Source organism: Microvirga vignae (assembly GCF_001017175.1).
In the GTDB taxonomy this organism is placed as follows: domain Bacteria; phylum Pseudomonadota; class Alphaproteobacteria; order Rhizobiales; family Beijerinckiaceae; genus Microvirga; species Microvirga vignae.
The window spans coordinates 57,672-99,306 of sequence record NZ_LCYG01000043.1; the positions used below are offsets into that span (position 1 = coordinate 57,672).

Genomic DNA, 41,635 nt, shown 5'->3' on the forward strand with positions numbered 1-41,635 from the left:
CGGCCAGGGTCTCTTCCGGCCCGAGGACAATCTGGAAAGCCCTTACGCGCGCGACGCGCTGCGCCAGCTCTATCTGCTGCTCGTCCGCGGCAAGGTCGAGGGCTGCTCGCTCGAGCGCTTCGAGTCCGCCACCGGACTAAAGCTGATGGACGACAATGGCATCAAGGACGAGCTGCCGCCGATCACCACGTTCCTCAATCGGCTGCTGGCGCTGACGATCGAGCTTCAGGGCATCCTCTTCACCGCTTTTGAGCAGCTCCTCACCGCCAGGATCGAGGGCGCGATCAGGAGCGGCGTCTATGATGTTGGGCTCGAGACGCTGCAGGCGGAGAGCTTCGTCGTCACCCAAGCCCAAGTGATCCATACCCATCCGGGCACCGGTGCCGAGACGCGGCTGCTCACCATCACCCGCCGCGAGCGCAATCGCCCGACCACGTTGGCGGAAGCGCTCGACCATCTCTCCGACCCACGCGCGCGGCTGCTCGTCAACGGTCGCTCCGGCCGTGCCGCCGTGCAGATGCCGGCGCCGTCGATGATGCTCGATGGCGGCGAGATCGAGCGGCGCGTCTGCCTGATCCGGCCGATGGAGCAGCATTATGCGCCACTGCGGATGATGGACGAGAGCCATTGGGAAGAAGCCGATCACGACCGCTTCGCGGTGGCATGGAACGCCGAGCTTTCCGAGATCCCGGAGTTCTCCGACAGCACGATTCACATCGTCGCCGGCCTGCTGCTGCCGATCTGGAAGCGGTTGCCGGAGGAGTCGACGCGGGTCTATCGCCTTCAGACTGATGCGGGCGAGCGCATCATCGGTCGCCGCGTCTCTCACGCATGGGCAGCGAACGCGGCGTCGCGCGAGACCACACTGACGTCGGAGCACGCGTTCGCCGCGCTGATGGACGGCACGACGATCCTCGATCTGTCCGAGGGTCTCCAGCTTCGCCGCGCTCGCGTCATGGGCGCCCATCGGCTGGAGCTGACGGGCTTCACCGAGGCGATGCGCGAGCGGCTGCGGGCCTATGGCCTGTTCAGCGAGATCATCTCGTGGAAGCTGCGCTTCTTCGTCCCCGCCGACGCCAGCGGCTCGGTGGTGCTCGCGAAGCTGCTCGACACCTACCCGATCGCGCGCATCTCCGAGCGGGAGGCCGCGTGATGGCCCGTCATGACGCCTCCGATCTCGCCCATCGTCTCGGCCGACAGGCCGAGGCGGTGTGTCGTCATTACCTGTCCAGCGGCCGCCGCGAGGGGCGCTACTGGCTGGTGGGCGACGCGCGCAACACGCCCGGCCGCTCCATGTACGTCCGGCTCAAGGACTCAGCCAAGGGCCCGGCCGGCAAATGGACCGACGCCGCCACTGGCGAGCATGGCGATCTGCTTGACGTGATCCGGGAGAGCTGCGGCCTCGTCGACTTCAAGGACGTCGCCGACGAGGCGCGGACCTTCCTCAGCATGCCGCCCCCCGAGCCGATGCCGGCTGCCGTGCGCCAGGCCCCAGCACCGCATGGTTCACCCGAGGCGGCTCGGCGTCTCATCCGCATGTCGCGGCCGATTTTGGGCACGCTCGTGGAAGCGTATCTGCGCCAACGCGGCATTATGGATGTACGCGGAACCCGAAGCCTGCGCTTCCACCCGCGCTGCTACTATCGGCCCGACGAGCATTCGCCGACTGAAGTTTGGCCGGCCATGATCGCAGCCGTCACCGACCTCAACGGCAAGATTACTGGCGCGCACCGCACCTGGCTCGATCCGCGACGCCGGGACAAGGCGCCTCTCGACACGCCACGCCGGGCAATGGGCGACCTGCTCGGCAATGCGGTCCGCTTTGGCATCGGCGGCGACGTCATGGCGGCCGGCGAAGGCGTCGAGACGGTCCTCTCGGTGCAGCAGGTCTTGCCCGACATGCCGATGCTGGCGGCGCTCTCGGCAGCCCATCTCGCTGCCATCCTGTTCCCGGGCACGCTGCGCCGCCTCTACATCCTGCGCGATAACGACCCAGCCGGCGACAGCGCGCGGGACAGCTTGGTCGAACGAGCGAGCGCGGCCGGGATCGAGGCGAGCGTCATCTCGCCCCGACTCGGTGACTTCAACGAGGATCTCCGCACCCTCGGAATCGATGCACTCCGCAGCCAGACGCGGATGCAGATCGCGCCGCAGGACGTCGCGCGCTTCATGGCGCTGGCGGCATAGCCGGCAACGAGGAACGGGGTGGCGCTGCCGCCATGCTCGCCTGGATGCGGGGGCGCGTCGGAGAGGACCGCGCCTTGGCCTTCGAGAGGGCGATCGGCCCACAAGCCGGCCGTCCCGGCAATGGCGGCGGCCGACTATCTTCCGGCGGCCCTTTCCACCCCTCGCGGCAGGCCGCGCGGGGCCCGGTTCGGGCCTTTCCATCGCGAGGCAAAATAGCCGGACTTCGCCCTCCTCCGCTGACGCTTCGGCCCTGCGCTCCCGCTCCGGGTGCAGGGCCGGCCCGCCTGTGGGCTTCGTCGCCATGAAGGCCGCGACGGTCGCGGTCCAGCCGACGGAGCATCCCATGAGCGAGCACGACGACTTCGAACCCCACCACGCTTCCTCACCTACCGACCACGCCCCGACCGAGCTGCAGCTTTACGGCTACCGCCCCTTCGCCGACGAGCCCGATCAGCGGCTTCTGCCGGACGGCAACCAGATCGCGGGCGCAGTCGCCGACATCTTCGACGCCGTGATCGGAACGCTGGGTGACACCCGCCTCGAACCCGACCTCGACGATCTCCTCTGGTCGACCGTCAACGTCTTCCACCGGGCCGCCGAGCGGATCGCCCGCGAGCTGGACGACAACGAGCAGGCCCAGAAGCGCTCGCAACGGGAACAGGACGGCAGCGAGGTGAAGTCGGTCGAGCTCGAGCGCCTGATCGCCGAGGGCAAGACGCTGATCGAACGCCAGAACGCCTTCGAGCTGATGCGCGACCAGGCCGCCGAACACTACGAACGCCACGTCGGCAAGCCCTGGTTCCCGCGCAGCGGATCGAAGGTCAACCACCGCAATTTCACTGCGGCGATGATCGACAGCCGCGACTTCCTCATGGCGAAGAAGCGGGCCGAGCAAGAGGTGCTTCTGCCTCCCGGCCCGAAGATCGTTGTCACCGGCGGGCTCGATTATGACGATCACCGGCTGATCTGGGCCAAGCTCGACCAAGTCCTCGAGAAGCACCCGGACATGGTGCTGGTCCACGGCAAGTCGCCGAAGGGCGCCGAGAAGATCGCATCGCTCTGGGCCAAGAACCGCAACGTGCCGCAGATCGGTTTCGCGCCCGACTGGACGAAGCACGGCCGGGCCGCGCCCTTCAAGCGCAACGACGAAATCCTGGAGATCGTGCCGAAGGGCGTGATGCACTTCCCGGGCACGGGCATCAACGACAACCTCGCCGACAAGGCGAAGAAGCTCGGCATCCCGGTCTGGAGGTTCGGCGGCGCGTGAGCGCCGCCCTTCGTTATCCCACGTTTTCCTTCGCGAGATCTGTCAGGTAATCCTTGGCAAAATCCACCTTAAAGGCCGACCAAAGCACGAGGTGATCTGACATCTGATACGTTTTCCACTCCTTGTATTTCGGCGGCTTGCCAGATTTGGCCAGCTTGATCAGAGGCGCATAAAGCGGCTCGTCTTCCTCGCGAAAGACGGCATTGTAAAAATCGAAAACGCCGCCACGTGGCGTCTCACCGAAGCGCTTCCCACGCCAGATGGCGATCTGATCGTAGAACTTGTCCTTTCCCATGTTGCTGCCGCTGCGGTCAGTCAGCACCTTCGGGATCACGAAGCCAGCATCCGTGATCGCCTTGAGCGTCGCATCGCCCGTGTTGAAAATATTGAAATCCCCGAGCAGGACGAGGGTATCGGGTTCGGGAGGTCGCACCTTAGGCTCTGTGCCTGTCGACGGTGCCGGTTGAGCCGCTTTCTTCGCACGCTTCGCCAGAAAGTCAGCAAGATTGCGGATTTCCGCAAGCCTCCGTTTGTCGAGCGGCTTGCTGTCACCATAGTAGATGTGCACCGTGCACAGATCGATCTTGGCCCAGCCTGACCGAAATCCGCAGACGAAGGGCGTCCGGGCAAATTGGAGAACCTCTGCATCCACTTTCGAGGGCGGCAGGACGATCTCGCCAGCCAAACCGCCGAAGGTGACCTTCCGGCTGTCGTACAGAAACGCCATGCGCTCGTCATTGCCGCCCAATCCGCGATCGGTGACATCGGTCACAACGTATTTCCACCAGCTTCCGAGCAGGCTCTGGACTCGCTCGAGAGCGTATAAGTCTCCTCTGATTTCCTGAAGGGCGATCAAATCAAAATGGCTCAGTATTTCGGCAATGTAATAGAACGCATCCGTCAGCCGACCGCCAAATTTCCTGCTATCGAACTCGCGAATGTTCCAGCTTGCGATCAGAACGTCTCCCGCAACGGTCCGCGTCGGCACGCCTTGATCGGCGATTGACTTGCGCAGACGCAGCAAACCGGAGGAGATCCGTTGTCTCGTCTCCGGATCTTCTCTTCTCAGTGCGGCGTAGTATGGCATCCCTAAGTCCCCCCACAGCGATTGGCAGTTCCGACATCACTTATACTTATATTCTCAGACGTGGGCGGCGCATGTCCAGGTTGTTCGACGACTCGCACCTTGCCGCTCTCGCCGCTCGGATGCGGATTTGGTGCTGCCGTGAGTTGTGATCTCCTGATTTCCGCTCCCGCCGCAGTCGCTTTTCCGCTATGGTGCGGTCGCGCCGTGGTGGTGGCAGGCGCAACCGTCAGAGCTTTTGCACGGAGGCCACCATCATGATCATCCTCGCATCCCTCGCGGCCATCGGCGTGCTGTGCTGGCTGCTGTTCACGCTGGCCGTCTTCGCATTGCCGGCGTTCGTCGGCGTGAGCGCGGGCGCTTGGGCGCACGGGACCGGCGCCGGCGCCCTCGGCGCGATCTTGGTCGGTGTCGCCACCGCCGCCGCGACCTTCACGATCATCCAGCTCCTGATCACCTTCGCTCGGCCGATATGGCTGAAGCTGGTTGTCGCGATCGTCTTCGTCGCGCCGGCCGCCATCGCCGGATTCCATGCCACCCATGGCATCGTAAAGCACATCATGCCCTCGGACGCGTGGCAGATTGCGTTCTCCGTCATCGGGGCCCTCGCCGTCGGCGTCACCGCCTTTGTGCGGGTCGCGGGAATGGTGGCGGCCAATGGCCCCACCGGCCGGGACCTCGCACGGGCCTGACGTCACGCATCCCCTCCGGCTGACCAGGGCAGCGACCACAGCAGGCCATCCCGCTGGTGAGAGCCGTTGCTTGCGAGGCGTGTCACCGCCGGATTGACACGCGGCCCGAAGAGCAACCGACGTCGGAGTGCTGAAGGGAGCATCGTCGTCAACGCGAGCGCCGGGATCCGTTGCATGCGGGATCATCCCGGAAGGCAGGCCGGGTCAGGATGCAGCGATCCCCCGGATAAGGGCCGGACGAAGCCGGTGCGCCTGATGCGATGCCACCTTGCGGCTGCGGAGGGCCGCCATCGCTCCGTTTCTGACCAGACCTCGACCGCTCCAAACGGCCTCTTCTATGGCCTGATCTGGCCGAAGGTCGGCTGACGCCTCGATCGCCTCTGGCGCAACAGCGGCGTCAGACTTTCTTCCCCTGGCGGCTCAGGCCGCCATTCCTCGCGAGGCAAGAAAGTCCTCCTTGGCTGTCAGGCCCCTTCGGGGTGCGCCGTCGATCGCCTCCGGCCTGCCGATCGCCATCGAGGCCGCAATGGTGCGGGCTCGAAAAACAGAAAACGGAGACTTACCATGGCGACCATCGGCACCTTCAAGAAGACCGGCTCGAACGAGTTCACCGGCGAAATCGTCACCCTCAGCGTCCAGGCCAGGAACGTGCGCATCGTCCCCGACCAGCGCGCCGCCGGCGAGAACGCCCCCAGCCACCGGGTCCTGGTTGGCCGCGTGGAGATCGGCGCCGCCTGGTCCAAGCGCTCCAACGAGGGCCGCGACTATCTGGGCCTCAAGCTCGATGATCCGAGCTTCACCGCCCCGATCTACGCCAACCTCTTCGAGGAAGAGGACGGTGAAGGCTTCTCGCTGATCTGGTCCCGCTCCAACGGGCGGCGCGGCGACTGAGCCACGCGAGGCCCCGGACTGTCGGTCCGGGGCCTCCTGCCTTCCCGGCGACCGAATCAGTTCGCGCCAAGGCAGGCAAGATGCGGTTCAAAAGGCACTTCCAGCTGGTCTGGACACGCAAGGACGACTATAATAGTCGTAGTTTTGGCGCGCGCGTAGCTCCGCGTGGGAGGTGATCATGCATGATCACCGCCCGACAGTCGCGGGCCGCGCGCGCGTTGCTGGGTTGGACACAGGAGACGCTCGCTGACAAGGCTCGGGTATCATTGACCGCGCTCAAGCGCCTCGAATCCGAAAGCGGACTTGAGGTGTATGAAAGCACGCGCGATCAGGTACGACGCGCCCTCGAGACAGCCGGCATTGTCTTTCTGTCCACCGAGCGCGGCCGAGGAGTTCTGCTCGTCAATGACCATGGTGATAAGAGGCGCTGATCGACTGTCCACGCAAAGCCAAATTCCCTCCAGGGTCGGCCGCGCACCTTCGCCGAGTCGTACCTTCCTTTTGGAAGACGATGCCCCGAACGCATCGTGGGACGAACTGACGGCCGCTCATGATCGAGCCCTTTGACGATGCCGCCCCGACGGTTGGTGAACTCACCGACTATGATCGGGCCCACATCAAGCTCTATATGCGCCTGCTTGACGCGGCCGCTGACGGCGCGGACTGGCAGGAAGCCGTCGCGGTGCTGTTCGGGATCGATCCCGCGCGCGAGCCTGACCGCGCTCGGCGGGTCCATGAGAGCCACCTGGCTCGCGCGCGGTGGATGACCCATACCGGGTACCGTCATCTCTTGCGCCGCTCCGCCAACTGATTGTCCAGCGCCGTCCGTGATGCCGCTCCGGCATCGCACGATGTCAACTGCTAGGCTTCCAATCCTCCATTTGTGCAGGAATGAATTCTCGCCCGACCGATCGAGTCGTGCGAGGAGCTGATGAATGAAGCCGGATACTTCGCGTTGGCGAGACCGTGAAAGCTACGACTTCTTCGATGACTTGCCCGTTGAGGGGCTCGCCTGGGAATGCCTTCGACGTCACGAGCCCTATCAGCAGCACTATCAGACCCTTGTGACCGCAGGGAGCGAGACATTGCCGCTGTCACAGGAGGAGCAGCATCAGTGGGGTCTGCGATTTCCCGGCAAGGCCGGACCTGTCCGCCCTGGAGCAGGAGATATTCTGGTCCCCGGCTGTCGCCCCATCCGTTCTCACCCTCGTGCATCCGCCGGACTTCCTGCCCGTCAGATCGCATCAGCCACTGACCGAGCTCGGCACGGCTCGGCATAGCCCGGAAGGAACCCACGCGATCAGTGTCGGTGATGTAGGGACACAGGTCGTTCTCCTCCCCGGTAGTGATCCCTCACAGCCGCTCGCTGCGCTCATCCCGCTGGATTCCGACACGCTTGGCCGTGTCGAGGCCCTCACCAGATTCTGGCGTAGCCGGCACGGTCGCAAGGTGCCTGCCGATACCCGCATGACCATCCAGCAGCGCCGTCGCTTGCGCCTGAAGCTCCAGGCTGCCGACGGCCGGATGAATGGCGCAAGCTATCGAGAGATTGCAATCGCGATCTTCGGCAAGGAGCGCCTCGCCTCTGAGCCCTGGAAGACCTCGCCGTTGCGTGACACGATCATCGGGCTCGTCGAGGAAGGCTTTGCGCTGATCGACGGCGGCTATCTGAAACTCCTGCGCCACCGCCGTCGATCCTAGCCGCTCCGGGGCAACCAAGGGGTGGGGATTTTAGATCCCCTTAAGTTCCCCCTCCCCCTGACGATCTCCCTCCGCCACCGTGGTCGCCGTCCGCCGCTGAACCTCAGCGGCCGCCCGAAACCCCACGGAGGCCCGCTCCATGCGACCTGATCTCGCCGTCTTGCCGCCGCGCTTCCTGCGCACCAAGGAAGCCGCTGTGTTCCTCAGCCTGTCCGCCCGTACGCTCGAAAAGCACCGGACCTACGGGACTGGTCCGGCGTACAGGAAACTCGGCGGCCGCGTTGTTTATTCGATCGCCGATCTCGAAGCCTGGGCTGCGCGCGGCGCTGTCACCTCGACCACCGATCCGCGTGGCCAGGTGCTGCCAGCAAAGCGCCAGACGGGGCCCGCCGCCCCGCAGCCCAGCCGCTATGCACGCTGATCGCGAGCGGCTCCCGTCATGGCGGCGCGACGTCAACCCCTCTCGGAGCGCGGACAGCTCGACCTGTTTCGGGCGCTCCCGGGCGACTTCGCGCCACGAGACGCGCAGGATCTCATGGCGTATCCCTTCTTCTCCCTCTCCAAGACCCATCGCGTCGCGCCGATCGACTTCTCTGCCGGCGATGTCTCGATCCGGGTCGAAGCCGTGCCTGATCACGGCATGGCGACCATCTGGGACGCCGACATCCTGATTTGGGCGGCGAGCCAGATCATCGAGGCGCGCGACGCTGGGCTTCGCACCTCGCGCCTGATGGTCGCCACGCCCTTTGAGATCCTGAAGTTCATCGGACGCGGCACGAGCCTGCGCGATTATCAGCGGCTCAAGGCCGCGCTCGACCGCCTCCAGTCCACAACCGTCAGCACGTCGATCCGCCAACCCACTGAAGGCCGGCGGCACCGCTTCTCATGGATCAACGAATGGAAGGAGCGAACCGATCGCGCCGGCAAGCCCGACGGCATCGAGATGATCGTGCCGGACTGGTTCTATCAGGCCGTTCTCGACAACGCGCTCGTACTCACCATCGACCGCGCCTATTTCGGTCTGACCGGCGGGCTCGACCGCTGGCTCTACCGGCTCGTCAGAAAGCACGGCGGTCGCCAGCGCAATGGCTGGCGCTTCGACTTCCGCCATCTGCACCAGAAGTCCGGAGTCCTGTCGCCGTTCAAGCGCTTCGCCTTCGAGCTGCGCGACATCATCCGCCGCCAGCCGCTACCCGGCTATAGGCTCTTCCTCGAGGTCGAGATCGGCGGACGGATGCTACTCGCCTTCGAGCCGACGCCGCCTTGTGGGCAGGCTGTGAATTCCGTCGTGCCATCGGGAACCCAGGGACCCGTGCCATCAGGAACCGGCCCCTCGTGCCATCAGGAACCGAAACAGCCTCTAACCCACGGAAACAGAACCGGAAACCGCACCCCTAACTTAGACTCTAACAGAGAATCTAACCTTGAAGAGCGCGCACGCGATGTGGAAAACCTCATCCAGGAGACGGCCAACAGCCTCGGCGTGACCAAGAAGACATGGGGCAGCACATCGGCTTTTGGCAGCGCAGCCAAACACGACGTGTCGGACGCGCCGCAGCCCCCTCTCATTGATGATTCGGGTGGCGCGCGATGATCGTGGCTCTGCTCAACCAGAAGGGCGGCGTCGGTAAGACGACGCTGGCGCTGAACCTTGCCGGCGAATGGGCGCGGCACGGAAAGCGCGTCACGCTCATTGATGCCGACCCACAAGGTTCGGCGCTCGATTGGTCGCAGCAGCGCAGCCGCGAGGGCCTCCCGCGCCTGTTCGGCGTCGTCGGCTTGGCGCGCGACACACTACACCGAGAAGCGCCCGAGCTCGCGCGCGACGCCGATCATGTCGTTATCGACGGGCCGCCCCGTGTCGCCGGACTGATGCGCTTGGCGCTGCTCGCCGCCGACCTGGTGCTGATCCCCGTCCAGCCCTCGCCGCTTGACGGCTGGGCCTCGGCCGAGATGCTGGCGCTCGTCACCGAGGCGCGCATCTACCGGCCGGACCTGGTCGCGCGCTTCGTCCTCAACCGCTGCGGCGCCCGGACCGTGCTGGCCCGTGAAACGGCTGAGGCTCTGGCCGATCACGATCCGCCGGTCCTCGCGAGCACGATCGGCCAGCGCATCGGTTTCGCGGTTGCCGCACAGTCGGGGCGGCTCGTCTTGGAGCTCGACGACGCCACCCCTGCAACCCGCGAGATCGCGGCGCTGGCGGACGAGATCGATCGGCTCGGCATTGGGAGGACAACGTGATGAGCGAACGTCCGAACCGTCGCTCCTTCGCTGCCCGGCCCGCCAACCCCGAACATTGGATCAAAGCCGCCGACGCTCCGCGGCCAAGCAGCGACGCCTCCGGCTTCACCGCGCGGCTGACCATAGACGTCACGCCCGAGTTGCGCGGCCGGATCAAGATCGCCGCGTTCCGGCGCGGTATCACCGTTGCCGACATGGTGCGAGAGCTGCTCGCGCGCGAATTCCCCAAAGTCCAAGGAGATCCATCATGACCCGCAACGCGGCCCCCCGCGTGCGCGGTGGCCCCCTGCCGATCGCGCATCCTTCCGACAACCTGACCCATGTCGAACTGACCTGGGTGGAGAAGCGCATCGAAAATTGGATCAGGTTTGGCCGAGAGACGGGCGAACAGATCCTCGATCACAGGCGACGTGTTCTCTCTTTCCAATCCGGCAGCATCTTCGCCTTTGTTCGTTGGGCATCGAACGACTTCGGCACGATCCTCTCATGCATCGACATCGTGCGCGCGGTGAAGCCCGGCGAGGCGTACCAGACGCTCCCCTACGTGCGCCCCGGCGGTGACATTCTCTTGAAGATCGAGGGCTGGCCCAAGGTTGAACAGGTGCTCCGCCACATCGATGCGGTGGAGGCTGCAGGCATCGACGTCTGCGACGTCTCCCCCGATCACTGGCGGCACATCGCCAACCGAATGACCGCCGGCCACGACCCGCGCGCCTACACGATGGAGCGCCATCAGGCCTGGCTCAAGCGGCGGGAGTGCGAGCAATGACCCGCGTGGGCTATGTCATGGTGACGTCCTTCTCAGTGATGGGCATTGCCATCGCCTCGTTCGTCCCGACGCCGCTGCACCTCGTCTGGAACGCCTCGGCCAGCGTGCCGATCGGCCTCTACGACCTCGCCCCGCCGCACCACCTGGAAGTTGGCGATCTCGTCGCTGTCATGCCGGACAAACCGCTGGCCGACTTCATGGTGGAGCGCGGCTATATCGGCCGCGACGTGCCGCTGATCAAGCACGTCATGGGTCTTCCTGGGCAACAGGTCTGCCGCACCGGCACCGCTGTCACCGTCGATGCCGTGCTGCTCGGCGACGCGCTCGCTCGCGACCGGCGCGGCCGCGAACTTCCCGTTTGGCAGGGCTGCCGGCGCATCGCGGACGGTCAGGTTTTCCTCATGAACCCTGACGTCCCCGACAGCTTGGATAGCCGCTACTTCGGCCCGATCCCGGCGCGCACCGTCATCGGTCGGGCCACGCCGATCTACACCGACGAGGGCGGCGACGGCCACTTCGTCTGGCACGCCGCGATACGCTGAGCGCTTGCCAAATTCCCGACCCGCAGCAAACCGAAGGAGGTTCCCATGCCGCAGATTGGTACGTTCGCGCGCAAGACGACAGGATTCGTCGGACGCATCCACACACTCACCCTCGACCGCGAAATCGCACTCGTTCCGGCTGATCCGTCCGATGCCGAGAACGCGCCGGACTACCGGGTCCACCACGGCAATGACGAAGGCCCGGAAATTGGTGCCGGCTGGAAGCGGACTGGTGAGCGCGCTGGCGAATTCATTGCGCTGGTCATCGATGATCCAGCACTGCCGCGGCCGATCCGCGCCAATCTGTTTCGTGACGACGAAGCCGGCGCGTCATGGTCTCTGCACTGGACCCGCCCGCAAATGCGCAACGGGCAGGACTAACGCCGTGCCGCGTACTGTCCTCCGTCTCCTTTCCGGCCTGTCCTTGGCCTGCGTGCTGCCGTGTCCGACCTTTGCGGAATCGTCGACCATCGCCAAACCCTCGCCGCGCGATCCCTACGGCGGGCACATCGCCGAAGCGGCGCAGCGCTTCGAGCTTCCCACAGCCTGGATTCGCGCTGTCCTCAAGGCCGAAAGCAACGGCGATCCACGCGCCATCTCGCCCAAAGGCGCGATGGGCCTCATGCAGATCATGCCCGAGACCTGGGCAGAGCTCCGCGTGCGCCACCGGCTCAACAGCGATCCCTATGACCCGCACGACAACATCATTGCGGGCGCGGCGTACATCCGCATGCTGCTCGACCGCTATGGATCACCCGGCTGGATCGCGGCCTACAACGCCGGTCCAGGCCGCTACGAGGCGTCGCTGAAGGGCCGCCCGCTTCCGGCTGAGACCCGCGCCTATGTTACCGCCGTTGCATCTGTCATCGAGGGCAGTGACACCGCCAGCCGTGTCGTGATTGTCGCCGCCGATCCGCTGGCATGGACCCGCGCGCCGCTCTTCGTCATGCAACGGAAAAGCGATTCGGCTGCCGATCCTGTGCAGGCCGAGCGCTCGGCGAGCGATGCTCCGGCTGCGACCGCCATACGCGATGTTTCCGCCATCGTGCCGCAGTCGGGCGGCCTCTTCGTCGCCTCCGCCACAGCAGGGACCTTGCGATGAGCGTCCTGGTTCCCGATCGCACGATGGCAGGCTCTGGCGCGCCATGGAGTGCGGGAGGGTGGAGCACCGGCAACACGACCGGACGATGGCAGGATAAAAGAGCGCACATTGTGCTTCGGTTGGGCGGTTGTTTTTGCTGGATTTTCCCGCGCATTCCGCACCTTGTCGCACGTTCGCGCAATGTGCGACGAACCCTCAAACCGTTGAATCTTTGTGGTCTTCCACACATTGCGGAGCCGCGCCATGTCCGATGAGCGCGAGTTTCGCATCCGGCCGGGCCGCATTCGATCAACCCGTGCGCAAGCTGCGCGGCCCTTCATCGCGCAAGCGCTCGCCGCCGCGAAGAAAGCCGGCGGTGGTGTGTCCCGCTCCGGACGCATCGTCTCCGGCAATCGCTCCCGCTTCGGCCGCGGCCAGCGCGCCAGCATCCAGGCCAATCGGCTCATTACTTCCCGTTCACGCGGCGCCGTCATCAAGGCACGCGTCGTACGGCATTCCGCGCGCGCCGCGCCGCTTGGCACCCATCTCAACTACCTGCGCCGCGATGGTGTGACCCGGGATGGGGAGAAGGCCCGCCTCTTTGGGCCCGGTACAGAGGACGCGGACGGCCGCACCTTCGCCGAGCGCTGCGAGGACGATCGGCATCACTTCCGGTTCATCATCTCGCCCGATGACGCGCCCGAGATGTCCGACCTCAAGTCCTTCACGCGCGATCTCGTCAGCCAGATGGAGAATGATCTCGGCACCAGGCTCGACTGGGTGGCCGTCGATCACTGGAACACCGAGCACCCGCATGTCCATCTGATCGTGCGCGGTGTCCGCGACGACGGCCAGGACCTCGTCATCTCGCGCGACTACATCAAGGAGGGTATGCGCGATCGGGCGCGCGATCTCATCACTCAGGAGCTGGGGCCGCGCACCGACCTCGACATTCGCCGCACGCTCTTGCGCCAGATCGAGGTCGAACGCTGGACGCAGCTCGACCGGCAACTGCTCCGCGATGCGCGCAACACCGGCGTCATCGACCTTGCGCCGCATGCTGATCGTCAGCCGGATGAGTTTCATGTTCAGAAGATCGGTCGCCTTCGCAAGCTGGAGACCCTTGGCCTTGCCGAACAGATCGGTCCTGGCCAATGGATGATCAACGACAAGGCCGAGGCGACGCTCCGGGAGCTCGGCGAGCGCGGTGACATCATCAAGCGCATGCATCGCGCTCTGACCGAACACGGTATTGAGCGCGGCTCGGCAAATTATGTGCTCGCCGCCGAATGCCTCTACACGCCCATCACCGGCCGCCTTGTGGCTCGCGGACTCGATGACGAGCTGAAAGGCACGGCTTATGCCGTGGTCGATGGCATTGATGGTCGAACACACCACATCAAGCTCGCCGATCTCGACGCCGCCGGAGACAGTCCGCCCGGCTCGATCGTCGAGCTGCGGACGTTCGATGACGCGCGAGGCCAACATCGCGTTGCGCTCGCCGTCCGCTCCGATCTCGACATCCACGCGCAGGTCACGGCATCGGGCGCGACCTGGCTCGACCGACAGGCCATGGCACGCGAGCCGGCAGCCTTGTGTGAGGGCGGCTTTGGCGCTGAGGTGCGTCAGGCGATGGAACAACGGGCCGACCATCTGGTCGGGGAAGGTCTTGCACAGCGGCAGGGCCGGCGCGTCGTCTTCACCCGCAGGCTGATCGAGACGCTTCGTCGCCGGGAACTCGATGCGCTCGGCGACAGGCTCGCCGCCGAGACCGGAACGCCGTTCAAGCGCGCCAATGGCGGCGAGTTTGTCGCCGGCACCTACCGGCAGCGTTTCACGCTCGCCTCCGGCCGCTTCGCCATGATCGATGATGGCCTTGGCTTTCAGCTCGTCCCCTGGTCGCCTTCCCTCGACAAGCAACTCGGCCGCCACGTCTCGGGCGTCGCCCGCGGCGACGGCGGGATCGACTGGAGCTTCGGTCGCAAGCGCGGACTCGGACTCTGACCATCAAGAAGAAGAAAGGATTGTCATGTCGGCCACGAAGATCCTCTGGGGTCAGATCCTCACCGTTTTCCTGGTTATTCTCATGACGACATGGGCGGCGACCCAATATGTGGCCTGGAGCCTCGGGTTTCAGGCGCAACTTGGAGAGCCATGGTTCGAACTGGCCGGCTGGCCGGTCTACTACCCGCCGGCGATCTTCTGGTGGTGGTACTTTTATGACGCCTATGCGCCGGAGGTCTTCGCCAAGGGCGGGATCATCGCCGCATCCGGCGGCTTCATCGCCATTGCAGTCGCCATCGGAATGTCTGTGTGGCGCGCGCGGGAAGCACAGAACGTCGCCACTTACGGCTCCGCCCGCTGGGCAGAGACAGCCGAAGTCAGGAACGCCGGCCTGCTTGGTCCCGATGGTGTTGTGCTCGGTCGCTATGAGCGCGACTACCTGCGCCATGATGGACCCGAGCATGTGTTGTGCTTCGCGCCGACGCGATCGGGCAAGGGCGTCGGCCTCGTGGTGCCATCACTGCTGACCTGGCCGGCCTCGGCGATCGTCCACGACATCAAAGGGGAGAATTGGCATCTCACCGCAGGCTTTCGCGCCCGGCACGGTCGCGTGCTGCTCTTCGATCCAACGAATCCCAAATCGTCGGCCTACAATCCGCTGCTCGAGGTCCGCCGCGGGGAATGGGAGGTCCGCGATGTCCAGAACATCGCCGACATCCTCGTGGATCCCGAAGGCTCGCTGGATAAGCGGAACCACTGGGAGAAGACCAGCCACGCCCTGCTCGTCGGCGCGATCCTCCATGTCCTCTATGCGGAGTCGGATAAGACCCTCGCCGGCGTCGCCGCCTTCCTCTCGGATCCGAAACGGCCCATTGAGTCGACGCTCGCTGCGATGATGAAGACAGCGCACCTCGGCGAAGCCGGACCGCACCCGGTCATCGCGAGCGCGGCGCGCGAGCTGCTGAACAAGTCGGACAATGAGCGCAGCGGTGTGCTCAGCACCGCCATGTCGTTCCTCGGCCTGTACCGCGACCCGGTCGTTGCCGAGGTGACACGGCGCTGCGACTGGCGGATCACCGATATTGTCGGTGGCGAGCGGCCGACAACGCTCTACCTCGTCGTGCCGCCATCCGACATCAACCGCACCAAACCGCTGATCCGCCTGATCCTCAACCAGGTCGGCCGCCGCCTGACGGAGGACCTTCAGACGAAGGTCCGGCGGCATCGGCTGTTGCTCATGCTCGACGAATTTCCTGCGTTGGGTCGGCTCGACTTCTTCGAGAGCGCCTTGGCGTTCATGGCCGGCTACGGGCTGAAGAGCTTCCTGATCGCGCAATCGCTGAACCAGATCGAGAAGGCCTACGGCCCGAACAACTCGATCCTGGACAACTGCCATGTCCGCGTCAGCTTCGCCACCAACGACGAGCGCACGGCAAAGCGCGTGTCTGACGCGCTCGGCACCGCAACCGAGATGAAGGCCATGAAGAACTACGCCGGGCACCGGCTGTCACCCTGGCTCGGCCATCTGATGGTCTCGCGGTCGGAGACGGCTCGCCCCTTGCTGACGCCCGGCGAGGTGATGCAACTCCCGCCGACCGACGAGATCGTCATGGTCGCGGGCACGCCGCCGATCCGGGCGAAGAAAGCGCGCTATTACGACGATGCCCGCTTCAAGGAACGCATCCTGCCCCCGCCGGCGCTGACGCAGCCCGAGGCCGCGCGCCCGGATGATTGGAGTACCTTGCCGATACCGGCCCGACCGCAAGCCGTGCAAGCCGAGTTGGAGAGGGCCGGCCAGGATGAAGATCCGACCGAGTCCGAGCGCCGTCACCAGCCTGAACTCAGCCGCGTGAAGCCCATCGCAAAGAAGGCGCCGATCGAGAACGAGTTCGAGATCGATCCGGCGGACGATACGGACCAGGAGGCCACCCGTAACAGACGTCTCACGCGCCTCATGCAGGGCGTTGCGCGCCAAGTCTCGCTCGATTCCAATGACGGCATGGAGCTGTAAGAGCATGGCAGGCCGCAAGAAGAAGACGCAGATCTCCGTCTATCTCGACCCTGACGTCATGGCGATGCTCGCGGACTATGCCGCACGCCGGGAGCAGTCGCTCTCCCTGATCGCCGAGGCAGCCATCGCGTCATTTCTGTCGCCGGATGACGCCGAACGGCGCGAGGCCGTGATCGCCAAGCGGCTCGACCAGCTCGACCGACGAATGACGCGGCTGGAGCGCGATGTCGGCATCTCGGTGGAAACCTTGGCTGTATTCATCCGCTTCTGGCTCGCCACCACGCCGGCGCTGCCTGAACCCGCGGCCCAGGCCGCACGCGCCAAGGCCAGAGAGCGCTATGAGGCATTCGTCACGGCTCTCGGTCGAAGGTTAGCCAAGGGGCCGAAGCTGAGACAGGAGGTTTCAGAGGATATCGTCTCTGAGCACGATGCAGGCTCAATAGACACATCCAGTGGTCGCTCCCGACCCGAAGGCGCGGTCAGCGATAATTGCGATGAACGGCTCGACTGATCTCAGAGCCCAAGCTGGTAACGATGGAGCTCGTGGCATTGGCAACCCGTCTGCGACGCTTCGATCAGTGGTCGGTTGCATTCTCGTATTCAAACATGGCCTGCGGCTTTGTCATCGTCGCCTGCGTGTTCCGCTGGGCAAGATGGAAGGAGGAGACGCGATAATCCCTACATTGCTAGCTGCACTCCCTTCCGTCGGAGCAACGCCGCCGTTTTCCTGTATTTGCACGCCACGCTCCTACGACGCCCGAATCTTGTTGAATCGGCCTGATTTCGGGATCTCTTAATGATCCCCGATCCGGGGAGCGTCTGTCGCGTCCCCATGACGATTGGGGACGAAATGACCACACAGCACCAGAAACAGGAGGCGATCCTGCGCGGCGCGCGCATGCTGCGCACTGCGCTTGGGTCGGCCATCGCCCGGTTTCTGGAAGATCCGGCCGTCGTCGAAGTCATGCTCAATCCAGACGGACGGCTCTGGGTCGACCGTCTGTCGGAGGGCCTGGCCGACACGGGAGAAAGGCTGTCCGCCGCCGACGGCGAGCGCATCGTGCGCCTGGTCGCCCATCATGTCGGCGCCGAGGTGCATCCGCGCAGCCCGCGCGTCTCGGCCGAGCTGCCTGAGACGGGAGAGCGGTTCGAGGGACTTCTGCCGCCAGTCGTCGCAGCTCCAGCCTTTGCTATCCGTAAGCCCGCCGTCGCGGTTTTCAGCCTCGATGATTATGTGGCGGCCGGGATCATGTCGACTGACCAGGCCGCGATCCTCCGCGCGGCCGTCGCGGCACGCGCCAACATCCTCGTCGCTGGCGGCACCTCGACCGGCAAGACCACGCTGACCAATGCGCTGCTGGCTGAAGTCGCCAAGGGCGAGGAGCGCGTCGTCATCATCGAGGACACGCGCGAGCTTCAGTGTGCTGCGCCGAACCTCGTCGCCATGAGGACCAAGGATGGCGTGGCGACGCTCTCAGATCTGGTCCGATCCTCGCTGCGCCTGCGGCCTGATCGCATCCCCATCGGCGAGGTGCGCGGTTCCGAAGCTCTCGACCTGCTCAAGGCATGGGGCACCGGTCATCCCGGCGGCATCGGCACCATCCATGCCGGTTCCGGCATCGGCGCGCTGCGCCGCCTCGAGCAGCTCATCCAGGAAGCCGTCGTCACTGTCCCGCGCGCGCTGATCGCCGAGACGATCGATCTCGTTGCGGTTCTCTCCGGTCGCGGTTCTTCGCGCCGCTTGGCCGAACTCGCCCGCGTCGAGGGGCTCGATGCCCATGGCGACTACCGCGTCCTCCCCGCCACCACCATCAACACAGGAGTCCCTTCATGATCCGCACGGTCTCTCGCGGCTGCCGCACTCTAGCGACCGCCGCCCCTGCCCTGTCCATCAGCCTCATGCTGGCGCCGGCCGCTCACGCCTCCGGCTCGTCCATGCCCTGGGAGCAGCCGCTTCAACAGATCCTCCAGTCGATCGAAGGGCCGGTCGCCAAGATCATCGCGGTGATCATCATCATCATGACCGGCCTGACGCTGGCTTTCGGCGACACGTCGGGCGGCTTTCGCAGGCTCATCCAGGTCGTCTTCGGCCTCTCGATCGCCTTCGCGGCCAGCTCCTTCTTCCTGTCGTTCTTCTCGTTCGGCGGCGGGGCGCTCATCTGATGGCGAGCCTTCTCGAGCAACCGGCCGAGGTGCCGGGATACACCGTCCCCGTTCATAGGGCACTGACCGAGCACATCCTGCTCGGCGGCGCCCCGCGCTCCATCGCCATCATGAACGGAACGCTCGCCGGAGCCATCGGCCTCGGCCTGCGCCTCTGGCTGGTTGGCCTCGCGATCTGGACGCTCGGCCACTTCATGGCCGTCTGGGCCGCGAAGCGCGATCCGCTCTTCGTCGAGGTCGGGCGGCGGCATCTGCGTATCCCCGGCCACCTGTCCGTTTGAGGAGACGCGCGGATGATGAACCTCGCCGAATACCGGCGTACTGCGGCGCGGCTCGCCGACTATTTGCCCTGGGCCGCTCTGGTCGCCGACGGGATCGTCCTAAACAAGGACGGCTCGTTCCAGCGGACGGCGCGCTTTCGCGGCCCCGATCTCGATTCCGCTGTCGCGGCCGAACTGGTTGCGATCGCCGGTCGGCTCAACAACGCCTTCCGCCGTCTCGGCTCGGGATGGGCGATTTTCGTCGAGGCGCGGCGCCATGGGGCTGCGACCTATCCCGCGAGCCAATTCCCTGATGCCGCCTCGGCGCTGCTCGACGCTGAACGCAAGGCCGACTTCGAGGAAGCCGGCGCACATTTCGTGTCCAGCTATTTCCTCACCATCGCCTATCTGCCGCCGGCTGAGGACGCGGCACGTACCGAAGCTTGGTTCTATGAGGGGCGTGAACGCTCCGGCGTCGATCCTCAAGAGATCCTGCGCGGCTTTGTTGATCGCACCGATCGCGTGCTCGCCCTGCTCGACGGCTTCATGCCGGAATGCGTCTGGCTCGATAGCCCGGAAACCCTGACCTACCTGCACTCGACTATATCGACGAAGCGCCAGCGCGTCCGTGTCCCCGAAACCCCGATTTATCTCGACGCGCTGCTCGCCGACCAGCCGCTGACCGGCGGCCTCGAGCCGCGTCTCGGCAACGCGCATCTGCGCATCCTGACCATCGTCGGTTTTCCGACAGCAACCACGCCCGGAATCCTCGACGACCTGAACCGGCTCGCCTTTCCCTATCGCTGGTCGACGCGCGCGATCCTGCTCGACAAGACCGACGCGACCAAGCTGATGACCAGGATCAGGCGGCAGTGGTTTGCCAAGCGCAAGTCGATCGCCGCGATCTTGAAAGAGGTGATGACCAATGAGGCGTCCGTCCTCGTGGACACCGACGCCGCGAACAAGGCCGCCGATGCCGATCTCGCCCTGCAGGAGCTCGGCGCCGACTATGCCGGCATGGCCTATGTCACGGCGACCGTCACCGTCTGGGACGATGACCCACGCATCTCAAACGAGAAACTGCGGCTGGTCGAGAAGGTCATCCAGGGCCGCGACTTCACCTGCATGGCCGAGACCATCAACGCCGTCGATGCCTGGCTGGGCTCGCTGCCCGGACATCTCTACGCCAACGTGCGTCAGCCGCCCATCTCGACGCTCAATCTCGCTCACATCATTCCGCTTTCGGCGGTGTGGGCGGGGCCGGAACGGGACGAGCATTTCGCTGCACCCCCTCTGCTCTTCGGCAAGACCGAAGGCTCGACCCCGTTCCGGTTTTCCCTTCACGTCGGCGACGTCGGTCACACGCTGGTCGTCGGCCCGACCGGCGCCGGCAAGTCGGTGCTGCTTGCTGTCATGGCCTTGCAGTTCCGCCGCTACGAGCGCTCCCAGATCTTCGCCTTCGATTTCGGTGGCTCGATCCGCGCAGCCGTGCTCGCCATGGGCGGCGACTGGCACGATCTCGGCGGCGACCTGACCGAAGGCGCGGAAAGCTCCGTCTCCCTTCAGCCGCTCGCGCGCATTCACGATACGCCAGAGCGTGCCTGGGCCGCCGACTGGCTCGCCGCCATCCTGATGCGCGAGGACGTGCCGGTCACGCCCGACGTCAAGGAGCATCTGTGGTCCGCGCTCACCTCGCTGGCTTCAGCGCCCATCGAGGAGCGCACCATCACCGGCCTGGAATTGCTGCTGCAGTCCAGCGACCTCAAGCAAGCCCTGCGACCTTACTGCGTCGGCGGTCCCCACGGCCGTCTGCTCGATGCGGAAGCCGATTATCTGGGTCAAGCGTCCGTTCAGGCCTTCGAGATCGAGGGCTTGGTCGGCACTGGCGCAGCGCCGGCGGTGCTCTCCTATCTCTTCCATCGGATCGGCGATCGCCTCGACGGTTCGCCGACGCTGCTCATCATCGACGAGGGTTGGCTCGCGCTCGATGATGCTGCTTTCGCGGGCCAGCTCCGCGAATGGATGAAGACACTGCGCAAGAAGAACGCCAGCGTCATCTTCGCCACGCAGTCGCTATCCGATATCGACCGCAGCAGCATCGCACCCGCGATTGTCGAGAGCTGCCCGACGCGGCTGCTCCTGCCGAACGAACGCGCGATCGAGCCCCAGATTATGGCGATCTATCGCCGGTTTGGTCTGAACGATCGTCAGATCGAGATCCTCGCACGGGCTACGCCCAAGCGAGATTATTACTGCCAATCCGGCCGCGGCAATCGCCTCTTCGAGCTCGGCCTGTCCGACGTCGGATTAGCCCTCGCGGCAGCATCATCGAAAACCGATCAGTCCCTGATCGCACGCACCTACGCCGAACACGGGCGCGAGGGCTTCCTCGCCGCCTGGCTACGCCTGCGCGGCGTCGATTGGGCCGCCGACCTGATCCCTGATCTTACCAATCTCACCTGCAACCCTGACAAGGAACGCCAGTCATGAGGACCTATCATCGCCGCTCGCACGCGATTCTGCTCGCAGTGTCCATTCTGTCTGTGCCGCTCGTGGTGTCGGCAACGCTGACGACGCCCGCATACGCCCTCATTGTCTTTGATCCATCCAATTACGCGCAGAATGTCATCCAGGCAGCGCGCGCGCTCGAGCAGATCACTCATCAGATCACAAGCCTTCAAAACGAAGCACAGATGCTCATCAACCAGGCCCGCAACCTTGCGAGCTTGCCGTATTCGTCACTCCAACAGATTCAGCAGAGTGTCCAGCGCACCCAGCAACTCCTGCAACAGGCGCAGAACATCGCGTTCAACGTCCAGGACATCGACCAGATGTTTCAGCAGCAGTACGGCACGATCTCGCTGTCGGCGACCGACCAGCAGCTTGTCGCCGGTGCGCGATCCCGCTGGCACAACACAGTGGGCGGCCTGCAGGATGCGTTGCGCGTCCAGGCCGGCGTGGTCGGCAACATCGACACGAACCGTTCCGAAATGGCCGCGCTCGTTGGCCAGAGCCAAGGCGCCACGGGTGCGCTGCAGGCGACGCAGGCCGGCAATCAGCTGCTGGCGCTCCAGTCGCAGCAGCTCTCCGATCTGATCGCACTGATCTCCGCCAATGGCCGCGCCGGGGCGCTCACCGAGGCCGAGCGCGCGGCCGCCGCCGAACAGGGACGCGAACAGCGCCGGCGCTTCCTGACGCCCAGCACCGGCTATCAGCCGGGCAACGCGCGGATGTTCAACAACGGCAACTGATGGAGGCTGGCATGGACGGCAAGCTGCTGGCCCGGCTGGGCGCGATCGTCTTCGTCGCCATCGCGATCACCGCAACGGCGATCGAGATGACCCGGGAAGAGGAAGCGCCGGCCGCTCAGGACGCGCGCCAGGTTCAGCCCGAGCGCGATCCGCTGCGCGAGGGCCAGCACCGGTGCCAGCAGCTTGGGCAGAGGGCCGCCAGCGACTCCGAATGCCTGCGTGTCTGGGCGCAAACCCGCGATCGCTTTCTCGGCCGTCCAGCAGCGCCCATCGCCCCGCAAGCCCGCGAAAGGCAGTGAGCCATGGGCGGTTCCGGCGTCATCGACAATTTCCTCGCCGTCTTCACCCGCTACATCGACTCCGGCTTCGGACTGCTCGGTGGTGAAGTCGCCTTCATTGCCACCACCCTGATCGTCATCGACGTGACGCTGGCTGCGCTGTTCTGGAGCTGGGGCGCCGATGACGACATCATTGCTCGGCTCGTGAAGAAGACGCTGTTCGTCGGCGTATTCGCCTATCTGATCGGCAATTGGAACAATCTCGCGAAGATCGTCTTCGATTCCTTCGCTGGCCTCGGTCTGAAAGGCTCTGGCACGAGCTTCACCGCGCAGGATTTGATGCGCCCCGGCAAGGTGGCGCAGACCGGGCTCGATGCCGCGCGACCCTTGCTGGAATCCATCTCCGACCTGATGGGCTGGGTCTCGTTTTTCGAGAACTTCATCCAGATCGCCTGCCTCCTGTTCGCTTGGGCGCTGGTGCTGCTCGCCTTCTTCATTCTCGCCGTCCAACTCTTCGTCACCCTGATTGAATTCAAGCTCACCACCTTAGCCGGCTTCGTGCTGATCCCGTTTGGCCTGTTTGGCAAGACCGCTTTCATGGCCGAAAGGGTGTTGGGCAACGTCATCTCGTCGGGCATCAAGGTTCTCGTTCTGGCGGTCATCATCGGCATCGGATCGACGCTGTTCAGCCAGTTCACACAGGGATTTGGTGGCCAGATGCCGACCATCGATGATGCCATGACCGTCGTGCTGGCCGCGCTCTCGCTGCTCGGCCTCGGTATCTTCGGTCCCGGCGTTGCCGCCGGCCTGGTGCAGGGCGGTCCGCAGCTTGGCCCGGGCGCGGCGATCGGCGCGGGTCTCGTGGCGGGTGGCACAGCACTTGCCGCCGGTGGGGCGGCAGGGCTCACCGCGAAGGGAGGCGGCGCCGCGTTGTCGGGTGGAGCCGCCGCCACCAGAAGTGGTGCCGCAGCTGTGGGTGGCACGACGGCCGCTTACAGCCTCGGCTCCCTCGGTCAGTCGGGCGCTGCTGGCGTTGCTGCCGGCCTCGGCGGTGTTGCGCGGGCTGCAGGTGCGGCGGCACCATCACCGCTCAAACGTGCGGCCACACGCGCCGAGAGCATCAAATCCAGATTCTCCGAGGGCACCAGAGCCGGTCTCAGTGCCACCGGCGGCTCCTCCACCATGGGAACCATGGGAGGTCGCGCCGATGCCGGGAACGAGGCCGCGGACGCGACCGCGCCATCTCCCGACGGGCCGCCAGACTGGGCGAAGCGCATGACACGCAGCCAAGCCCTCAGCCACGGCGCAACCGTCGCCGCACACGCCGTCCGCTCTGGCGACAGTCACAGTGGCGGCTCTTCCGTCAGCCTTCAGACAAGCGACCGCTCATGAGCTTCTTCAAACGACCCGCGACCCATTATGGCAAGACGCCCGAACCCGTCACCCCTTACCAGAAGGCCGCGCAGGTCTGGGACGAACGTATCGGCTCCGCCCGCGTGCAGGCGAAGAACTGGCGCACCATGGCCTTCGGTTCTTTGTTCCTGTCAGCGGGCTTTGCCACCGTGCTCGTCTGGCAGTCGGCGCGTGGGACCGTCGTGCCCTGGGTGGTGCAGGTTGACCGGCTCGGTCAGGCACAGGCGATCGCTCAGGCCACGGCCGACTATCGCCCGACCGATCCGCAGGTGGCGTGGCATCTCGCGCGCTTCATCGAGCAGGTCAGGAGCATTCCGGCTGACGCGATCATCGTCCGCCAGAACTGGCTTCGCGCCTATGAGTGGACGACCGACCGCGGTGCTGCCGCGCTCAACGACTACGCCCGCGCCAATGACCCGTTTAACCGCGTCGGTCGCCAGCAGGTCGCAGTGGACGTATCGAGCGTCATCCGCGCCTCGCCGGATTCCTTCCGCGTCGCCTGGGTCGAGCGCCGCTACGAGAACGGCCAGCTCGAAGCGACCGAGCGCTGGACCGCGATCCTGACCATCGTGATCCAAGTGCCACGCGACGCCGAGCGTCTGCGCGCCAATCCGCTCGGCATCTACGTCAACGCCATCAACTGGTCGCGGGAGTTGAGCCAATGAGGATGTCACTCCGCAAGCCCGGCTTCCCGGCATTCCGTAGACCCGCGCTTGCGCTTCTTCTGCTTTCGGCAACTGTGCTTGCCGGCTGCGCGACCAACAAGCCGCCGGAGATCAGCTATGACAGCGATGTTCCGCCATTGCCTGCCGTCCCGGCTGCCGTCACCGACTTAAGTCCGCGTCCGCTGCATATTCCACCGGCCTGGACGCCCGCGCGCGGTGGAAACGCGGCAAGCACGCCCACCGGCCGCGTGCAAAACGCCAACGCCGCCGCCCGCGTCGAGCCGCGTCGTGAGGGCTATTACAATGCGATCCAGATCTATCCCTGGAGCGACGGCGCCCTCTATCAGGTCTATGCCGCGCCGGGTCAGATCACCAACATCGCGCTCGAGCCCGGCGAAAGCCTGACCGGCTCCGGCCCGATCGCCGCAGGCGATACAGCGCGCTGGATCATTGGTGATACCGCGAGCGGGAGCGGTGTGACGCGCCGCGTCCATGTCCTCGTCAAGCCCACGCGCACGGACATCTCGACCAATCTCATCATCACGACCGATCGGCGCCTCTACATGCTCGAGCTGCGCGCAGGCGAGAGCCCTTATATGCCGGCGGTCGCCTGGGCCTATCCGCAGCCTCCGGCCTCGCACCGCCAGAGCATGCCGGCGACGCCCGTCATTCCCGACGGAGGAGCGCGCAACTATCGCTACGCCCTGAGCGGCGACACGCCGCCCTGGCGTCCGGTCTCCGTCTACGACGACGGGCGCCGGGTCTATGTTGAGTTCCCGCGTGGCATCGTCCAGGGCGAGATGCCGCCGATCTTCGTCATTGGCCCGGACGGCGAGGCGCAGATCGTCAACAGCCGCATCTATCGGAACATCCTGATTGTCGACCGACTCTTCGGCGCGGCCGAGCTGCGCCTCGGTAGCGGTCAGCGCCAGCAGACCGTCAGGATCGTTCGGACCGACGAAAGGCCCGCATCGTGAGCGAGAACAACCCCGCAAGCAACGGATCGCCATCGGCCTCGGCCCCCGATTTCGCCGCCCCGATGCGATTGCGCGCCGAACCGCCGCGCGTCACCCGCCTGTCAAGGAAGGTTCTGGCGGGCGCCGGTCTCGTGGTCAGCGTCGGTATCGGGACGGCCCTGATCTATGCCCTGCATACCCGTACCAGCGGCATCGGGAACGAAGAACTCTATTCGACCGAGAACCGACCGACCGCCGATGGTCTCGCCGGCCTGCCGCGCGACTACACCGGCCCGATTCTGGGGCCGCCGTTGCCCGGCGATCTCGGGCGGCCGATCCTCGACGCCCAGAACCGCGGGCAACCGGTCGCGCCGCCCGCCATGGCAACGCCGCAGGTCGATCCGGAGGAACAGCGCCGCCTCGCGGAACAGGAGGCCGCCCGCACCAGCCGGGTCTTCTTTCAGACTGGTCCGGGCACCGCAGCAACATCCCCCGGCATCGCAGCACCGAACCCCACCGCGATGGGCTTACCCGGCCAGTCGGGAATCCCGACCGCGCAGGATCGGCAACTCGCCTTCCTCAACGCTGCCGTCGACCGCCGCACCGTTGTGGCCGATCGCGTCATGGCCCCGCCATCACCCTATGTCCTCCAGGCGGGCGCTGTCATCCCGGCCGCTCTCATCACCGGCATTCGCTCCGATTTGCCCGGCCAGATCACCGCGCAGGTGACGGAAAACATCTACGACAGCCCGACCGGGCGTATCCTGATCGTCCCGCAGGGCACCAGGATCATCGGCGAATACAGCAACGATGTCGGCTTCGGTCAGCGCCGAGTGCTGCTGGTCTGGAACCGGCTGATCTTCCCGAACGGCCGTTCGATCGTGCTCGAGCGTCAGCCGGGCGCCGATACCCAAGGCTATGCCGGTCTTGAGGACGGCGTTGACTATCATTGGTGGGATCTCGCCAAAGCCGCTGGCCTCTCGACGCTGCTCACTATTGGTGCGGAGCTCGCCGTCGATAACGAGGATCGATTGCTCGGCGCCATTCGCAACGGCGCGCAGGACACCATCAACGATGCCGGTCAACAGATCATCCGCCGCCAGCTCAATGTCGCGCCGACGCTGACCATCCGGCCGGGCTTCCCCGTCCGCGTCATCGTCACCCGCGATCTCGTGTTCGAACCCTATCGAGGCTGACCCATGACGAAGCTGAAACTCGGTCCCATCGCGGACGACAAGCCGGTCAAGGTCACCGTGGAACTGCCCGCCGCGCTCCACCGCGATCTGACCGCCTACGCCGAGGTGCTGGCCCGCGAGACCGGACAATCAGTTGCTGATCCCGTGAAGTTGATCGTGCCGATGCTGGAGCGGTTCATCGCCACGGATCGCGGCTTTGCGAAGGCGCGGCGGACCAAGCCTGCCGGACCCGAACCGCGCAACCCCGGCTAATCATCGATGGGTGGGCGATGCTCTCGCCATCGATTTCGCGATGGAAAGCAGACGCCGCAGAGCAGGATTGTCATTGTTCGGAGACCATACGGCGTTGAAGGGAAGGATCTCCCCAGCGATCGGCCGATAGCAGATGCCGGGAAATTGCGCGGCCGTCATCGCCTCGCTGGTCAGCGTCAGTCCACGTCCGAGCGCAACGAGAGAGAGCAGATTGTCTCGGCTCACATGGTGCGGCTGAATTTCGGGATGGTGGCCCAGATCCGCCAGCCGCTGCACCAGATAATCATGAATCTCCTGGCCGGGTGCGACCTCGCTGACGATGAAATGCTCATCAGCAAGTTCGTGCCATTGCAGTTCGCCCTTCCCGGCCAGAACATGCGAGTCCGGCAGCACAGCGATGACCCGCTCCGACCAGAGTTGCGCCGCATCGCATCCGGGCCATCCGCGCGTACCCGTCAGGAAGGCGACGTCGAGCTGAAGCTGGTTGATGGCGGCGACATGCTCGGCCGGGTTGCCGTCGACGAGTTCGATCTGCACCTTCGCGTGCTGGCGATCGTAGGCGCGGAGAAGTCGCGGAATAAAGCCCGATGCGAGAGAGGAGTAGATGCCTATTCTGACGCGCCCTTCCTCCGAGCGCCCGACAGTGGCTGCGGCCTTGGAACTATCCCGGACGTGCCTGAGGATTCTCTGAGCATGGCGGAAATACCGCTCGCCCGCCTCCGTCAGGCGGACGCCCCCGCTATGGCGATGAAACAGCGACACTCCGATCCGATCCTCAAGATCGCGGACACGGCGGCTGATCGTTGATTCCTGTATTGCAAGAGCAGCGGCCGCCTTGCGGAAACTTCCGTACTCGGATGCGGCTAGGAAGTAGCGCAGATGGCGAAACTCTATTGGACTAATGGACTTCCCCATACGCTAACCCGGCTCCCGGTCATCAATGCAAGCTGGCAAAGACAGTGCGAGAAATGAGGCCGCGACGAATGAAAGCAGTTTCTGACGCATGATGCGGTTTCCGATGCGTGGTGGGCGGATGACCCGGCGTGACGATGTTGATGAAATCTAAGCTCTCATGCGCTCCAGCTCCCTTCGGGCGGCCCGCGGCGCGGGTCGAAGATGGAGAGCGTTCCGAAATCGAACATAACTGTCCGGAGAGAAGCGCGCGGCGACGGCGATCATGACGATGCTGCCGATAGCCATCAGGGTCCAGACATGCGTGAGGTCGGAGAAGACGTCACGGAACCCGCCTGCGATCAGCGGCACGAAGCTTGCGAGGATGTAGCCGCCGCCCTGGACGATGGCTGTGAAATTGCCCGCGATCGTTGGGTCATCGATATGGTCGATTGCAACGATGATCGATAACGGGAACAGAATGCCGATGCCCACCCCCAGCATCACCATCGCGGGAATGGCCAACGCAATCGGCGACATGGTGAGGACGGCAAACCCGGTGGCCACCGTGATGAGGGAGAAAGTCAGCGGTCCGCGCCGGTCCGGGAGGTGATGAACAAAAGCCGCAACGCCGAGTGCCGTGGCAGCCTCGACAACAGTCAGAATCGACAGCAACAGGCCGGCTCTTTCGGCAGGCTGCTGAAGGCCGAGGTAGAACGGAGGGATCCAGGCCATCGCCAGCATGAAGGCGCCCGTTCCGACCCCGAAGAAGATCATCAGCGACCAACAGCGCAGGTTGCTCCACAAGTGCGGGGAGTGGGAGGCACTGACCGACGCCACCATGTCGATGCCGCCTTCGCTTCTCGCATCACGGGACGCGAGAAGCCAGACGACTGTGGCGCTCAGCGCCGGCAGTGACCAGGCCGCCAATGTTCCTTGCCAGCCGAGGCGGCTTGCGAGGTGGGCCGCCACTCCTGCGGCGACGGCGCCGCCGACCACGATGCCGGTAGAATAGACGCCGATCACGCGACCTATTCCGGCCCTGTAATTGCGCTTGGCGAAGCTTGGGGTCAAAGCTCGGATGATCGCGATTCCGATCCCCGCTCCGCTGGCGGTGAGGATCAGGCCGGCGGCGCCATCGAACCAGTACCGCAGAAGGCAGGAAGCCGCGATGATGAGGCCGCCGACTGCGACGTCCCGCCTTTCGCCCAGCACCGCTCGGATCTGCCGGACATAAATCGCACCGAGCCCGATCAAAAAGACAGGAATCGTCGTCAACAATCCAAGACCGAGCGAACCGATCGGGGTCGTCCCGAGTATCGGCGCGGCAAGGGATCCAATGGCGGCGACGACCGGGCGCAGGTTCAGTGAAAGCAGGAAGATAGCCAACAAAAGCAGCCTGCGATTCTTCGTTTCATCTCCTGTCAACATGGGTTTTGCTCCGAAGGATTCCGGGTTAAGCCGCGTTCAAGCGTTAGATGACCGACTTTGATCATCGGGCGATTTGAGCAGGTGGCCGATATGCGGCTGGATGTCCGGTTCGTAGACCGCTTCGTGCCATCGATCCGGAGGAATGCCCTACAGGGTAATCGAAATGGCGCCGGGATTGCGGCGAAACGCACCTTGAGCCGCTTCGGCGACGGCACTTTTCAGTCTCGCACGCGCTCCCGATCGAGGTTTGCCGAAAATGCTTGATGATGACGTGAGGCACAGTCGATCTCCTTCCAATCAGGCCGCTATCCGTGCCGGCCCGTCGTCCAGCTCGCTTCTGCTCGCTGCGACTGTCTTCAGGGCGGCGATCACATGCGGCAGTCCCGCAGGTTTCAGTACCGTGTAATGATCCGGCTCCAGATCGACGATCCGCACCACGTTGGAAATGCTGACCGATGCCGATTCAACGAAGGACCGGCTGTCTCCTCGCGCCCGCAGAATCGTTGCCGGTGCCTTCAATGGCCGCGTGCGCGGTTCCGGGCCGTAGGTCGGCCCGTAAATCGCCGTTACAAGCCGCACGATGCGTTCGATCAATCCCCTGTCGAGCACCGGATAGGAGGCCGCTACATGCTCGATGAAGCTGGCCTCGTCCTTGGCCGTCTGCACGCATGCCTCGACAAGCTGGGGGTCTATCGAATGGGCGAACACGGAATACAGAATGGTGAGGAAAGAGCGATCGCGGAAAAGCGTATTGCTATCGCCCCGAACGGGCTGCCCGCTTTCGAGTTCCGGAGAACCCGGGGCCAGGAAAACCAGTTCCTGCACCGTCTCACCGGCCTCTTCGAGCTGAGCGGCGACTTCGTACGCGACACGGGCACCGAATGAATACCCCCAGAGGCTGTAGGGGCCTTGCGGCTGGATACTGCGAAGGACCGCGACATCCGCAGCGGCCATCTCTTCGATCGAACCGGAAATCTCCTCGCTGGGATTGATCCCTGATGCCTGCACACCCATCACCGGCCGTTTCGTCTCCAGGGCTTGGGCGAGAGGCCGGAGGTTCAACGGATAGCCGCCGAGACCGGGCCACAGGAAAATAGGCTGGTCGATTCCGGCCCGAAGCGTGACCGCCCGGGCAATGCCGTGCTGGCGTCCCTTGGTGATGCGCCGAGCAAGCTTTTCGATTGTGGCGTCCTCGAACAATACCTGGATGGGCAGGTTCGCTCCCAGCGTCTGGTTGATTTCCAGTACGACCGTGACCGCTTGCAGCGAATCTCCGCCGATCTCGAAAAAGTCATCCCGTATGGAAACATCATCGAGGTTCATTTCCCGCCGCCAGATCGTGCTGATCGCCTCTTCGATGGCGGTGCGGGCTGGCACGAACTCCCGTTCGGAATGCTGTTCGTCGAAGATATTCGATTGCTTGAGCGCGACGACATCCACCTTGCCGGATGCGCTGTAGGGGAGCTGGTCGATTACCACGATGCGGCTCGGGACCATATAGTCGGGCAGGATGTTATGAAGATCCTTGCGCACGAGTTCGGCGGGCCCATGCATGTGAACCGCATCCTCCCGCATGCCCTCATGGGAGATCTGGTCGGTGCTGATCTTACCCGCCAGAGCGAAGTAGACCGCCGGCTCCGGCTGGCCCGGTTCGCGCAGGATATCGAATATCCGCCGGGCGGCGACCAGATCCTTGCCGGTTTTCGAACTGTATCCCGACGACATCAGGCCGATCTGGATGTCGTTCATCTGCAGGGTTTGAAGGCCCCGCCCAAGATCGATATAGCGACGCCATGCCTCGGCCGTTCGGTTAACGAATGTGACACCCGCACTCGACCGCTCATAGACCTGCTGGTTGATAGCGATGACATGTTTCTGTTGAACCACATGCTTTGAAAATGGCTCAAATCTTCCATCCCGGTACCGGTAGGTTCCGGAAGGCAGGCCGTCGACCTTATCTCCATGGGCTTGAACGTAGATTTCGAGCGCTTCGGTATCTTCGCGTTCTGAAAACGGGACTATGTCGAATGACCCCAGATAGGCATGGTCCTCATCCAGGCGAAGCAACTCACCAACTTCGTTCACAAACGCGCTGCGTCCGAGCGCCAGGCCATATTCCGGGAGAACGGCATCGAGCAGGCCAAGGATATGCCCTGTCTCCATCTCAAGAACTTCGAGGATGTTGTTCTTATAGACGGGGCGGATGGCCGCGACGTTGCCGATGAAGTGCAGTGTCGCGGAAGGGCCCGAGTCTTCTTCGCGCTCTGCCCGGATCAGGACAAGGCGATGGTCTGCAGGATGATAATAGTAATGTCCGGACGGAATATCCGCTATGTTGCGAAGTTCGATATGAACTTGCGTCGCGTAGAGTGCGCCCGGCGAAGCATAGGCATATTTTGGCAGAAGCCGTTCATGGCTCCTGAACTGCCCAAGGTTTCGCATCAATGCCCCGAGGGTCTTCAGATCCAGGGCCGAAAGGCTTGACGACGGGCCTGTAACCACTGGGCGTTCCAGCAAAGTGAGGAGGTCGGTTGACGACAGCCGGCCGCCGTCAAAGAAGCGGTAGGTTTTCCGCGCAAAGGCCCGCCGACGTTGAACCACCGTTTCCTCCCGGCCAGGAAGATCGACCGACGAACGGCCGACGAGGTCGCTGGCCCGCCTCAAACCGCCATCGGAAAGCTGCGCCCTCACTTGCAGGCGGCTTTTCTTGCTCTGGTGGTGCGCTCCGTGATCGCCCTGGTCCATGATCGATGCATCTCGGGGATTGAGCTCGACTCCTGCAAGCAGGACGGGCTGGCCCGTCCGGGCATCCGATTTGACAAAGACTGCCGCCGATTTCACCCAGTCATGGTTTTCAATCGCCATGCGGATCTCGTCCAATTCGATCCGGTAGCCTCTGAATTTGACCTGATTATCCGCACGGCCCACGAAGTGCAGGGTGCCGTCCGGGTTGAGCCTGACAAGATCGCCGGATCTGTACATGCGGACCGGATCCTGGCCGGGCGCCGGCGGCAGTTTGACAAACCGCTCGCTTGTCTGCTCGGGCCGGTTCAAATACCCCTCGGCGACCTGGACTCCGGAAATATAAAGTTCTCCGGTCTCTCCTGGCGGCACGGGCCTGTGCTCGTCATCCAGGATATGCAACCCCGTCCTGGCCGCTGCGAAGCCGAGCGGAACGGTCTCCTCGAGATGCTCCAAACCTTCACGCGTTACGGTAAACGAAGTGGCATTGATCGTGCATTCGGTCGGACCGTAGAGGTTGACCAGCGTGACATCCGGCTTGACATTGAGAATGCGCGAAGCGAGCTTCCAGCTCAGTGCTTCACCGCCGCTGTAGATGCTTTTCAAGGTGGACGTTTGGGCGAACTCCGGATCGTCCACCAAGGCCTGCAGCAATGTCGGCACGGCCTGCAGCATCGTGACGTCATGGGCCTTGATCATCTGAACGATGCCGGCGGGATCGCGGTGGATGCTCGGATATCCCATCACCACCGTGGCGCCGCAGCAGACCGCCAGCAACTCCCATTGCGCGGCATCGAAACTGATCGGCGTCTTCTGCAAGATCTTCTGGCCGCTGACGAGGTGATGCTCCGTTTGCAGCCATGTGAGTTGACTGACGATGGCCCGGTGCGATATCGCCACGCCCTTCGGTGCTCCCGTCGTTCCCGAGGTGAAAATCACGTAAGCGAGGTCGCTGCCCGTCAGGTCGTTCAAGCCGAGATCGAGGTCCGTCACCTTGATCGATGATTTGTCGCCGACGGACTCGACGTCGATAACCTCGACGACGGGCAGTAGGAAATTCGAGAGAGCAGCATGGCCTTTGGCATGACTGACGATGACAGAGACGCCGCCGTCCCGCGTCATGTGCGCCAGACGCTCTTCAGGATAGTCGGTTGCGAGCGGAAGATATGCGCCGCCGGCCAGAAGCACCGACCAGACCCCCACCAGGAGATCCACGGAGGACTCGATGAAAACCCCTACCCTGTCGCTTGGGCCAATCCCGCGCTCACGCAGAGCGTGGGCCACGGAAAGGCATCGTTCGACGAATTCGGCGTAGGAAAGAGAGTTTTTCCCGTCGGTGACGGCAATCTCCCGAGGCCGGCTTCTGGCCTGAGCCAGCAACATTTCGGCCAAGCTCATTCTCGTGCTGAGCAAATTCAGGCTTGAGATAGCGCGTTGCCCACGGAAACCGGGAATCGGTGGAGGATTCGTCGGTCTGTGGTGTTCGACAGACATTCCAGTGCTCCTTTGCGCATTTTTGGATCGAAGTGTACAAAACAAGTGATAAGGGAACTGCGCTGTGCAGCGTCGTTAAAGGCTTTCCCTCGTTTCTGACTAAGCGGAGGAGTGACCGGGTCCAGAGATCACTCCCGGATATTTTCAAGTCTTGTCATCAATGCTGGATCTCTCAGCCTCAACGGATTGAGAACAGCAATCCGGCTCGCTCAACGGAATCTGCGATTCCGCTCTGTCTCAGCGCATGCCAATAAAGAACGGCGTTGTTTGTGATGACAGGTTTGCCGACCCAGTCTTCGGCGAGCGCGGCAAAGGCCGCCATTGGCACGTTCGTGCCAACCTGTATGATCGCCTCCACCTCGGGCCGGTTAACCGCCTCGACCGCGGCGCGAAGCTTCGCTGTCGTCACATCTGCAATCCGGGATGGGCTCGTTCCGCCGAGGCCATGGAGTGCGACAACCTCGTAACCGCGCTCAATGAAAAAGCGGCTTGCCGGATTGTCCCCGATTTCGGCATAGGGGCTGATCAGGCCAATCCGGCGCAACCCGCCGAGTTGCTCCAGAGCTGCCTCGATCGCGTCGGCGCTGGTGGTAATCTCGGCGCCGCCGGCAGCCTCACGAAACTGCGCCAGAAGCAACCGGTGATGCTCCGCGCCTTCCCAATAGCTATCTGGCGAGACCGCTACGATGACACGTTGTAATCCGCAGGCGCTTAAGCTCTTCAAGGCGTTGCTTGTCGATTTACGGATCCTGTCGATCACGCTGTTGAAGCCAGCCTCCTCTTCAAGAGACTCGTCTTCAATGAGGATGCGTGCAGTGTGATTGGTGACCCCGGCGGGCCGTAACGCATCCATTTCCGGCTGTGCGGACGTATTGGTTGAGGGTACCGCCACACCGAGCTTCAATCGATATCCAAGAAGATCAGGCATCCAAATCTCGTAAAAATGGCGCAGGCGAACAGGGAGCGAAGTCAGACCGGCCAATGGTCGACTTCGTAGAGTCGGATACGTCGACTTCTGTGGATCAGGCCAGGTAGGAAGCAGCGATATCGAGGTTCCCGGCGCCGTATGCGGCGGCCCGCTCGAACCTGCTCTTGCCTGCAGTCACCAGGTCGAGCTTCAGGCCGGCCTCCTTAGCGGCGGCGTCGACAAGTTTGCTGTCCTTGATGGCATTATTGATCGTAAAGCTCGGCTCAAAATTCTCATTGAGGATCGCCGATGCTTTGGCTTGAAAGAAAGGACTGTCAAGAGGCCCGCCCTTCACGACGTCGACCACAAGCGCGGGATCAACACCTAACGCTTTGGCAAGAGAAAGGCTTTCTGCCGTCCCATGCGTAAGTGCAAGAACCAGGCTATTCAAGGCGAGCTTCAGCTTCGTTGCGTCGCCTGGCAGCTCGGAGACCCAGACAGAGCGGCTCCCGATCGCATCGAATATCGGTTGAGCCCGCTCGCGTCCCTCAGTCGGCCCTGAAGCCAGGATGACGAGTTTGCCCGCTTCGGCTGACTGGCGAGTCCCCTGCACCGGGGCGTCGAAGTATATCCAGCCCTTCGCAGCCGCGAGTTGCTTCAAGCGCTCTGTGGCCTCGATCCCGACTGTGCTGAGCTGGATCCATATGGCGCCGCCAATTTCGGGCCGGATTGAGGAAATCGTGCTCTCTATCGCCGGGCCGTCCTTGAGGACCGTGATGACGATGTCGGCACCTTTGACCGCCTCCGCCGGATCAGCCGCAATCACAATTCCTTCTTCCGAAAGCGCGTGCGCCTTTTGAGCGCTTCGATTCCATACGCGGACTGCAAAGCCCTTCTTATGGAGATTGCGTGCGACCGGTGCGCCGATAATGCCGGTGCCAAGCACCGCGATGACGGCGGATTTTTGTTCGATTTGCCGCTCGTGCGACATGTCAGCCCCTTGTCAAGTATAGCCATAGGAAGTGCCCAACCGCCGATGGTTATGGACTGATCGATACAAAACTGTCAAGGCAAACACTTTTCTATAGTTTCCGGTTTTTGGAGAAGAATTAACTACCTTAAAGCTGTTATTGATCGCGATGTAGTTTACCGCCTGCCGCAGAACGATAGAGGTCAGAGCAATGGCGTGGAAATAAGCGAGCGTCTGAAGTAATCGCGCGTAGTCGCGCAAGGGGGTAGCAAATGCGCGTGGCCCAGGTATGTGCTCTCGGCCACCCAGCGGGCAGCAACGGTACGAACCCGCCCTTAGCGTCGGTAGGTCTGACCACTTGCAACGCGATCGCATGCTCGCGTCGCAGCCGAAGCTCTCTCGCTGCTATAGCCCTGATCCACGTGCGCCAGACCCCTGGCACGTCCAGGTGACCGATGATAGCTCGGACTGTGGGGTGCGCGAGCACTGGTACTATCGCGGTTGCCGATCCAGAGGCGGCGACCGGTACGACACCGACCTGACGGCAGCGCAGTAGATCGCGGCGCGTTACTTCTGGTAACGCATGACGCCGGAAGGTCAAACGACAACACCGGCTGGTCTGTACGCGGAGGAAGATCAGACACGCTTCGGCAATCGTCCAGGTGGCACTGAGAATGCCGGTCGTGTTGACTCCTATGGCATGTCATCGAAGCCAGCTGAGAAACGCCGGCTACAGCGACAACTGCAGCTTAGTCGCGGGAGCATCCAAGCTCAGAGAACAAATGCGTGTCGTCGGCCAGATTGGTAACAGCAAGCTCCCAATCGGATTGGACATTATTGCATGCGCGGAATGCACGCTCTCTTCCGCGTTGCCCATTCTCGGTCGAGGTGATATTTGGACCGTTTAGGCTAAAAGGGGCCAGAAATGCGACCTCGGGAATTCGATTCGGAAGCTGCGGCAGACGCGATCATGCGCGTTTTCCTGAAACATGGTTATGCCGCCACCTCAATGGACGATCTTATTCGTGAAACCGGATTGTCGCGAAGCAGCATCTATAATGCCTTTGGCAGCAAGCAGCAGATGTATCAAGTTGCCTTGCAGCAATATCATAAAACAACGTCGGCGAATGTGAATCTCGTTGCTCAGGATGGACCGCTCAAGGACATTGTGCGCAAGCTCATGATGTCAGTCGTGAACGATGAATTGAGCGGGCGGGACGATCGAGGCTGCCTCGTTGCCAACAGCAGCTTGGATGTGGCACCGCATGATCCCCAAATTGCGGCGCTGGTCGCCGATCACCTCACCCGGTTGGAGAATGCCCTTAATGCCGCGATCAAGCGTGGGCAGGAGAAAAACGAGTTGAGCGGTGATCGGGATAGCCGAGCATTGGCACGTTTTGTCGTGAGCTCCGTTCAGGGTCTCAGAGTGATGGGAAAGGGTAGCGCCGAACAGGGCCGCCGACGCCGTTTACTCGACATCGTCAATATTACGTTAGACGCCCTTTAAAACTGTTTGGTGGCGGAAGGTCGTTGGGATCGGGTTACGTTGGGCGATTGAGGAATATAGTTGGCGCTTTGACGGCCTGCGGCGCCAAACTCCTCACCGCAGGAGGGCGTGATGCCCTCCATTCATCCCAGTGCCCGCACCACCCCAGCCGTTCGCCAGGAGATCGCCCGCTCGACGGAGCCCACGGGCGTGCGGGCCCAGTTGTCGCTAGGCACTTTGGCGTGAAATTCCCGATTTTGGAACAACCATAGACATCTTGGCGTGAGACTCTGAGTCCCTGGAATCTCATATGTGGACATTGGGTAATTGCGGGGGGCGCGAGAGCTCTGGCGGAGATGCTGATGAGGCGACAGTCTGATTGGCCCAACAGAGCAGGAGCAGCTGATGACCTACTACGCCGGCCTGGATGTCTCGCAGAAGGAAGCCCCGATCTGCATCGTGGATGCGCAGGGCCGCCGCCTCTGGCGCGGCAAGACCGCGACCAATCCCGAGGCTTTCGCCCAGATCCTGCACTGGCACGGTCGTGATCTCCGGGTCGGCGTTGAGACCGGTCCGCTGATGCCTTGGCTCGTGCACGGGCTGCGCCGCCATGGCGTAGAGGTGATCTGCCTTGATGCCCGCCATGCCAAGGCCGCTCTCGCGATGCAGCTCAACAAGAATGACCGCAACGATGCCGAAGGGCTGGCTCAGATCGTTCGCACGGGCTGGTACCGCAGCGTCCATGTCAAGTCGTTTGAGGTGCATCGGCTCCGTGCCCTGCTGGGCGCTCGCCGGCAGTTGGTGGGCATGACCATTCAACTCTCCAACCACATTCGTGGCATCCTGAAGGTTTTCGGTCTGGTGGCGGGTCCCGTCCATGGCGGCACCTTTTCCGAACGCGTTGAGACCCTTGTGTCAGATCAGCCTGAGGTCGCAGTAGTTGTGCAGCCGATGCTGTAGGCCTGGCGCGAGCTGAAGAACCAGATCACCAGCTTTGAAAGGCTGTGCGAATGGAGGTGCGCCAGCGGAGCGAGTGTCGTCTCCTGATGAGTGTGCCGGGGATCGGCGCCCTCTCGGTCCTCGCTTTTGTCAGCGCCATCGAGCACCCGGATCGCTTTCGGCAGTCTCGCAATGTCGGGGCTCACCTCGGTCTCACGCCACGACACTACCAGTCGGGTGAGGTCGACCGAAGTGGCCGCATCTCCAAATGCGGCGACGAGCTGGTGCGATCCTACCTGTTCGAGGCCGCCGGTGTCTTGCTCACTCGGGTGCAGCGCTGGTCGCCGCTCAAGGCCTGGGCCGTGCGGCTGGTGCAACGGAGTGGGTTCAACAAGGCCCGAGTGGCCTTGGCCCGCAAGCTCGCGGTGATCCTGCATGCGATCTGGCGGACGGGCGCGCCTTTCCGTTGGACCAAACTGGAAACAGCTGCAGCATGAGAATGGGAGGATGAGATTGATCTGGCATTCATCATGAGGTGAACGCCAGGTGCCGTGCTTGCTCCTCGGGGCGAGGGTACGGGTCATTTCGTGAGCGGGGCTTGTGAGAGCTGGAGGCTCCAGCTGATCACGTTGTGGACCTTGGAAGGCTCGTGCTGTTGAACCCGATGATGCGGCAGCCAGTGCCGACCGCGGAGAGAACCGTGACCCGGGGAGAAGCAAGGGTGCCAGAGCTGTTTGCGCTTGACTAGAGACCCGCGATTAGAGAACGAGCCATTCCGCCTGGCCTGTTGCACCTGCGAGCCAATAGGCCCGTAGTGTGCGTTCCACACCTTGGAAGATTCCCCCGCATAGCCCCGTCATGCGGCGACACTGTCTCGACCGCGAAGACGACACTGCTCCCGGCAAACAATAGCCTCTGCACCAAAAAGGGCTTGCATTCCACCGCGCGATCAGACGACGGGCTGGGCAGGCATCAGGGCGCTTACTTGGTTGGAGCAGATTAGGCTGACGCTGTCTAGGGTTCGCTCATTTATGCGCCCTCCGCCAGTCAATGTCCGATGCCGTGCTATGTTCAGGCCGCCTTGGCAGCCCCGGCTCAAACATTTTCGGCCGTGTAGATCTCGAAGGGAATGACACGTTGCACGATGCTGCCGCCTTGGTTGCTGATCGTTGATTGCGCCATCGCCTCGACCAGTGTGTCGGCCAACAAACGCCTCGGATGCGACAGGACAACATTGATCACACCATCGACGAGCCCGGCAATGGTCTCAGTTATCAGTTCCCGTCCGATAACCACGAGGTTTCGGGATAAGGCGCTCTGGTCCTCACGCAAGGCTCGGATGACGCCAGTGATGCCGCCACCGGCGACGTAAATGCCAACCAGATCCGGTGTCCGCCGCAACAAGTCCAGGGTGATTTCATAGGCGTAGCGCGAGTCCTCGAGGGTTGCCACGGAATCGAGCAACTGAAACTCCGGCGCATGTTCGCGGAAGTACGAACGGAAGCGCATTTCGCTGACATCTTGGCTCAGGAAGCGATGGCTCCCCACATAGACGCCGATCTTTCCCGGCGTCCTGCACATGTTGGAGATGAACCAAGCCGCGGTGCCGCCGACCTTCCAGTTGTCCAGCCCTACGTAGCCGGCACGGTTCGCCGCAGGGAGGTCGGAAATGAGCGCGAACACAGGCACGCCTTTCCCGTGCAGAGTGTCGATCGCCTGCGTCACCTTGGGGTGATCTGCGGCGACGACCGCCACGGCATCGCATTCCCGCCCAAGCTGGAGGAGGCGTTCCGCGGCGACTTCCGGCGTCAGGTCGTCCCGGAACCTCACCACCGCCCGGCCCCTGATGGTCGTCGAGGCATCCGTCGCCTCCTTCAGGTCCTGCCCGAGCATTTTGTAAAACGAGCGTTGCGGCTGCTGGAGGAGGAAGCCGAGGGAGCGGGCAGGCCGATCCTGTCCGAGGCGGTGACGGATCATCCCGGTGCCATAAAAGCCAATGGCCTCTGCGGCACGTAGCACCTGTTGGGAGGTTGCCTCCCGCACGCGATGGCGGCCGCTTAGGACACGATCGACCGTTGACACGCTGACATTAGCAACCTTGGCCACATCGGCGATGGTAGGGCGGCTCACCTGACCCTCCTTGACAGATTCTTTCATTTTTCCCAGTAGCGCGATGAAAGTTCTTGAAAGAAAATTGTCAACTTTCATTGCAAGATTTCTTTCATATTGGTAGCGATTTCAAACCTCGTCAATGAGGGTGCTCAAGAGCGCCCACGACACAGGAGGAAAGACCAATGCCAGACAAGATCCCATAGGCCGCCCCACGATAGGAGCCCCTGCTCGGGAGCAGGAGAACTCCGGATAGTCCTGCAACCATCTGTCGGCCAGTCCAGACCTAAGTCCTCATACGGTGAAACAGTACTCCTCGATCCGATCAGGATGCGAGAGAAGGTTTAGTCTCCCGCAATGGGACAAGCTGCTCCTCCCATGACCACAGATAGGCATGAAGCCCGCCGGAAATGCCATCCGCTTGTCGTGCGGACCTGCCTCGGCTCACGAGGTGCCGGTGTCGAGGATCCGCTCAGATCGCGAAGCGATGGACCGCGCCGACACGGGTGCGCCATCGACTGATGAAGGGCGGAGCCAGTGGTCTCCGACAGACCCACGCATCGAGGAGGAACCTACATGAAGATTGCGCTCGATCCCTACATGCACCGCCACGTGCCTCTCCTAGAACTGCCGCAGTTCGTCGCAAAACTGGGCGACGAATACATCGAACTGTCCCTGCGTGCGGATTTCCTCGACCGGTGGGTCACCCCCCGCGTTTATCCCGAGCGTATCCGCGACTTCAAAAAGGCGTTGCGCGACAGCGGTGTGAAACTGGCCTCGCTGCTGCCGATGTCCCGCTGGGCAAGCCCGCATCAGGTCGAACGACTGACGGCCATGCGTTACTGGAAGAACGCGATTCGGATTGCGGTGGAACTCGAGTGTGACACTATGAACTCGGAATTCGGCCGCGGACCTGCGCCGAGTTCGCCTTTCACCTCTTACAATTGCTGTGCGGGCGGCCATACGGAATTCTGTGAAGCCGCCTTCTGGGACAGCATGGACGAGCTGGTGCCGATCTCCGAGCGAGAAGGGATCCAACTCAACATCGAGCCGCACCCCGAGGATTTCATCGAGACGCTCCAGCCGGTGGTCGAAATGATACGCTCGATCAACAGCCTTGAACGGCATGGTGGAGATCCGAGATCTGGAGGACGCGGTTCCTCTATGCCATGCGGCTTCGGTCGCCAAATCGCTCATCCGCGCAACAAGGCGAAAAAAGGTGCTGGGGAGGAGCACCCTGGACAAGCCCTGAGGTGTGTCCATGACCCACATGCTGCGGGATCGGGTCGATGACGTCGGACCTTGGAACACCCGGCCTGAGCCCCCCATCAAAACCATGCGCAAGGCGGAAATGTCGCTCAGCATCATCCACGAGATCTCTGGGGTCCTGGCCACGCCCACCCAGCTGGAGGTCACGCTTGCCCATGTCGGGAACATCCTCTCCCCGTTTCGGCCAGGAGGTCATGGAGCAAGCGTCGTCCTGGACGCTGAAGCAGAGCCGGAGATTACCGCAAATGGCAACACCCACCGCCATCAGGCCTTCGCCGCGTCATCCCGCACGCCGTCATCGACTAAATCGCCACTACGGGGATGCCGCTCGTCATCCCGGCTATCAGCACGTCCGAACCATGTCAGGTCGACCGTCAACCATCTTCGAGCCGCGGCCCCAGTCCCTTTGTGGGGTCGCGGTCAAGGCTGAGCATCACATCAGTGGAACATTGTCGATCGACCGCGTCAGGGACGATGCCGCCAGCGTCGGCTG

Annotated in this window: 41 protein-coding genes and 1 pseudogene (1 of these 42 running past the window's edge); 35 read left to right on the forward strand and 7 right to left on the reverse strand. The window is 63.4% G+C overall.

The window, feature by feature from the left end; all coding sequences use genetic code 11:
* The 3 genes from AA309_RS17520 to AA309_RS17530 form a co-directional block, all read left to right on the forward strand.
* Positions 1–1,153, forward strand: partial view of a strawberry notch family protein gene (locus AA309_RS17520; RefSeq protein WP_084731342.1) — the 3' end only. It extends 3,188 nt beyond the left edge of the window; the window shows 1,153 of its 4,341 coding nt (coding positions 3,189–4,341); the start codon falls outside the window, past its left edge; it ends in the stop codon at positions 1,151–1,153.
* Positions 1,153–2,187 carry a DUF7146 domain-containing protein gene (locus AA309_RS17525; protein WP_047190310.1) on the forward strand — a complete coding sequence of 345 codons (1,035 nt, stop codon included), beginning with the start codon at positions 1,153–1,155 and terminating at the stop codon, positions 2,185–2,187. The genes AA309_RS17520 and AA309_RS17525 overlap by 1 nt, the downstream gene beginning before the upstream one ends.
* Positions 2,188–2,530: 343 nt before the next feature.
* Positions 2,531–3,454, forward strand: a complete 924-nt coding sequence (locus AA309_RS17530; RefSeq protein WP_047190352.1) for a DUF2493 domain-containing protein — start codon at positions 2,531–2,533, stop codon at positions 3,452–3,454.
* 13 nt (positions 3,455–3,467) lie between these two features.
* Here AA309_RS17530 and AA309_RS17535 read toward each other — a convergent pair whose 3' ends face one another.
* Complete coding sequence (locus AA309_RS17535; protein WP_047190311.1) at positions 3,468–4,541, reverse strand: endonuclease/exonuclease/phosphatase family protein; 1,074 nt, start codon at positions 4,539–4,541, stop codon at positions 3,468–3,470.
* Positions 4,542–4,795: 254 nt separating this feature from the next.
* Between AA309_RS17535 and AA309_RS17540 the strand changes: the two genes are divergently transcribed.
* From AA309_RS17540 to AA309_RS17675, 28 genes are all read left to right on the forward strand, one after another.
* Positions 4,796–5,230 carry a hypothetical protein gene (locus AA309_RS17540; protein WP_047190312.1) on the forward strand — a complete coding sequence of 145 codons (435 nt, stop codon included), beginning with the start codon at positions 4,796–4,798 and terminating at the stop codon, positions 5,228–5,230.
* A gap of 564 nt (positions 5,231–5,794) precedes the next feature.
* Positions 5,795–6,121, forward strand: a complete 327-nt coding sequence (locus tag AA309_RS17550; RefSeq protein ID WP_047190314.1) for a DUF736 domain-containing protein — start codon at positions 5,795–5,797, stop codon at positions 6,119–6,121.
* A 182-nt stretch (positions 6,122–6,303) separates the two neighbouring features.
* Entirely contained in the window at positions 6,304–6,552 is a 249-nt protein-coding gene (locus AA309_RS17555; protein WP_047190315.1) for a helix-turn-helix domain-containing protein, read from the forward strand.
* A 119-nt stretch (positions 6,553–6,671) separates the two neighbouring features.
* Complete coding sequence (locus tag AA309_RS17560; RefSeq protein ID WP_047190316.1) at positions 6,672–6,932, forward strand: DNA -binding domain-containing protein; 261 nt, start codon at positions 6,672–6,674, stop codon at positions 6,930–6,932.
* Between the two features lie 124 nt (positions 6,933–7,056).
* A complete protein-coding gene (locus AA309_RS36570) occupies positions 7,057–7,401 on the forward strand; it encodes a transcriptional regulator domain-containing protein (protein ID WP_244470394.1) in 345 nt (114 codons plus the stop codon).
* Positions 7,331–7,822: a DUF2285 domain-containing protein gene (locus AA309_RS17565; RefSeq protein ID WP_342027958.1), complete on the forward strand. Its 492-nt coding sequence runs from the start codon at positions 7,331–7,333 to the stop codon at positions 7,820–7,822. Before AA309_RS36570 ends, AA309_RS17565 begins: the two co-directional genes overlap by 71 nt.
* 139 nt (positions 7,823–7,961) lie before the next feature.
* Positions 7,962–8,243 carry a helix-turn-helix transcriptional regulator gene (locus AA309_RS17570; protein ID WP_047190318.1) on the forward strand — a complete coding sequence of 94 codons (282 nt, stop codon included), beginning with the start codon at positions 7,962–7,964 and terminating at the stop codon, positions 8,241–8,243.
* 18 nt (positions 8,244–8,261) lie between these two features.
* The gene (locus tag AA309_RS17575) at positions 8,262–9,416 is read left to right on the forward strand and encodes a replication initiator protein A (protein WP_047190319.1); all 1,155 of its coding nucleotides are present in this window, start codon (positions 8,262–8,264) and stop codon (positions 9,414–9,416) included.
* Complete coding sequence (gene parA, locus AA309_RS17580; RefSeq protein WP_047190320.1) at positions 9,413–10,063, forward strand: ParA family partition ATPase; 651 nt, start codon at positions 9,413–9,415, stop codon at positions 10,061–10,063. The genes AA309_RS17575 and parA overlap by 4 nt, the downstream gene beginning before the upstream one ends.
* Complete coding sequence (locus AA309_RS17585; RefSeq protein WP_047190321.1) at positions 10,063–10,314, forward strand: hypothetical protein; 252 nt, start codon at positions 10,063–10,065, stop codon at positions 10,312–10,314. Before parA ends, AA309_RS17585 begins: the two co-directional genes overlap by 1 nt.
* Complete coding sequence (locus AA309_RS17590; protein ID WP_047190322.1) at positions 10,311–10,832, forward strand: DUF2840 domain-containing protein; 522 nt, start codon at positions 10,311–10,313, stop codon at positions 10,830–10,832. The genes AA309_RS17585 and AA309_RS17590 overlap by 4 nt, the downstream gene beginning before the upstream one ends.
* Entirely contained in the window at positions 10,829–11,374 is a 546-nt protein-coding gene (gene traF, locus AA309_RS17595) for a conjugative transfer signal peptidase TraF (RefSeq protein ID WP_047190323.1), read from the forward strand. The genes AA309_RS17590 and traF overlap by 4 nt, the downstream gene beginning before the upstream one ends.
* 45 nt (positions 11,375–11,419) lie before the next feature.
* A complete protein-coding gene (locus AA309_RS17600) occupies positions 11,420–11,755 on the forward strand; it encodes a DUF736 domain-containing protein (RefSeq protein WP_047190324.1) in 336 nt (111 codons plus the stop codon).
* A 4-nt stretch (positions 11,756–11,759) separates the two neighbouring features.
* A complete protein-coding gene (locus AA309_RS17605; RefSeq protein WP_047190325.1) occupies positions 11,760–12,476 on the forward strand; it encodes a lytic transglycosylase domain-containing protein in 717 nt (238 codons plus the stop codon).
* Between the two features lie 243 nt (positions 12,477–12,719).
* On the forward strand, positions 12,720–14,459 hold the full coding sequence (locus tag AA309_RS17610) for a relaxase/mobilization nuclease domain-containing protein (protein WP_047190326.1): 1,740 nt from the start codon (positions 12,720–12,722) through the stop codon (positions 14,457–14,459).
* Between the two features lie 25 nt (positions 14,460–14,484).
* A complete protein-coding gene (locus AA309_RS17615) occupies positions 14,485–16,470 on the forward strand; it encodes a conjugal transfer protein TraG (protein ID WP_047190327.1) in 1,986 nt (661 codons plus the stop codon).
* 4 nt (positions 16,471–16,474) lie between these two features.
* Positions 16,475–16,981 carry a CopG family transcriptional regulator gene (locus tag AA309_RS17620; RefSeq protein ID WP_084731346.1) on the forward strand — a complete coding sequence of 169 codons (507 nt, stop codon included), beginning with the start codon at positions 16,475–16,477 and terminating at the stop codon, positions 16,979–16,981.
* A 339-nt stretch (positions 16,982–17,320) separates the two neighbouring features.
* Complete coding sequence (trbB, locus tag AA309_RS17625; RefSeq protein WP_047190354.1) at positions 17,321–18,304, forward strand: P-type conjugative transfer ATPase TrbB; 984 nt, start codon at positions 17,321–17,323, stop codon at positions 18,302–18,304.
* Positions 18,301–18,633: a TrbC/VirB2 family type IV secretion system protein gene (locus AA309_RS17630; protein WP_047190328.1), complete on the forward strand. Its 333-nt coding sequence runs from the start codon at positions 18,301–18,303 to the stop codon at positions 18,631–18,633. Before trbB ends, AA309_RS17630 begins: the two co-directional genes overlap by 4 nt.
* The gene (locus tag AA309_RS17635; protein ID WP_047190329.1) at positions 18,633–18,914 is read left to right on the forward strand and encodes a VirB3 family type IV secretion system protein; all 282 of its coding nucleotides are present in this window, start codon (positions 18,633–18,635) and stop codon (positions 18,912–18,914) included. The genes AA309_RS17630 and AA309_RS17635 overlap by 1 nt, the downstream gene beginning before the upstream one ends.
* Before the next feature lie 12 nt (positions 18,915–18,926).
* Positions 18,927–21,383 (forward strand): conjugal transfer protein TrbE, encoded by a 2,457-nt coding sequence (trbE, locus tag AA309_RS17640; protein WP_047190330.1) that lies wholly within the window; start codon positions 18,927–18,929, stop codon positions 21,381–21,383.
* Positions 21,380–22,144: a P-type conjugative transfer protein TrbJ gene (gene trbJ / locus AA309_RS17645; RefSeq protein ID WP_047190331.1), complete on the forward strand. Its 765-nt coding sequence runs from the start codon at positions 21,380–21,382 to the stop codon at positions 22,142–22,144. The genes trbE and trbJ overlap by 4 nt, the downstream gene beginning before the upstream one ends.
* Before the next feature lie 11 nt (positions 22,145–22,155).
* Entirely contained in the window at positions 22,156–22,443 is a 288-nt protein-coding gene (trbK-alt, locus tag AA309_RS17650) for a putative entry exclusion protein TrbK-alt (protein ID WP_047190332.1), read from the forward strand.
* Positions 22,444–22,446: 3 nt separating this feature from the next.
* Complete coding sequence (gene trbL, locus AA309_RS17655; RefSeq protein WP_047190333.1) at positions 22,447–23,814, forward strand: P-type conjugative transfer protein TrbL; 1,368 nt, start codon at positions 22,447–22,449, stop codon at positions 23,812–23,814.
* Positions 23,811–24,500, forward strand: coding sequence for a conjugal transfer protein TrbF (gene trbF, locus AA309_RS17660; RefSeq protein ID WP_047190334.1), 690 nt, complete (start codon positions 23,811–23,813; stop codon positions 24,498–24,500). The genes trbL and trbF overlap by 4 nt, the downstream gene beginning before the upstream one ends.
* Positions 24,497–25,477 carry a P-type conjugative transfer protein TrbG gene (gene trbG, locus AA309_RS17665; RefSeq protein ID WP_047190335.1) on the forward strand — a complete coding sequence of 327 codons (981 nt, stop codon included), beginning with the start codon at positions 24,497–24,499 and terminating at the stop codon, positions 25,475–25,477. The genes trbF and trbG overlap by 4 nt, the downstream gene beginning before the upstream one ends.
* 62 nt (positions 25,478–25,539) lie before the next feature.
* Positions 25,540–26,652, forward strand: coding sequence for a TraB/TrbI/VirB10 family type IV secretion system protein (locus tag AA309_RS17670; protein ID WP_084731352.1), 1,113 nt, complete (start codon positions 25,540–25,542; stop codon positions 26,650–26,652).
* A gap of 3 nt (positions 26,653–26,655) precedes the next feature.
* Positions 26,656–26,904, forward strand: a complete 249-nt coding sequence (locus AA309_RS17675) for a DUF2274 domain-containing protein (RefSeq protein ID WP_047190337.1) — start codon at positions 26,656–26,658, stop codon at positions 26,902–26,904.
* Here AA309_RS17675 and AA309_RS17680 read toward each other — a convergent pair whose 3' ends face one another.
* From AA309_RS17680 to AA309_RS17700, 5 genes are all read right to left on the reverse strand, one after another.
* On the reverse strand, positions 26,905–27,819 hold the full coding sequence (locus AA309_RS17680) for a LysR family transcriptional regulator (RefSeq protein ID WP_047190338.1): 915 nt from the start codon (positions 27,817–27,819) through the stop codon (positions 26,905–26,907).
* 147 nt (positions 27,820–27,966) lie between these two features.
* Positions 27,967–29,226: an MFS transporter gene (locus AA309_RS17685; RefSeq protein ID WP_084731348.1), complete on the reverse strand. Its 1,260-nt coding sequence runs from the start codon at positions 29,224–29,226 to the stop codon at positions 27,967–27,969.
* A 297-nt stretch (positions 29,227–29,523) separates the two neighbouring features.
* Positions 29,524–33,351, reverse strand: a complete 3,828-nt coding sequence (locus AA309_RS17690; protein WP_052954796.1) for a non-ribosomal peptide synthetase family protein — start codon at positions 33,349–33,351, stop codon at positions 29,524–29,526.
* Between the two features lie 289 nt (positions 33,352–33,640).
* Positions 33,641–34,390: a maleate cis-trans isomerase family protein gene (locus AA309_RS17695; protein WP_047190340.1), complete on the reverse strand. Its 750-nt coding sequence runs from the start codon at positions 34,388–34,390 to the stop codon at positions 33,641–33,643.
* 94 nt (positions 34,391–34,484) lie between these two features.
* Positions 34,485–35,360, reverse strand: a complete 876-nt coding sequence (locus AA309_RS17700; protein ID WP_047190341.1) for an NAD(P)-dependent oxidoreductase — start codon at positions 35,358–35,360, stop codon at positions 34,485–34,487.
* Positions 35,361–36,309: 949 nt separating this feature from the next.
* Between AA309_RS17700 and AA309_RS17705 the strand changes: the two genes are divergently transcribed.
* The 3 genes from AA309_RS17705 to AA309_RS37765 all read left to right on the forward strand — a co-directional run bounded on the left by AA309_RS17705 (position 36,310) and on the right by AA309_RS37765 (position 38,261).
* Positions 36,310–36,846, forward strand: a complete 537-nt coding sequence (locus AA309_RS17705) for a TetR/AcrR family transcriptional regulator (RefSeq protein WP_200902005.1) — start codon at positions 36,310–36,312, stop codon at positions 36,844–36,846.
* Between the two features lie 384 nt (positions 36,847–37,230).
* Positions 37,231–37,785: an IS110 family transposase gene (locus tag AA309_RS37760; protein WP_425286890.1), complete on the forward strand. Its 555-nt coding sequence runs from the start codon at positions 37,231–37,233 to the stop codon at positions 37,783–37,785.
* A 50-nt stretch (positions 37,786–37,835) separates the two neighbouring features.
* Complete coding sequence (locus AA309_RS37765; protein WP_425286891.1) at positions 37,836–38,261, forward strand: transposase; 426 nt, start codon at positions 37,836–37,838, stop codon at positions 38,259–38,261.
* Between the two features lie 598 nt (positions 38,262–38,859).
* Here the strand turns inward: AA309_RS37765 and AA309_RS17715 are convergent.
* Positions 38,860–39,894, reverse strand: coding sequence for a LacI family DNA-binding transcriptional regulator (locus AA309_RS17715; RefSeq protein WP_244470395.1), 1,035 nt, complete (start codon positions 39,892–39,894; stop codon positions 38,860–38,862).
* A gap of 555 nt (positions 39,895–40,449) precedes the next feature.
* On the opposite strand from AA309_RS17715, the pseudogene AA309_RS17720 reads away from it, so the two are divergent.
* Positions 40,450–40,989: pseudogene (locus AA309_RS17720) on the forward strand (sugar phosphate isomerase/epimerase family protein); the annotation flags it as partial.
* Between the last annotated feature and the right edge of the window lie 646 nt (positions 40,990–41,635).

What these genes read in the sequence shown, in the direction of transcription:
- AA309_RS17525 (WP_047190310.1), top strand. Translation starts at nt 1,153, where the DNA reads ATGGCCCGTCATGACGCCTCCGATCTCGCCCATCGTCTCGGCCGACAG.
- AA309_RS17530 (WP_047190352.1), top strand. Translation starts at nt 2,531, where the DNA reads ATGAGCGAGCACGACGACTTCGAACCCCACCACGCTTCCTCACCTACC.
- AA309_RS17535 (WP_047190311.1), bottom strand. Translation starts at nt 4,541, where the DNA reads ATGCCATACTACGCCGCACTGAGAAGAGAAGATCCGGAGACGAGACAA.
- AA309_RS17540 (WP_047190312.1), top strand. Translation starts at nt 4,796, where the DNA reads ATGATCATCCTCGCATCCCTCGCGGCCATCGGCGTGCTGTGCTGGCTG.
- AA309_RS17550 (WP_047190314.1), top strand. Translation starts at nt 5,795, where the DNA reads ATGGCGACCATCGGCACCTTCAAGAAGACCGGCTCGAACGAGTTCACC.
- AA309_RS17555 (WP_047190315.1), top strand. Translation starts at nt 6,304, where the DNA reads ATGATCACCGCCCGACAGTCGCGGGCCGCGCGCGCGTTGCTGGGTTGG.
- AA309_RS17560 (WP_047190316.1), top strand. Translation starts at nt 6,672, where the DNA reads ATGATCGAGCCCTTTGACGATGCCGCCCCGACGGTTGGTGAACTCACC.
- AA309_RS36570 (WP_244470394.1), top strand. Translation starts at nt 7,057, where the DNA reads ATGAAGCCGGATACTTCGCGTTGGCGAGACCGTGAAAGCTACGACTTC.
- AA309_RS17570 (WP_047190318.1), top strand. Translation starts at nt 7,962, where the DNA reads ATGCGACCTGATCTCGCCGTCTTGCCGCCGCGCTTCCTGCGCACCAAG.
- AA309_RS17575 (WP_047190319.1), top strand. Translation starts at nt 8,262, where the DNA reads ATGGCGGCGCGACGTCAACCCCTCTCGGAGCGCGGACAGCTCGACCTG.
- parA (WP_047190320.1), top strand. Translation starts at nt 9,413, where the DNA reads ATGATCGTGGCTCTGCTCAACCAGAAGGGCGGCGTCGGTAAGACGACG.
- AA309_RS17585 (WP_047190321.1), top strand. Translation starts at nt 10,063, where the DNA reads ATGAGCGAACGTCCGAACCGTCGCTCCTTCGCTGCCCGGCCCGCCAAC.
- AA309_RS17590 (WP_047190322.1), top strand. Translation starts at nt 10,311, where the DNA reads ATGACCCGCAACGCGGCCCCCCGCGTGCGCGGTGGCCCCCTGCCGATC.
- traF (WP_047190323.1), top strand. Translation starts at nt 10,829, where the DNA reads ATGACCCGCGTGGGCTATGTCATGGTGACGTCCTTCTCAGTGATGGGC.
- AA309_RS17600 (WP_047190324.1), top strand. Translation starts at nt 11,420, where the DNA reads ATGCCGCAGATTGGTACGTTCGCGCGCAAGACGACAGGATTCGTCGGA.
- AA309_RS17610 (WP_047190326.1), top strand. Translation starts at nt 12,720, where the DNA reads ATGTCCGATGAGCGCGAGTTTCGCATCCGGCCGGGCCGCATTCGATCA.
- AA309_RS17615 (WP_047190327.1), top strand. Translation starts at nt 14,485, where the DNA reads ATGTCGGCCACGAAGATCCTCTGGGGTCAGATCCTCACCGTTTTCCTG.
- AA309_RS17620 (WP_084731346.1), top strand. Translation starts at nt 16,475, where the DNA reads ATGGCAGGCCGCAAGAAGAAGACGCAGATCTCCGTCTATCTCGACCCT.
- trbB (WP_047190354.1), top strand. Translation starts at nt 17,321, where the DNA reads ATGACCACACAGCACCAGAAACAGGAGGCGATCCTGCGCGGCGCGCGC.
- AA309_RS17630 (WP_047190328.1), top strand. Translation starts at nt 18,301, where the DNA reads ATGATCCGCACGGTCTCTCGCGGCTGCCGCACTCTAGCGACCGCCGCC.
- AA309_RS17635 (WP_047190329.1), top strand. Translation starts at nt 18,633, where the DNA reads ATGGCGAGCCTTCTCGAGCAACCGGCCGAGGTGCCGGGATACACCGTC.
- trbE (WP_047190330.1), top strand. Translation starts at nt 18,927, where the DNA reads ATGATGAACCTCGCCGAATACCGGCGTACTGCGGCGCGGCTCGCCGAC.
- trbJ (WP_047190331.1), top strand. Translation starts at nt 21,380, where the DNA reads ATGAGGACCTATCATCGCCGCTCGCACGCGATTCTGCTCGCAGTGTCC.
- trbK-alt (WP_047190332.1), top strand. Translation starts at nt 22,156, where the DNA reads ATGGACGGCAAGCTGCTGGCCCGGCTGGGCGCGATCGTCTTCGTCGCC.
- trbL (WP_047190333.1), top strand. Translation starts at nt 22,447, where the DNA reads ATGGGCGGTTCCGGCGTCATCGACAATTTCCTCGCCGTCTTCACCCGC.
- trbF (WP_047190334.1), top strand. Translation starts at nt 23,811, where the DNA reads ATGAGCTTCTTCAAACGACCCGCGACCCATTATGGCAAGACGCCCGAA.
- trbG (WP_047190335.1), top strand. Translation starts at nt 24,497, where the DNA reads ATGAGGATGTCACTCCGCAAGCCCGGCTTCCCGGCATTCCGTAGACCC.
- AA309_RS17670 (WP_084731352.1), top strand. Translation starts at nt 25,540, where the DNA reads ATGCGATTGCGCGCCGAACCGCCGCGCGTCACCCGCCTGTCAAGGAAG.
- AA309_RS17675 (WP_047190337.1), top strand. Translation starts at nt 26,656, where the DNA reads ATGACGAAGCTGAAACTCGGTCCCATCGCGGACGACAAGCCGGTCAAG.
- AA309_RS17680 (WP_047190338.1), bottom strand. Translation starts at nt 27,819, where the DNA reads ATGGGGAAGTCCATTAGTCCAATAGAGTTTCGCCATCTGCGCTACTTC.
- AA309_RS17685 (WP_084731348.1), bottom strand. Translation starts at nt 29,226, where the DNA reads ATGTTGACAGGAGATGAAACGAAGAATCGCAGGCTGCTTTTGTTGGCT.
- AA309_RS17690 (WP_052954796.1), bottom strand. Translation starts at nt 33,351, where the DNA reads ATGTTGCTGGCTCAGGCCAGAAGCCGGCCTCGGGAGATTGCCGTCACC.
- AA309_RS17695 (WP_047190340.1), bottom strand. Translation starts at nt 34,390, where the DNA reads ATGCCTGATCTTCTTGGATATCGATTGAAGCTCGGTGTGGCGGTACCC.
- AA309_RS17700 (WP_047190341.1), bottom strand. Translation starts at nt 35,360, where the DNA reads ATGTCGCACGAGCGGCAAATCGAACAAAAATCCGCCGTCATCGCGGTG.
- AA309_RS17705 (WP_200902005.1), top strand. Translation starts at nt 36,310, where the DNA reads ATGCGCGTTTTCCTGAAACATGGTTATGCCGCCACCTCAATGGACGAT.
- AA309_RS37760 (WP_425286890.1), top strand. Translation starts at nt 37,231, where the DNA reads ATGACCTACTACGCCGGCCTGGATGTCTCGCAGAAGGAAGCCCCGATC.
- AA309_RS37765 (WP_425286891.1), top strand. Translation starts at nt 37,836, where the DNA reads ATGGAGGTGCGCCAGCGGAGCGAGTGTCGTCTCCTGATGAGTGTGCCG.